The organism is Pseudomonas sp. IT-P4, assembly GCF_949767755.1.
Taxonomy (GTDB): Bacteria; Pseudomonadota; Gammaproteobacteria; order Pseudomonadales; family Pseudomonadaceae; genus Aquipseudomonas; species Aquipseudomonas monachiensis.
In genome coordinates, this window is sequence record NZ_CATKPX010000034.1 from 345,722 (window position 1) to 403,392 (window position 57,671).

The following is a 57,671-nucleotide window of genomic DNA, read 5'->3' on the forward strand; positions in this document are numbered from 1 at the left end:
CATCCACAGCGCCAGGGCCAGTGCCGGCAAGGCGATAGGCAGCAGGTCGTGAGGCGTCACCAGCAGCCCCAGCACCAGGAACATGCCGATCTGCGCCAGCCAGGCCATGCCGTCGAGCATGTGCAGGATGCCGTGGCGGCTGCGCACCGGACGGTTGCCGATCACCAGGCCGCAGATGTACACCGCCAGGAAGCCGCTGCCGTGCAGGGCGTTGGTCAGGGCAAAGACGACCAACCCGCCGGCGATGACCAGAATCGGATACAAACCGGTGGCCAGATTGATGCGGTTGACCAATTGCAGCATCAGCCAACCGCCACCGAGACCGATGACGCCGCCGATACCGAACTCGCGCAGCAAGTGGGTCAGCAGGCTCCAGTGCAGGCCGGTCTGGCCGCTGGCGAGCATGTCGATCAGGGTGACGGTGAGGAACACCGCCATCGGGTCGTTACTGCCGGATTCGATTTCAAGGCTGGCGGTTACCCGTTCATTCAGGCCCTTGCCACCCAATAGCGAGAACACCGCGGCGGCGTCGGTGGAGCCGACGATGGCGCCGATCAGCAGGCCCTGGATCAGATTCAGGTTGAACAGCCATGCGGCCGCCATGCCGGTCAGCCCGGTGGTAATCAGCACGCCGACCGTGGCCAGAGAGAGCGCCGGCCATAACGCCACGCGAAAACTCGACACCCTGGTGCGCAAGCCACCGTCGAGCAGGATCACTGCCAGTGCGAGGTTGCCGACCAGATAAGCCGTGGGGTAGTTATCAAAAAGAATGCCGGCGCCATCGACACCGGCCACCATGCCGACGGCCAGGATGATCACCAGAATCGGGATGCCGAGGCGGGACGAAAGTGAGCTCACCAGAATGCTTGCACCTACCAGCAACGCGCCGATCAAGAACAGGCTGTTGATGGTCGTCGCATTCAAAGGCAGTACTCCAAAAAGCTGAAAGGCGGGCGCAAACTGACCATGCAGTCTGCGTGCCAGCGATTCTAACCTGTTGAAATGTGATGCTGTCAAAAAGGTTTTGTGTCATCACAGAGCGCCGGACTGAGGTCTTGAGCGCGTCTCGTTTCCACCGGTTGCACCTTGTGGCGACGAAGTGCAGGAACCAGATTGGCCAATCACAGTCTTTAAAACTCGCGAGGAAGGTTGCCCGTCAGCAAAATCAAGGCTTTGCGCCTGTATAACCCTGGCATCCAGGGTGACTTTTCTTTATCGTACGCGCCCTTTGAAAATGCCCGGAAAAATCAAAATGTTGGAAGCATCCCTTAGCCAATTGGAACAACTGGTCAGCGACCTGGTGCAACAGAACCAGAACCTGGCCGCGGAACTGGCCCAGGCCAAAGATGAAAACGAAAGCCTGCAACTGAGCCTGATGGAGCACGAAGAAAAGCAAGGCGCCACGGCGGCTCGCATCCAGGCCCTGGTTGAGCGCGTCAGCGCAGGCCCTGTCAGCGCATGAGTTACAACGCCGCAGGGGTAAAAGTCGTCTCGATCCTGGGGGAGGACTATTCGATCAAGGCACCGGCCGGGGAAGAACAGACCCTGCTGGACGCCGCGATGATGTTGAAGGCAGCCCTGGCCGAAACCAAGAGGAAGTACCCGACGCTGATCGGTGACCGACTGCTGGTGCTGGCGGCGATGAATCTGTGCTCCCAGCAGATCGAAATGCAGAAGCAGCACAAGCTCGAACTCGACCGTTACCAAGAGCAAGTCAGCGCCACGGTTGAAGTGATTTCCAAGACGATCAATCAGGCCTGATCGGCTTTGCGCACAACCAAAGAATAAATTGTCGGTTGGCTTGTATACAATCGGCACGGCTGTTGCAGTGTTTCAGCCTCTTATTCTTTGGGGGTGCTCCATGCAGTTCTGGCGACGCAGTATTCAATGGCAGTTGATCCTGAGCATGGGCACCGCTCTGCTCGTCAGTATCCTGATCGTGGTTGGCATTTATACCCTGGTGGTCAACCGCCTCGCCCAGAGCTATCTGGTCGAGCAAGCCTTGCCGTCGAGCATCGAAGCGATGCGCAACGATATCGAGCGGGTCCTCGTTCAACCCCTCACCGCCGCCAAGGACATTGCCAGCAACAGCATGGTGCGCAACTGGTTGGCCGGGGGTGAAGACAGTGCCCAAACCGCAAGCTTCGCGCAGTACCTGGAAGGCATCCGCGCCGAGTACAAAGCCTTTACCGCGCTGATCATCGGCACCGCGTCCAGCCATTACATCAGCGAAAAAGGCCTGGACCGCACCCTCAGTCGTTCCAATCCCAAAGACGCCTGGTTCTACTCGTTCCTCGACAGCAACCAGCCGCGCACCCTCAATATCGACAATGACACGGCGACCGGAGAATTGGCGCTTTTCATCGATCTCAAGGTGGAGCAGGCGGGCAAAATCGTTGGTGTTGCGGGTCTTGGCCTGAGCATGAAAGAGCTGTCGGAGCTGATCCACAACTTCAGCTTCGGAGAGCGCGGCAAGGTCTATCTCGTGCGTTCGGATGGTTTGATCCAGGTGCATCCCGAGGCGCAATTCAGCGGCAAACGTACCTTGGCCGAGCAGATTGGTGCTACGGCAGCGCAAGCGGTGATGGGTCAACTCTCTACCTCCAAAGCGTCCGCCACCAACAGTGGCTTCCAGCGTGATGGCGAAGATTATCTGGCGTTGAGCTTGCCGCTGCGCGATCTCGGCTGGACCCTGGTGGCCGAAGTGCCACAGTCGCAGATCTACGCCGAAGCCCGCCGCGCCATGTGGATGAGCAGCGGGATCGGCCTGGCTGTCGCGCTGGTGTGCCTGTTGCTGGTAGTACTGCTGGCCCGTGGGTTGGTACGGCCGATTCGTCAGGTAACAGCGGCACTGGTTGCCATCGGTAGCGGTGGTGGAGATTTGACCCACCGGTTAGATTCCAGCCGTGCCGATGAGCTGGGCGACCTGGCCCGTGGGTTCAATCGGTTCCTGGACAGCCAGCGCGACATGATTGGTGAAGTGCTGACCACCAGTGAACGCCTGCGCACGGCGGTGGTTCAGGTGGCCAAGGTTGTGGATAACACCGCTGAACGTTCCGGTCGCCAGCAGGAAATGACCGACATGGTCGCCACTGCTGTCCATGAAATGGGCCTGACCGTTCAGGAAATCGCGCAGAATGCCGGCAACGCAGCAGTCGCGTCGCAAACCGCTCGGGATGAGGCGATGCAGGCGCGGGAAGTGGTGGGTGGCTCGATCCGCCATATCGAAAGCATGTCTGACGAAATCGGCATCGCGGCCAGCGCTGTGGGTGAGTTGGCGCATCAGGTGGCGTCCATCGATCAGGTGCTGGCGGTGATTCGCGGGATTTCCGAACAGACCAATTTGCTGGCGCTCAACGCCGCTATCGAAGCGGCGCGGGCCGGGGACATGGGGCGCGGGTTTGCCGTGGTGGCCGATGAAGTGCGGACGTTGGCGCGACGCACACAGTCATCCACCGACGAGATCCAGCAGATGATCGGCAGCCTCAAGCAAGGCGCGGAGAATGCGGTGTCCTCGATGCATTCGGGGCAAGCGGCGACGGGCACGGGTGTTGAGTCGAGCCAGCGCACCGGGGCTTCGTTGACCGCGATTACCGGGCAGGTCGAGCGCATCAGCGACATGAACCATCAGGTGGCGACGGCGACGGAAGAGCAATCGGCGGTGACAGAAGAGATCAACCGTAACGTGCAGGGCATTTCCGATCTGGCCCGGGCGACGGCGGGGGAGGTCAGGGCCTGTCGGGATGTTTGCCAGACGTTGCAGCGCTTGGCGGATGATCTGGCGCGGCAGATGGGGGGATTCAAGCTGAGCTAGAAGCTCAAAATCAAAAGATCGCAGCCTTCGGCAGCTCCTACATGGATCTGATATACACCCTGTAGGAGCTGCCGAAGGCTGCGATCTTTTTTGTGGCCATTACACCAATCTATACCTGATCAGAACCACTCATCCTGCATCCCCAGGCAAACATCATCCCGCGCCTCAAGAATCGCCAGCTCATGGTGGCAGCCCGGTACTTCCCACGTCAGGAAATACCGCGCCGCCTGCAGCTTGCCTTTATAGAAGCTCACATCCGCCGCACTACCCTTGGCCAAACCTTCCTCGGCACGGATCGCCTGCTCCAGCCAGCGCCAGCCAATCACCGTGTGACCAAACACCTTCAGGTACAACGCCGAGTTCGCCAGGCTGCTGTTGACCTTGCCTTGGGCCAGGTCGGTCAGCAGGCCGATGGTCACGGTTTGCAAACGAGCAACCAGTTTTTCCAGCGGTTCACGCAGCGGCGTCAATGAGTCAAACGCCTGTGCTCGCTCGCCAGTGTCGGCGATCAGGCGGATCAGTTGCTTGAGTCCCGCGCCGCCGTTCTGCGCCAGTTTGCGACCCAGCAGGTCCAGTGACTGAATACCGTGGGTGCCTTCGTGGATCGGGTTCAGGCGGTTGTCGCGGTAATACTGCTCCACCGGGTATTCGCGGGTGTAGCCGTGGCCGCCGAGGATCTGGATCGCCAGTTCGTTGGCCTTCAGGCAGAACTCCGACGGCCAGGATTTGACGATCGGCGTCAGCAGGTCCAGCAGTTCATGGGCCTGTTTGCGTTCGGTTTCGGTCGCAAGGGTCGTGGTGTCATCGAACAGCCGCGCTGCGTACAGGCCGAGGTCGAACGAGCCTTCGACGTAGGCCTTTTGTGTCAGCAGCATGCGCTTGACGTCGGCGTGATTGATGATCGCCACCGGCGCGGTGTTCGGGTCCTTGCTGTCCGGCACGCGACCCTGCGGACGCTCGCGGGCGTATTCCAGCGAATACAGATAGCCCGCGTAGCCAAGCATCACCGCGCCCATGCCGACGCCGATGCGCGCCTCGTTCATCATCTGGAACATATAGCTCAAGCCCTGGTGCGGCTTGCCCACCAGATAGCCGACACATTCTCCGTTATCGCCGAAATTCAGCGCGGTAGAGGTGGTGCCGCGCCAGCCCATCTTGTGGAACAGACCGGCGAGCAGCACGTCGTTGCGTTTGCCGAGGCTGCCGTCATCGTTGACCAGGAATTTCGGCACAATGAACAGCGAAATGCCCTTCACCCCGGCTGGTGCGTCCGGCAGCTTGGCCAGCACCATGTGCACGATGTTTTCCGACAGCGGGTGATCGCCACCGGAAATGAAGATCTTGTTGCCCTTGAGGCGATAAGTGCCGTCGGACGCAGGTTCCGCGCGGGTACGAATATCCGACAGTGACGAGCCGGCGTGGGGTTCGGTCAGGGCCATGGTGCCGAAAAAGCGCCCGTCGATCATCGGTTGCAGGAAGCGCTGCTTCTGTTCGTCAGTGCCGAAGCTTTCGATCAGGTTGGCCGCGCCCATGGTCAGGAACGGATACGAGGTCGAAGCCGCGTTGGCGGACTGGAAGTGCGAAAAACAGGCTTGGGACAGCAAGGTAGGCAGTTGCATGCCACCAGCGTCGAAACTGCGCGCGGCGTTGAGGAAACCGGCTTCGAGGAAGGCATCCACCGCCGGTTTCACCTCTGGAATCAGAATCGCCTGACCGTTCTCATAGCGCGGCTCGTTCTCGTCGCCCTTGCGGTTGTGCGGGGCGAAGAACTTCTCGGCAATGCTGCGGGCGGTGCCAATGGCCGCATCGAAGGTCTCGCGATTGTGCTCGGCGAAACGCTCACGCTGGGTCAGGCCCTCGGCATCGAGGACTTCATACAGCTCGAAAGCCAGATTGCGGGAACTGAGCAACGTCTCGGACATGGCGACCTACCTTTTATTGGAATGGGCCGAGTCTAGGCGTGGGAATAAAGACTGAACAGGATGATTGATGTGCGTGATACAGAAGCAAAAGATCGCAGCCTTCGGCAGCTCCTACATTGGAATGCGATCCCCTGTAGGAGCTGCCGAAGGCTGCGATCTTTTGATCTTGCTTTTAAAACTCGGGCAGCCGTAACTGCCCGGTCGTGTTGCGGTTTAGCCGATCGTCATCAAACTGGCATTACCACCCGCCGCAGCCGTGTTAACGCTCAACGCCCGCTCGATCACCAAACGCTCCAGCGCAATGTTGGTTTCGCCCTGCGACAGACCCTGCACACCAACGATGGCGCCAGCACGCTTGGCAACCTGCTGGCACACCGCACGCAACTGGTCGGAGTGGCCGTGATGCACAACCGCATCAAACACCACTTCGTCCTTGTTCCAGTCGGAAACCAGCTTGATGCGCGCCTGAATATCCTTCGGCAGACGTGCGAACAAGGCTTTGGTCATGTCGGCTTCCGGCCATACCGCCGAACCACCGACAGCCAGGACCGCCGCCAGTTGAGTCAGCAGATCGCCTTCCACTTCCGCCAGGCAAAGTACGTGCTCGCGCGGCAAGATCGCATAGCTATTGCGCTCACCGGTCGGGCCTGCCAGAACGCGGGTGATGCCGCTTTGCGATTGCGCGGCGAACTGTACGCACAGGGTGCTCAGATCGGCGAACTTGTGGCTGTCGGCCCAGGCTTTCAGGGCGTTCAGCGGTTTGCTCATGGTGTCGCGCAGGCGAACGTCCGGTGCTGCGGCAGCATCGCCACGAGCGAAGGATTGTTCGATCGCATCCGCAGGACGGGTCGACAACAGTCGGTACAGATACAGAGGACCACCGGCTTTCGGGCCAGTACCCGACAGGCCTTCGCCGCCGAATGGCTGCACACCGACCACTGCACCGACGATGTTGCGGTTGACGTAGACGTTACCGGCGTTGACGTTGTCGATCACCTTGGCGATGGTCTCGTCGATGCGGGTGTGCACACCCAGGGTCAGGCCGTAGCCGGAAGCGTTGATCTGGCCGATCAGTTGATCGATGTCCTTGCGCTTGTAGCGCACCACGTGCAGCACCGGGCCGAAGATCTCCCGCTGCAACTCGTCGAAGCTTTCCAGTTCGATCAGGGTCGGCATCACGAAGGTGCCGCGTTTGACCTCTTCAGCGTCGGCGATGGCCACCTGGTACACGCTGCGACCTTTGTCGCGCATGGCCTGGATGTGCTTCTCGATGCCAGCCTTGGCTTCGGCGTCGATGACCGGGCCGATGTCCACGGACAGGCGCTCAGGGTTGCCGAGACGGCTTTCGGCCATCGCGCCCTTGAGCATTTCGATGACACGGTCAGCGGAATCTTCCTGCAAGCACAGGACGCGCAGGGCCGAGCATCGCTGACCAGCGCTGTCGAAGGCCGAGGAAACCACGTCGATCACGACTTGTTCGGTCAGCGCCGAGGAGTCGACGATCATTGCGTTCTGGCCGCCGGTTTCGGCGATCAGCGGGATCGGACGGCCCTGGCTGTCCAGGCGGCCGGCAATGTTGCGTTGCAGCAGGCGAGCGACTTCGGTGGAGCCGGTGAACATCACGCCTTTGACGCGATCGTCGCCGACCAGGCCGGCACCGACGGTTTCACCGCGACCCGGCAGCAGTTGCAGCACGCCTTCCGGAATGCCGGCTTCGAGCAGCAGGCGCACGGCCTGAGCCGCGACCAGCGGAGTCTGTTCCGCAGGCTTGGCCAATACAGGGTTACCAGCGGCCAGCGCAGCAGCCACTTGGCCACTGAAGATCGCCAGCGGGAAGTTCCACGGGCTGATGCACACCACAGGGCCCAGCGGGCGGTGAGCGTCATTGGTGAAATCATTGCGTGCCTGCACTGCGTAATAACGCAGGAAGTCCACGGCTTCACGCACTTCGGCGATGGCGTTGGCGAAGGTCTTGCCGGCTTCGCGGGCCAGCAGACCCATCAGCGGCTGGATCTCGGCTTCCATCAGATCGGCGGCGCGTTCCAGGATCGCAGCGCGTTCGGCGGGCGGCGTGGCCTGCCAGATCGGTGCAGCGTTCAGGGCGCACTGGATCGCGTTGTCGACGTCTTCGACGGTCGCTTCCTGCACATGGCCGACCACATCGCGCAGGTCGGACGGGTTCAGGACCGGTGCCGGCGCTTCGCTGCTGGAGGCGCAACCGAGCATCGGCGCGGCTTTCCAGTGGTTGTGCGCGGTGGCGAGCAGGGCGCAGGACAGGGACGCCAAACGATGTTCGTTGGCCATGTCGATGCCGCTGGAGTTGGCGCGCTCGGAGCCGTACAGGTCACGTGGCAGCGGAATGCGCGGGTGCGGCAGGCCGAAACCACCTTCCACGGTCGCCATCTGCTCGATGCTGGCTACCGGATCGGCCACCAGTTCCTGGATCGAAATCGACTGGTCGGCAATACGGTTGACGAACGAGGTGTTCGCGCCGTTTTCCAGCAGACGACGTACTAGGTACGCCAGCAGGGTTTCGTGGGTGCCGACCGGAGCGTACACGCGGCACGGACGGTTCAGCTTGCCTTCGGAGACTTTGCCTACAACCTGTTCGTACAGCGGTTCACCCATGCCGTGCAGGCACTGGAACTCATACTGGCCCGGGTAATAGTTCTGACCGGCGATGTGATAGATGGCCGACAGGGTGTGGGCGTTGTGCGTGGCGAACTGCGGGTAGATGACTTCCGGTACCGACAGCAGCTTGCGGGCGCAAGCGATGTAGGAAACGTCGGTGTACACCTTGCGGGTGTAGACCGGGTAGCCTTCCAGGCCTTCGACCTGGGCGCGCTTGATTTCGCTGTCCCAGTACGCGCCTTTTACCAGGCGGATCATCAGGCGATGACGGCTGCGGCGAGCCAGGTCGATCACGTAGTCGATTACGTACGGGCAACGCTTCTGGTAAGCCTGGATCACGAAGCCGATGCCGTTCCAGCCAGTCAGTTGCGGCTCGAAGCACAGGCGCTCGAGCAGATCCAGCGACAGTTCGAGGCGGTCGGCTTCTTCGGCATCGATGTTCAGGCCGATGTCGTATTGCTTGGCCAGCAGGGTCAGCGACAGCAGGCGCGGGTACAGCTCGTCCATCACGCGCTCGTACTGGGCGCGGCTGTAGCGTGGGTGCAGGGCGGACAGCTTGATCGAAATGCCCGGGCCTTCATAAATCCCGCGACCGTGGGAGGCTTTGCCGATCGAGTGGATGGCTTGTTCGTACGAGGCCAGGTATTTCTGGGCGTCGTGCTCGGTGAGTGCGGCTTCACCCAGCATGTCGTAGGAATAGCGGAAGCCCTTGGCTTCGAACTTGCTGGCGTTGGCCAGGGCTTCGGCGATGGTTTCGCCGGTCACGAACTGTTCGCCCATCAGGCGCATGGCCATGTCGACGCCCTTGCGGATCATTGGCTCGCCGCTCTTGCCGATGATGCGGCTCAGGGACGACGTCAGGCCGGCTTCGTTATGGGTGGCGACCAGTTTGCCGGTCAGCAGCAAGCCCCAGGTGGCGGCGTTGACGAACAGCGACGGGCTGTTGCCCAAGTGCGGGTGCCAGTTGCCGGTGCTGATTTTGTCGCGGATCAGGGCGTCGCGGGTGCCTTTGTCCGGGATGCGCAGCAGCGCTTCGGCCAGGCACATCAGCGCCACACCTTCCTGGGACGACAGGGAGAATTCCTGCAGCAGGCCCTGAACGATGCCGGCACGGCCGCCGGCGCTCTTCTGGTTGCGCAGTTTTTCAGCAATCGAGGCGGCGAGTTTGTTGGTGGCCTCGGCCATTGGTGCCGGCAGGCGAGCCTGCTCGATCAGCATCGGCACGACTTCCGGCTCAGGGCGACGGTAGGCGGCGGTAATCGAGGCGCGCAGTACCGATTGCGGCAGGATGCTTTCGGCGAATTCGAGGAAGCACTGGTGGGCGTGATCCAGAGGCGCATCGACGCTGTCGTCGGAATCCTTGGTCAAACCGTTCAGCTCGGACAGGGTTGCACCACCCTCGAGTTTTTCCAGGTAATTGAAGATTGCCTGCTTGATCAGCCAGTGCGGCGTGCGATCAATCGAGGTCGCGGCGGCCTTGAGGCGTTCGCGGGTCGGGTCGTCAAGTTTGACCCCAAGGGTGGTGGTAGCCATGTTTTTATCCTCATGTTTGCCACGACTGCGTGGCATCAGCTGGCGGCAAGATTAGCCGTGCGACTGTTGAGGTGCAACCGGGTGCAACCCTTTTTTTGTCGGAATATTACGCAGCTCGTCAGGAAATAAATTCTGGTACCACGGTCCCGCCTCTGCTTGGTGCTTTTTAGGTTGGTCAGCCTCCGTTCTTGCTCCGAAAAGGAGCAAAAAACCGGGTTTGAAATTTATTTCCGACTGGGTGCAACTTATTCTCGAGAAACTGGTTGCACCTTATTTGCTTTGTTGAATAGCATTCGCGCCCAAGGTGCAACCCGGAAAAAACCGGGTGCTCCGGCTGATGGCTTTCCTGGGGAAACATCAGTCATAAATGCGCGGGAATCCGGATCGTCTGTCAAACGTATGCGTTTGCGAGCGGTTCACCAGCCGCCGCTACATAAAAACAAAGCCAGGGCGTAACTTAATGAGCGTAAGCAATCCAACCCTGATCACGTTCGTGATCTACATCGCAGCAATGGTGCTGATCGGCTTGATGGCCTATCGCTCCACCAACAACCTTTCCGACTACATTCTGGGCGGCCGCAGCCTGGGCAGCGTTGTGACCGCACTGTCCGCCGGTGCCTCCGACATGAGCGGCTGGTTGTTGATGGGCTTGCCCGGCGCGATCTACATGTCCGGTCTTTCCGAAAGCTGGATCGCCATCGGCCTGATCGTCGGCGCCTACCTGAACTGGCTGTTCGTCGCCGGCCGTCTGCGTGTGCAGACCGAGCACAACGGTGATGCACTGACCCTGCCGGACTACTTCGCCAGCCGTTTCGAAGACAAAAGCGGCCTGCTGCGGATCATCTCCGCGGTCGTGATCCTGGTGTTCTTCACCATCTATTGTGCTTCCGGCATCGTGGCCGGTGCCCGTCTGTTCGAAAGCACCTTCGGCATGTCCTACGAGACGGCGCTGTGGGCCGGTGCCGCGGCGACGATTGCCTACACCTTTATCGGCGGATTCCTGGCTGTAAGCTGGACCGATACCGTACAAGCCACCCTGATGATCTTCGCGTTGATCCTGACGCCGGTTATCGTGCTGCTGGCCACCGGCGGCGTCGACACCACTTTCCTGGCCATCGAAGCGCAAGATCCAAGCAACTTCGACATGCTCAAGGGCACCACTTTCATCGGCATCATCTCGCTGATGGGCTGGGGTCTGGGCTACTTCGGCCAGCCGCACATCCTGGCGCGTTTCATGGCTGCCGATTCGGTTAAGTCGATCGCCAAGGCCCGTCGCATCTCCATGACCTGGATGATCCTGTGCCTGGGCGGCACCGTGGCTGTCGGCTTCTTCGGTATCGCCTACTTCTCGGCGCACCCGGACATGGCTGGCGCAGTCTCCGAGAACCACGAGCGTGTGTTCATCGAACTGGCCAAGATCCTCTTCAACCCATGGATCGCGGGTATCCTGCTGTCGGCCATCCTGGCTGCGGTGATGAGTACCCTGAGCTGCCAGTTGCTGGTGTGCTCGAGCGCCCTGACCGAAGACTTCTACAAGACCTTCCTGCGTAAATCCGCTTCCCAGGTTGAGCTGGTGTGGGTCGGCCGTGCCATGGTGCTGTTGGTTGCCCTGATTGCTATCGCACTGGCGGCCAACCCGGAAAACCGTGTACTGGGTCTGGTGAGCTACGCCTGGGCCGGTTTCGGTGCCGCATTCGGTCCGGTCGTGCTGATCTCCGTAATCTGGAAAGACATGACTCGCAACGGCGCACTGGCCGGTATCCTGGTCGGCGCGATCACCGTGATCGTGTGGAAACACTTCGAACTGCTGGGCCTGTACGAAATCATCCCTGGTTTCATCTTCGCCAGCCTGGCGATCTACTTCGTCAGCAAAATGGGCACGCCGACTGCCGGCATGTTCCAGCGTTTTGCTGCTGCAGAGAGTGATTACCGCCTGAACAAGTGATGAGAGGTGGGTTGAACTCTACCCATATCCTGATAAAAGAACGGCTCGCAGCTTTATGTTGCGGGCCGTTTTTTTTTGCTAGCCAAGTCCAAAAAACAAGCATTGGCCCTCCAATATCCGTGGTCCTTTTCAGTATTGGTCGTGAGAAATTTCCTGATTTTCTCGGCTGTCTTGAGTTTCCTTTCCGTCCACGTACTTTGCGTTAGGCCGCTCATCCCGAGTCGGCGATATCCATCGTTAACAGTGGCGCGTTCTCATAACTGAGGCGCCGTAGAAAGGGAGAACAGCAATGGCCAAGGGATACTTCATTCGCGAAGGTGACGAGACCACTTGCGGTGGCAAAGTTTTGGAGGGCGATACTCATATCATGATGTTTGGCTTCGCCCATGCGCGCGACGGTGATCGGGTTTCCTGCGGAAAAGACAATAAAATCTACGTGATCACTGGCGGTGTTTCATACATCAAAAGCAACGGCAGGATGGTGGCGGGATCGCTGGATAGCTTCAGTAGTTGTCCTTGCAACGCCGGGCTTATCCCATCGCAGTCCACGGCGAAGTACGAGTCCAACCGCAGCGCGGAAACACACACCATGCGGGCCGCCACAGGGCAGGCTTCGCCCGCTGCAACCGGCGCTCCGGTCGTGTCACGATCATCCAGCTACGCGCCTGCATCAAGCTCTCCCGTGCCGATGCGTGACAACAGCGCGCAAGCAGCAGAGCCAGGCTTTTACATCGTTCCGAAGAGCACCACGCGCGAAGAGCTTGAAGCCTCGCTGTTCACCCTGCGCGACCCGTCGGTGATGGGTAAATTCAAGCTGCTCAATCCCAACCTGGGCGACGTCAAGGCCGGCTCGATGATCGTGCTGAGCGACCCCAATAACTACCAGTGCACCCGTGAAGAAGCCCTGCTCATGGACGTGGCAGCCAGGACCAACCAAGTGCTTGAAACGCTCAGCCCGGAAGAGGCGGATTTCATGGTGCAGCACCGTGATGCCATCCAGACCTTCCTGGGCCATGGCTCGACCGCAATAGGCGTTGGCGCGAGTATTCTCAAAAACAATCTGGATAACGTCAGCGACACCCTGAGAAAAATCGAAGCGTTGCATCAGCATTCATTTCTGCGCGATGGCCACTTGAGTTCACCAACGTTTCTGGCAGAGCGCCAAAAGCTGCTCGCTCAACTCGATATCCACCTGACAAGCCTGACGCGCAAAGGTATCGGTTTCCCCGACCACCCCAATTTGAATCGTGCAATGTTCCTCTCGCCTCCCAGCTTGGTTCATCGCTGGACTGAAGCCGGTGGTGTAGGGCAGATGCCGGGATACGCTACTCACATTGAGGGTGTGGCCGGGGCTTCCAAGTACCTCAAGTATGGTGGTTGGGTCGGCACGGCCATTGGTGGAGGGGCGTCGGCTATGAAGGTACAGGAAGTGTGTACGGCGGGAAGTGCCGAAGCTTGCGAACGAATCAGGTTTACGGAAGCGGGGAGTTTTGCGGGTGGGATTGGGGGCGGTGCATTGGCAGGCGGGATAACTGCTCCGTTAGTAGGAGTTCTCTGCATCGGGCTAAGTGTACCTACAGCCGGCCTTGCGCCATTGGCATGCGGTATTTTGGTGGTTGGAGTCGGTTCATACGCTGGAGGAGAGTTGGGCGGTGCATTCGGTGAAATGGTTGGCGATAAAATTTACGACTCTATGAAATGACTATCGCTGATGTAATATTCATTAGTGTGTGTGGTCTCGTTATTATTGGCCAATTCCTGTGCATTGGGGCAGCTTTGTATCTGAGTCACACTAAGGGTGACTTGATGTCATCGCACTTCAAAAGCAGCTCATCCCTCCTGACTCTCGGCATATATAAACGTTCAAGCCTTTATGGCAGGATGCAGTTGATAGGAAACATCTCTAGTATTCTTACATTTCCTAGGTTTTTCCTTAAGCGAGGTCTAGCCAGTGCTGAGGACATAGATAGCTTCCCGCTCTCACTTAAGCGTCAGCTTGTAATGCTGCAATGGAGTTTTATCGGACTTATCGTTGCAATGGTATTGCTGGTCATAATAGGGAAAGCGGATCTCCTCCATTAGTCGAAAAGTGGGCAGCCGACCTGGTGGTGTGCCCATTATTTACACCCGTTCGCTGCTCGGCCTGAACAGATGGATCGAAAACAAATGAAGCCCCGAGTAAAGAAATGCAAAAAATGTGGAGTGCTGGATAGAGAGGGCTTATCGCTAATAGAAGGTCGGCACTGTCTTTCATGTCAATTAAAAATATACGAGGCAGGAAGCTTTAATATGTTGAAGGAGGCGCCGCTGCGATTAAAAGTCATACTCGGTGGGGTTTCTTTGGTTTTTATAATGCTTTCAGTGTACGCAATTTATCATCAGCATCTCCTTTTGCCTAGAGGCGCTCGCAGCCAACCATTTATGGTAGAGTTTTCAGGGCTTGGAGTACTAATGCCGGTATTTTCATTAACGATGTTCTCAATAAGCTTTTTGTCTTTAATTATTTCAAATTATCATCGGCGCTCTAGCGAGAAAATCTATAAAAAAATAATAAAGAATAGCTTTTACGCGGGTTGGGTTTTGTATTTTATTTCGATATTTTTTTCGGAAATAATTAGGAAGCTAGCAGTTGGCGATTTACAAGCGCCTCGCAAGTCTCAGCAGCGCTTTGAATGAGGCACATGAGCTGTTTGGCATTAGAGGGGAAGGTCCATCGACAAGGCTCTTCCTTTGTGCCATTCAGTCTCAAATTTATTTGGTGGATTGGAGCTGTTGCGGTTTTTCCGGGCAGGGTCCTAGGACTTTTCCTTCAAAACCTAACGGTTTTCATGAACTGGTGCGATGTGAGTTCCATCGATAGTCTTTGGCGGTCACTGACCATTCAGTGGTGGGGTGTAGGAACCTCTCGAGACCGTTAGAGCTACGTTGGCGTCAATGCCTGGTTTACGGCCGTTTGCATGCGGCCGTAAGATCAGTTGCGGCGGCTATGCGCGGGCACGCTTCGGCGTGGTCGAGTTTTGCTCTAAGGGTCTCGATATTCCTACCCCGTGCATAGCTGCCACCCTAGCCCGTAGGAAGGCTAATGGCAGATCCATTTCCTCCTTAGAGCGTTAAAAATGAAATCAATACATCCCGACCCGCCCTACGAAAAACCAATCCCCCATCCCGACAACCGCTTCCTGGCATTGACCAGCAACTGCAACGACATGCCCACCCTGTTCGTCGACACCCACGCGCCACTCGACATTCTCACCGATGCCGCCAACTACAGAATCCGCGCAGTCACCCAAGTGCTTGAGAACCTGTCCATGCGCGGTTCGATTGAGTGCGAGTCCTTCATCCTCAGCGATTTCGCCTTACTCTGCGCCATTGCGTTGCGCGATGGCTGTGATGTGCTGGATGTGGTTGGGCGGCGGTTGCGGGCGGGGCCTACAGCGGCGGCATAAGATCAAAAGATCCTGGGCTTCATCTTCGCCAGCCTGAAGCTCTATATCGTCAGTAAATTGGGTGCACCGTCTACGGGCACGCTGCAGCGATTCGCCGCGGCGGAAAAGGAGTTCATGTTGAACAAATTAGGCTTCCGGCGAGGCATTTAGCTTCCTGATTGAAGAAGGCGGCCCGCATCCGATGGATGCGGGCCGTTTTTCATTGGGGATCAGTCAAGATCGGCATCGGGCTGATTCAGAAAGATCAGCACACCCAGTATTGCCATGTAGAACCTGAAGGCTGCGTCCTGACCATTCCAGATGTCGGATTGCCACATCAGAAACCACTCACCTCCAACCACCATGAAGCCGAAAAACCACACGAAAAACCCTGTCGTCAAGCCCGCTACGGCCCACTTCCTGGCCAGTCTGAATTCATGCCCACCGGCTGACCGTGAGCGCCAGAGCTGTAGTGCGCCGTAGCCGAGAAGTCCACAGGTAATGGCTTCGCCAAGGATGATCAGCCAGTAAGCTCCATGCCACACCCAAGGCAGATCAATTGCGCGATACCGGGCGGCGTTGTCTGGGAAGGTGGTATCCATGCTCAGCACATGCCGGACGAAGTTGAAGTTGGAACTGTAGTCGGTGATGTTGTTGAACACGGTCATGAAGGCGAATGCGGCGAGCGCCAGGGTCATTGCAATCTTTGCGTAGCGAATGGTCATTTGTGCGTCCTTTGCTTTTTTCGACAAAGAACGCTATCACGCCGGTTTGCAGGTTCGGGAATCTTCCTGTTGTGAGGCGTTTCTGAATTTGTCGATCGATGGTGCGTGCTTGTTGCCACTATGAATGCTCGAAGTGTCCGCTCAGCCGCCAACCCCTGACTTGCCGGCCGGTAAAAGGTAAACTCCCCGGCCTTCGCAGGAGCAACCATGAATTATCGTCACGCCTTCCATGCCGGCAATCACGCCGATGTGTTCAAACACCTGACCTTGACCCGCCTCATCGCCCTGATGTCGCGCAAGGAGCAGCCGTTTGCCTATCTCGATACCCACGCCGGCATCGGTCTGTATGACCTTCAGGGTGACCAGGCCAATCGTACCGGTGAGTACCTGGAAGGCATTGCGCGTTTGTGGGATCAGCCGGATCTGCCGATCCTGACCGCTGATTACATGCAGGTGCTGCACGAGATGAACCCGGATGGCCAGTTGCGCTATTACCCGGGGTCGCCGGAGTTGGCGCGGCGTCTGACCCGCCCGCAGGACCGTGTGTTGCTCAACGAGAAGCACCCGGAAGACGGCCTGCTGCTCAAGGACAACATGGCCGGTGATCGCCGGGTCAAGGTGCACTTGGGTGAAGGCTGGCACGTGCCGCGGGCCTTGCTGCCGGTGCCGGAGAAGCGTGCGGTGATGTTGATCGATCCGCCGTTCGAGAAGCTCGACGAGATGCAGCGCTGTGCCGCGTCGTTGAAGGAAGCGATTGGCCGGATGCGCCAGACCGTGGCGGCGATCTGGTACCCGGTGAAGGATCAGCGTGCCCTGCGCCGCTTCTATCAGGACCTTGCCGGTACTGGTGCGCCGAAGTTGTTGCGGGTGGAGTTGCTGGTGCATCCGCTAGATACGCCCAACAGCCTGAACGGTTCCGGGCTGGCGATTGCCAATCCGCCTTGGGGGCTGGAGGAAGAGTTGCGTGAACTGCTGCCGTGGTTGTCCCGGAAGCTGGGGCAAACCCAGGGTGGGTGGCAGATGGATTGGTTGATTGCCGAGTAGTAGCTGCATGATCAAAAGATCGCAGCCTGCGGCAGCTCCTACAGGGCTATGCGTACACCCGTAGGAGCTGCCGAAGGCTGCGATCTTTTGTTTTGGCGATCAGATCGGGCAGGTCACGCCGGTACCACCAATGCCGCAATAACCTTCCGGGTTTTTCGCCAGGTATTGCTGGTGATACGTCTCGGCAAAGTAGACGGTCGGGGCCTGGTCGATTTCGGTGCTGATTTCACCGAGGCCGGCCTTGGACAGCTCGGCCTGGTAGGTTTCCTTGCTCTTGAGCGCCGCGTCCAGTTGTTCCGGGCTGGTGGCGTAGATCGCCGAACGGTACTGGGTGCCGATGTCATTGCCCTGGCGCATGCCCTGCGTCGGGTTGTGCAGTTCCCAGAACATCGCCAGCAGTTCTTCGTAGCTGACCTTGGCCTTGTCATACACCACCAGCACCACTTCGGTGTGGCCGGTCAGGCCCGAGCAGACTTCTTCGTAGGTCGGGTTCGGCGTGAAACCGCCGGCGTACCCGACCACGGTGCTGACCACGCCTTCACGCTGCCAGAAGCGGCGTTCCGCGCCCCAGAAGCAGCCGAGGCCGAAGATCGCGAAGTCGACGTCTTCGAAGAACGGGCCGAGCAAGGGGGTGTCTTTAAACACAAAGTGCTTTTCAGGCAGGGTCATCGCGGTTTCGCGACCGGGCAGAGCTTGTTCTTTAGTCGGGAGCACGTTTTTGTTCACCAGAATTTCCGAGCGCAGAACCATGATCAGTCCTCTCAGTCAGGTTGGGTTGTAAATAAACAGGCCGTCAGTGTGCCCAATACCTGCCCGATACGCACTACCTTGTGGGAGCGGGCTTGCTCGCGAAGGCGTTGAGTCAGTCAGTAACCACGGCTCTGACACACCGCATTCGCGAGCAAGCCCGCTCCCACAGGTTTTTTGTCATCCACAGGTTCTGTGTCTGTCAGGCGATTGGGCCACGGGGGTAGCGTTTGAGCTTGTCGACCAGCTCATTGCCCGGGATCGGACGGTCGAACAGGTAGCCCTGGCCGACGTCGCAGCGGTGACGGCGCAGGAACGACAACTGCTCGGCGGTTTCGATGCCTTCAGCCACGACCTTGAGCTTCAGGTTGTGGGCCATGGCGATCACCGCGGAGGTGATTTCCATGTCGTCCTGGTTGTCCGGGATTTCGTGGATGAAGCTTCGATCGATCTTGATGATGTCGATGGGGAATTTTTTCAAGTAGCTGAGCGACGAGTAACCGGTGCCGAAGTCGTCCATGGCCAAGGTCAGGCCCAGGCGCTTGAGCTGGTCGAGTTGCAGGTGGGTGTCTTCGGTGGCTTCCAGCAGCAGGCCTTCGGTCAGCTCCAGCTCCAGCAAATGAGCCGGCAGGGCTTCTTCCTTGAGGATGTTGGCAATGGAGGCCACCAGGTCCGGATCGGAGAACTGCTTGGGCGACAGGTTGATCGCCACTTGCAGGTTGCCCAGGCCGGCGGCGGTCAGCGCTTTGCTCATGCGGCAGGCCTGGCGGGCGATCCATTTGCCGATCGGAATGATCAGCCCGGTTTCTTCGGCGACGCTGATGAACTGGTCCGGGCGGATCATGCCCTTTTCCGGATGGTCCCAGCGCAGCAGTGCTTCCATACCCAGCAGGCGACCGCTGCGCAGGCACAGCTTGGGCTGGTAGAACACGTCGAGTTCGTTCTGGGTCAGGGCGCGGCGCAGGTTGTTTTCGACAAACAGCTTGTAGCTGGCCTCGGCGTTCAGCGCTTCGGTGAACACTTGCACCTGGTGTTTGCCGTTGGCCTTGGCCTTGTGCAGCGCTAGCCCGGCGTTGCGCATCAGGGTTTGCGGGTCGCGCCCGTGCAGCGGCGCGCAGGCCAGGCCCACGGAGCCAGTGACGCTGATCAACTGGTTGTCGACGAACATCGGTTTGTCGAGGGTCGCCAGCAACTGGTTGGCTACTTGCTGGCCTACCGTGAGGTCGCTGTTGTCCAGCAATACGGCGAATTCGTTACTGGCGAATCGCGCCAGGCTGCCGCTCGGGATCAGGCTGTTGCGCAGGCGTCGGGCCAGGCTGATCAGCAGTTTGTCGCCGGTCTGGTGGCCGAGGCTGTCGTTGATCCGCTTGAAGTTGTCGATGTCCACCAGCAACAGGCTGATCGGCGCATCGCTGTCACGGGCGAAGCGTTCATCGAGGTTGCGGATGAACGCCGGGCGGTTGCCTAGGTTGGTCAGGTTGTCGGTGTAGGCCAGGCGCTCGATACGCTGCTGGGCAAGCTTGGTCTGGGTGATGTCTTCGTAGATGCCGATGTAGTGGGTCAGCTCGCGGTTGTCGCCGTAAACCTTGGAGATCGACAACTGGCCCCAGTAGGGTTCGAGGTTTTTCCGGCGGCTCTTGAATTCGCCCTGCCAACTGTTGCTCTTGGCCAGCGCCGAAGGCGCATCGAACAGTAGCTCGCTGAGGTTTTCCAGGGCCGGCAGTTCTGACAGGCGCTGACCGTGCACTTCTTCGGTGGAATATTGGGTGATCGCGGTGAAGCTCGGGTTGACGTATTCCACCACACCATCGCAGTTGACCAGCAAGAAGGCGTTGGCACTTTGTTCGACTGCGCGCTGGAACAGGTGCAGGGCGCTGGTGGCTGTTCGCCGATTGTGGTTGCTGATGACCTGGGCAAACTGGTCCGCCAGTTCTCCGGCGAAGGCAATTTCATCCGACTGCCAGTCGCGGGTCGCCCCGGTCTGCTCCAGGCACAAAACGCCGACCACCTGGCCATCGACGCGGATACTGGCGTCGAGCATTGCGTTGACATCGCGCGGGCGCAGGCTTTCAGCCATTTCCCGGGTACGCGGGTCGCGCATGGCGTTATGGGCGTCGATGGCACGGCCGGTGTGCAGGGCGTCGAGGTAGTCGGGGAAAACGCTGACATCGATCGGTTGCGGCAGCAGGTATTGCTGATTCGTGCGGTGATAGGCCGAGATCGGCACCAGCATCGAGCCTTCGAGGTGCCACAGGCTGGCACTGTCGATTTCGTAGATGTTGCAGGCGCTGCGGGTGATCAGCTCGGCGGCTTCGCGCAAGGAGTTGTTGCTGCTGTAGCGTTGTCGGGTGAGCAGCAGGATCAGGTCCTGCTGGGCACGCACCCGCTCCAGGTGCAGCAGTTGCTCCTGCTGGGCACGCTGATTGAGCTCCAGGGCGATTTGCAGGCGCGAGTTCTGGGTTTCCAGATCCAGGGCCGCTTGCAGCGGGTCATCCTCGAACAGGCCGTCGATGACCAGCAGGTAGCCGCGCAGCAGGTGTCGATTGTGTTGTTTGAAGGCTTCGCCAAGTTCAAGCAGGGTCAGGGAGCCAGCGGTGGTGTGCAGGGTGTAGCGGATCAGGTAATGCGTGCTTTCGCTCAGTTGCTGCTGGATCGCGTCGTGCAGTTGATAGCGCGCTTGCGGTTCCATCAGGCTGGCGTAGGGCGAGCCCACCAGCGCACACAGCTCAACGGCGGGGAGGCCGAACTGGCGTTCGCAATTGGGGTCGAGAAACAGCAGCGCCCAGCTGGGTTCATTAAGCCGTTCGAAACGCAGCATGCCGAGCCGCGAGGGCACAGGCAACTGCGTCACTACCTCGGCCACCATACGGCTGGCGGCATCGGGTTGGCTTTTCATGGAGGGAAACTCGCTTCGAATATGCTGAACGCGCCGGGCTCTCGCCCTCTTTACTGTTGCCTGCGGCAAGGTTGCATCATTGCGACACCGACTGACAAGAGAGATGAAGGCCAAGTGCTATAAGAATATGTCGGCAGACGACGGGTTTTCTTCAGTCGGTGGCAAAAAGTATTTCTATTCGCCGAAAAAATCGCAGTTTTGCAAGTATTGCCAATGACTGCGATCTGTTTCAGGGGCAGCGAATCGGGATGCCAATGGACTGCAAAGGCTTGCCCTCCCGGTCATGGAAATTTACCTGAATCTGCCCGGCATCGACGACCAGGTGGGCAAAATTATCCTGGCTGATCACGTTGCTGGTCAGCTCGTGTCGATAGTCGCCGGAGGCAGTGCGGGCCAAGGATTGATCGAGGACGAACGTGGAGGCCGTGGCATAGGGCAGCATTCTGCTGTTGCACAGCGGTGACGAGACGATGGTGTGGACTTCGAAGTCCGCATCCTCGCTGTGGGTCAGGCGACTGGTCAGCGAGCCGTGGACATCCCCGGAAATGAATACGACGTTCTTGATGCGGTGTGTGCGAATGGTCTCCAGCAACCGTAGCCGTTGTTCGGGGAAGCCCTGCCAGGCGTCATCGCCCAGGCGTTTGCGGTCAGGGTAGAACATGACACTGGTGACCACGAATTTGACCCGCGCCGGGCTGTGGATAAGCCAGTCGCACAAGGCCTGTTCCTGGGCTGTATCGAGAATGCGTCGGTCAGTGGCTGACAAATTGCGTCGGGTTCGACTGTCGGTAACAAACCATTCGATATCACCTTCAGTAAATCGATACCAGTATTTGTCCAGTCGTTTATTTATAAGTCCACCATCGGTTAGTGCATGGGCTGGACTATGGCTGGCCTGATACAACTCGTAGGCCCTGATTGCGTTTGCATATAAGTAGTCGTCGGACTTGCTCTTGTTGACGGGCCAGTTGTCCTCTATTTCATGGTCGTCAAGGATCATGTAAGTGGGCAGGCTGGACATTAATCCGGCGATATTTATCTGCGAAAACGCCACGCGATATTTTTGCAGGATTTCCTTGAGTTCCCGATCAGGAGCAATGATGCTCAAGTCATCGACATAGATTTGGTCACCCGTCATCACCAGCGCACTGACGGGAGGGCTGGCTTGCTCCACCAGGCGTGAAATTGAAGCGAAGATTCTGTCGCCCAAGTGGGGGGCGAATGCGATGCCGGCGGTCATGCGCAGGTATCGGCAAGAGCCGACAATGTAGGCCCTTGGCAGTCCGGCCTGGCTGGAGCGGGTGCGCAAGTGATAAACCTGCCGTGGCCACTGCAGGGGCAGTTCCTTCACCGTGTCGATGGTGTGCGCCAGGCTCGTCGGGCGGAACCACCCCGCCTGATACTCATAGTCGGTGTCGGCGGACAGGTTGTTTAGTGCAAAGACTTCGCACATGTCGTGTTCGGGTTCTAGTTTTGCAAAGTTGCCTTTTGACCAGTGAAACTCGCCTTGTCGCCTATAACGAATTCCGGCAAATACCAAGGTGTTTTTATTGTGTTCGCCGCGCAGGAAAATACGCGCGTGATTAGTGGTGGTGTGGCCAATAATCGGGCCGACAGTTGGTTTGAGCATGTTTGAGTCCATTCGGCTGCTTGCGAATTGGTTAGATGGTTGTTTCGGATGTAATAAGTAGTCTTTCAGCCAAGGCTAGTTATTTGGCCCGAAAAAATATCTGGCAGAAATGGATTCGAGTTGTGGGCGATGTCAGCCACAAATGTAGGAAGACGTTTTAAGCAATAACTTCAGGCAAAAAAAGCCCCGCCAAATTGGCGGGGTTGAGGTACGAGCGTGGCGCTCGGAAACGTGGAACGCAACTGGCCCTCCGGTGAAGGAGGGCCGGTCGGTGTTACAGGAGCATGGTGCGGATGTCGCCCAGCAGATCGCTCAGACGCTTGGTGAAGCGTGCAGCAGCGGCGCCGTTGATCACACGGTGATCGTAGGACAGCGACAGCGGCAGCATCAGTTTCGGCTGGAAGGCTTTGCCGTCCCAGACTGGCTGGATGGTTGCCTTGGAAACACCGAGGATCGCCACTTCCGGCGCGTTGACGATCGGCGTGAAGCCGGTGCCGCCAATGTGGCCGAGGCTGGAAATGGTGAAGCAGGCGCCTTGCATCTCGTCCGACGAAAGCTTCTTGGTCCGGGCTTTTTCAGCCAGGGAAGCAGCTTCGGCGGCCAGTTGCAGCAGGCTCTTCTGGTTGACGTTCTTGATGACCGGTACCAGCAGGCCATCCGGAGTGTCGACGGCGAAGCCGATGTTCACGTATTTCTTGCGGATGATCGCTTTGCCGCTTGGCGCCAGCGAGCTGTTGAAATCCGGCAGTTCCTTGAGCAGGTGCGCACAGGTCTTGAGCAGCAACGGCAGGATGGTCAGCTTGACGCCGGCCTTCTCTGCAACGGCTTTCTGGGCAACGCGGAACGCTTCGAGCTCGGTGATATCCGCCGAGTCGAATTGCGTCACGTGCGGCACGTTCAGCCAGCTGCGGTGCAGGTTGGCTGCGCCGACCTGCATCAGGCGGGTCATCGGCACTTCTTCGACTTCACCGAAGCGGCTGAAGTCCACGACCGGAATCGGCGGGATGCCCGCGCCACCGGTTGCACCGGCAGCAGCGGCCGGCGCTTCCTTGGCCTTCTGCATCATGGCCTTGACGTAAACCTGAACGTCTTCCTTCAGGATGCGACCGTGTGGACCGCTGGCGCCAACGGCACTCAGCTCGACACCGAATTCGCGGGCCAGTTGACGCACGGCAGGGCCGGCGTGAACTTTTGCACCCGGCCTGGCTGGCGCGGCGGCCGGCGCAGCAGCAGGGGCAGCGGCGGCAGGAGCAGCAGCTGGAGCAGGTGCGCTCGGAGCAGCAGCGGCAGGTGCCGGAGCTGCGGCCGGAGCGGCGCCTTTGACTTTCAGTTTCAGGATCAGGTCGCCGGTACCGACTTCGTCATCGAGCTTGATGGAAACGCTTTCCACCACGCCAGCGGCAGGCGATGGAATTTCCATGCTCGCCTTGTCGGATTCCAGGGTGATCAGCGACTGGTCGGCCACAACGGTGTCGCCGGCCTTGACCAGGACTTCGATGATCTTGGCCTTGCCCGCCGAACCGATGTCCGGAACGTGGATGTCCTGAACGCTGTCGGCAACCGGTGCAGCCGGAGCTGCTGCAGGAGCAGGCGCAGCGGCGGCAGCTGGAGCGGCAGCCTGGGCCGGAGCAGCAGCCGGTGCCGCAGCACCCGCCACTTCCAGATCCAGGATCAGGTCGCCGGTGCCGACTTCGTCGTTGAGCTTGACGCTGATGGCCTTGACCACGCCAGCGGCTGGCGACGGGATTTCCATGCTCGCCTTGTCAGACTCCAGGGTGATCAACGATTGATCAGCCGCGACGGTGTCGCCGACCTTGACCTGGATCTCGATGATCTGGGCCTTGCCCGACGAACCGATGTCCGGCACGTGCACTTGCTGAACGCTGGCGGCAGCCGGCGCAGCAGGGGCAGGCGCGGCGGCAGGTGCCGCAGCCGGTTTGGCCTCAGCCTTGGCAGCCGGTGCAGGGGCAGCCGCAGGGGCCGCTTGCGCGGCACCTTCGACTTCCAGTTCCAGCAGTTCGTCGCCTTCTTTCAGGCGATCGCCCAGCTTTACTTTCAGGCTCTTGATGATACCGGCCTTCGGCGCAGGCACTTCCATGCTCGCCTTGTCGGACTCAAGTGTCAGGATGCTCTGGTCGGCTTCGATACGGTCGCCGACCTTTACAAACAGTTCAATTACTTCACCTTCACCGCTGCCGATGTCAGGTACGCGAATGAGTTCGCTCACAGAATCTCTCCTCAGCAGTCCAGTGGGTTGCGTTTTTCCGGGTTGATACCGAACTTGGCGATGGCTTCAGCCACAACCTTAGGTTCGATGTCACCACGGTCAGCCAGTGCTTCCAGGGCTGCCAACACCACGAAATGACGGTCGACTTCGAAGAAATGACGCAGTTTCTTGCGGCTGTCGCTGCGGCCGAAACCGTCGGTGCCCAAGACTTTGAATTCCTTGGACGGTACCCACTGACGGATCTGCTCGGCGAACAGTTTCATGTAGTCGGTAGAGGCGATGACCGGACCTTTACGGCCGTTCAGGCACTCTTCGACGTAGCTCAGCTTAGGCTTCTGGCCCGGGTGCAGACGGTTGGTGCGCTCAACGGCCAGGCCGTCGCGACGCAGTTCGTTGAAGCTGGTAACGCTCCACACGTCGGCGCCGACGTTGAACTCTTCGCGCAGGATCTTCGCTGCTTCACGGACTTCACGCAGGATGGTGCCGGAGCCCATCAGCTGAACGTGGTGCGCCGCTTCGCGGTTGTCTTCTTCGAGCAGGTACATGCCTTTCTTGATGCCTTCTTCGGCACCGGCCGGCATGGCTGGCTGCTGGTACGACTCGTTCATCACGGTGATGTAGTAGAAGACGTCCTGTTGCTCTTCGGTCATCTTCTTCATGCCGTCCTGAATGATCACCGCCAGCTCGTAGCCGTAGGTTGGATCGTAGGTGCGGCAGTTCGGGATGGTCGCGGCCAGCAGGTGGCTGTGACCGTCTTCGTGTTGCAGGCCTTCACCGTTCAGGGTGGTACGGCCGGCGGTGCCGCCGATCAGGAAGCCACGGGTGCGGCTGTCGCCAGCGGCCCATGCCAGGTCGCCGATACGCTGGAAGCCGAACATCGAGTAGAAGATGTAGAACGGCAGCATCGGCTGGTTGTGGCTGGAGTACGAAGTACCGGCAGCGATGAAGGAGCTCATGGCGCCCGCTTCGTTGATGCCTTCTTCGAGGATCTGGCCCTTCTGGTCTTCCTTGTAGAACATCACCTGGTCTTTATCGACTGGCTCGTAGAGCTGGCCGACGGAGGAGTAGATGCCCAGTTGGCGGAACATGCCTTCCATACCGAAGGTACGGGCTTCGTCCGGGATGATCGGTACGATGCGCGGGCCGATTTCCTTGTCCTTGACCAGTTGCGCGAGGATCCGCACGAAGGCCATGGTGGTGGAGATTTCGCGGTCGCCCGAGCCGTCCAGGATCGCCTTGAGGGTGTCCAGTGGCGGAGTCGGGATGTTGAAGCTCTTGGCGCGACGCTGAGGTACGAAGCCGCCCAGTGCGGTACGGCGCTCGCTCAGGTAACGGGCTTCGGCGCTGCCTTCTTCCGGTTTGAAGAACGGCAGGTTTTCCAGTTCATCGTCCTTGACCGGAATGTCGAAGCGGTCGCGGAACAACTTCAGGCTTTCGACATCGACCTTCTTGGTGTTGTGCGCAGTGTTTTTCGCTTCGCCGGCACCGGTGCCATAACCCTTGATGGTCTTGGCCAGGATGACGGTCGGTTGTTCTTTGTGGTTGACCGCTTCGTGGTACGCCGCGTAGACCTTGTACGGGTCGTGGCCGCCACGGTTGAGCTTCCAGATCTCGTCGTCGGACAGGTCTTCGACCATCGCCTTGAGTTCTGGCGTGTTGAAGAAGTGTTCACGTACGAACGCGCCGTCTTTGGCTTTGTAGTTCTGGTATTCGCCGTCGATGACTTCGTCCATGCGGCGTTGCAGGATGCCGTCGACGTCCTTGGCCAGCAGTGGGTCCCAGAAACGGCCCCAGATGACTTTGGTCACGTTCCACTGGGCACCACGGAACACGCCTTCGAGTTCCTGGATGATCTTGCCGTTGCCGCGAACCGGGCCGTCGAGGCGCTGCAGGTTGCAGTTGATGACGAAGATCAGGTTGTCCAGCTTCTCGCGGCCGGCCAGGGAGATCGCGCCCAGGGATTCCGGTTCGTCGCACTCGCCGTCGCCCAGGAAGCACCAGACTTTCTGTTTGCCTGGCTGGATGAAGCCACGGTGTTCCAGGTACTTCATGAAGCGTGCCTGGTAGATCGCCTGGATCGGGCCCAGACCCATGGATACGGTCGGGAACTGCCAGAAGTCAGGCATCAGCCAAGGGTGCGGGTAGGACGACAGGCCTTGACCATCGACTTCCTGACGGAAGTTGTTCATCTGGTCTTCGGTGATGCGGCCTTCCATGAATGCGCGGGCGTAAACGCCTGGCGAGGTGTGGCCCTGGAAGTAGATCAGGTCGCCGCCGTGTTCTTCGGTCGGGGCCTGGAAGAAGTAGTTAAAGCCGATGTCATACAGGGTCGCACTGGAAGCGAAGCTGGAGATGTGACCGCCGAGGTCAGAATCCTTCAGGTTCGTACGCATTACCATGGCCATCGCGTTCCAGCGTACCAGCGAGCGAATGCGGCGTTCCATGAACAGGTCGCCAGGCATGCGTGCTTCGTGGGTTACCGGGATGGTGTTGCGGTAAGGCGTGGTGATGGCGTAAGGCAACTGCGAACCGCTGCGGGTCGCCAGTTCACCCATACGGGTCATCAGATAGTGAGCACGGTCTTCGCCTTCTTTGTCGAGAACCGATTCCAGGGCGTCCAGCCATTCCTGGGTTTCGACGGGATCGAGGTCTTGCATGGCTTGCTCCAGGGCGGAAAGGCTTCCAGAATCGGTTGCCTGAGTTTGCGACTGGCCTTGTGGGCAGACGATATAAATTCTTGGATTGCCGATAGGTTGTTCCGGCGGCGTGTAGTTTTACTACAAATCTTCCGGCATTTCAGCCCGGCTAATGTATATACGAGTAGTAAAACTACAGATGAGCGGCTTGTGGCCCCCGGCTGCGTTGTGAGAATAATCGTTAAGGTTGGTCTTTTTCCAACTACAAAAGGTAAAAGCTTGATGCTGGCTGCCAAAATTAAAGAAATTTCAGCTATTTCTAACTTTTGTTCGACACTCCCTCAGGTAGTGGGTTTTCGAAAACCACTACATGCAGTCCGTTGTACGCCGATCAAGGATAGACCATGAGCCTCCCCTCGCTTGCCGAACTGCCCGCCATTCTCCTGCCGTTTGTCACTCGCGCCGAGCAGTCGTTCCGGGCTGCTGTGGCCGCCCTGGACGATGATCACGGGCTGTCTGCCTGGACGCCGGAACGCTGGGCGCAATTTGCCCGCGTCACCGCCGCCAGCGATTTTGTGATTGAACAGTGTGTTCGTGACCCTTTGATGTTGCTGGAGCTGGTGCAGTCCGGTGAGTTGGACCGCAGCTTCGCTCCCGGTGAGTTATGCGGGCAGATCGCGGCCGCCGTAAGCGCGGCCGAGACCGACGATCTGCTTGGCCGCGTCTTGCGCCGCCAGCGTGCACGCCATCAGGTGCGGATCATCTGGCGCGACCTGACACGCCAGGCCGACTTGATCCAGACCTGCCGCGACCTTTCGGACATGGCCGATGCGAGCATCGATCAGGCCTATCAATGGTTGTACACGCGGCATTGTCAGCAGTTCGGCGTGCCGACCGGGCGACGCAGCGGCGAGCCGCAGCAGATGGTCGTTCTTGGCATGGGCAAGCTCGGTGCCGTGGAGTTGAACCTGTCGTCGGACATCGACCTGATTTTCGCCTACCCCGAGGGTGGCGAAACCGTCGGCGTCAAACGCCCGCTGGATAACCAGGAGTTCTTCATCCGTCTGGGCCAGCGGCTGATCAAGGCCCTGGACCCGATGACTGTCGACGGCTTTGTATTCCGCGTCGACATGCGCTTGCGTCCCTACGGTTCGGCGGGCGCACTGGTGCTGAGCTTCAACGCGCTCGAGCAGTATTACCAGGATCAGGGGCGCGACTGGGAGCGCTACGCGATGATCAAGTCGCGGGTGGTGGCCGGGGATCAAGTCGCCGGCGCGCAACTGCAGGAGATGCTGCGGCCATTCGTTTACCGGCGTTACCTGGACTTCTCGGCCATTGAAGCGCTGCGCACCATGAAGCAGTTGATCCAGCAGGAAGTGCGGCGCAAGGGCATGGCCGACAACATCAAGCTCGGTTCCGGCGGTATTCGCGAAGTCGAGTTCATTGCCCAGGCATTCCAGCTGATCCACGGGGGTCGCGACCTGAGCTTGCAGCAGCGCCCACTATTAAAGGTACTGGGCACGCTGGAAGGCCAGGGTTATCTGCCGCCGGCCGTGATCAGCGAGCTGCGTGAAGGCTACGAATTCCTGCGTTATACCGAACACGCGATTCAGGCGATTGCCGATCGCCAGACACAAATGTTGCCTAATGGCGAGCAGGATCAGGCGCGCATTGCCTTTATGCTCGGTTTCGCCAACTGGACGGCGTTCCACGAACAACTGATGTACTGGCGCGGCCGTATTGCCTGGCACTTCGGGCAGGTGATTGCCGATCCCGATGAAGAGCAGGGCGCCGAAAGCGAAGTGGTGGTCGGCGGTGAGTGGTTGCCGCTGTGGGAAGAGGCCCAGGACGATGAGGCTGCCTGCCGCCAACTGGAAGAGGGTGGTTTCAAAGATGCCCCAAAAGCCTTGAAAGCCTTGGCCGGCTTGCGCGGTAGCCCGCAATTGAGGGCGATGCAGCGTCTGGGGCGCGAGCGTCTCGATGCTTTTATTCCGCGGTTGCTGGCACAGGCCGTGGAACATGACAATCCGGACCTGGTACTGGAGCGGGTGCTGCCGCTGGTCGAAGCCGTGGCCCGTCGTTCCGCGTACCTGGTGCTGTTGACCGAGAACCCCAGTGCATTGCGGCGTTTGCTGACGCTGTGCGCGGCGAGCCCGTGGATCGCCGAGCAAATCACCCGCTTCCCGCTGCTGCTCGACGAATTGCTCAACGAAGGCCGGCTGTTCAAGCCGCCACTGGCGCCAGAGCTGGCGGCCGAATTACGCGAGCGCCTGACACGGATTCCCGAGGACGACCTCGAACAGCAAATGGAAGCCCTGCGCCACTTCAAGCTGGCGCACCGCTTGCGGGTGGCTGCTTCGGAAATCGCCGGCAGCCTGCCGCTGATGAAAGTCAGCGATTACCTGACCTGGCTCGCCGAGGCGATCCTGGAGCAAGTGCTGGCTCTGGCCTGGCGCCAGACCGTGGCCAAGTACGGCACGCCGCTGCGCACCGATGGCACCTTGTGCGATCCCGGCTTCATCATTGTCGGTTATGGGAAAGTCGGCGGCCTGGAGCTCGGGCATGGTTCGGACCTGGACCTGGTGTTCATCCACGACGGCGATCCGCAGGCTGAAACCGATGGCGTCAAACCCATCGATGGCGCGCAATTCTTTACCCGGCTGGGGCAGCGGATCATTCACTTGCTGACGGCGCAGACCAACTCCGGGCAGTTGTATGAAGTGGACATGCGTCTGCGGCCATCCGGTGCGTCGGGCTTGTTGGTGAGCTCCCTGGGGGCGTTTGCCCGCTATCAGGAGAATGAAGCCTGGACTTGGGAACACCAGGCGCTGGTGCGGGCGCGGGTGTTGGTGGGCAGCCAGGATGTCGGCCAGGCCTTCGAGAAAGTCCGCGCCGCGATATTGGGCAAAACCCGTGATCTACCGACCCTGCGCCAGGAGGTCAGTGAGATGCGCGCCAAGATGCGCGATAACCTGGGCAGCAAGAGCACCGCGGCCGGCACCGGGGCAAATGCCTTCGAAGCCACGGCGCCGTTCGATATCAAGCAGGACGCCGGTGGTATCGTCGATATTGAATTTATGGTGCAATACGCGGCCCTGGCGTGGTCCGAAACACACCCGCCATTGCTGCGCTGGACGGACAACATCCGCATTCTGGAAGAGCTGGAGCATGAAGGGCTGATGCCGGTCGAAGATGCCAGCCTGTTGCGTGAAGCGTATAAAGCGTACCGTTCCGCCGCCCACCGGCAGGCCTTGCAGAAGGACCCGGGGGTGATTCCGGGCGACCAGTTCGCGGACGAACGTCGGCAGGTCATGCGGATCTGGCGTGAGCTGGGGCTAAGCTGAAACGGGATATTTGATACGCCCAATATCCCCTGTGGGAGCGGGCTTGCTCGCGAAGGCGGAGTGTCAGTCAATAGTGATGTTGGATGTGACGGCCCCTTCGCGAGCAAGCCCGCTCCCACAGTAGATCTGCAGTGTCATGCGGATCGAGGTACACCAATACCCAATGTGGGAGCGAGCCTGCTCGCGATAGCGGAGTGACACTCGACAGCAATGTTGAAGGTGATGACCCATCGCAAGCCGCCGTGCTCCCGCAGAGATTCTCGAGGCGGGGAGGCGTAGGCCTCCCCGGTTCGTTTATGGAAACCACATGAAAATTCTGATCGTTGGGCCCAGTTGGGTCGGTGACATGGTGATGGCGCAGACACTTTTCCAGTGTCTGAAACAACGCCACCCGCAATGCGAAATCGACGTGCTGGCCCCCGAGTGGAGCCGGCCGATTCTTGAGCGCATGCCCGAAGTTCGCCAGGCCTTGAGCTTTCCGCTCGGTCACGGTGTCCTGGAGCTGGCAACGCGTCGGCGCATCGGCAAATCCCTGGCTGGCCAGTACGACCAGGCGATCCTGCTGCCCAATTCCCTGAAGTCGGCACTGGTGCCGTTCTTTGCCGGCATCCCGAAACGCACCGGCTGGCGTGGCGAGTTCCGCTATGGCCTGCTCAACGACGTGCGCACGCTGGACAAGGATCGTTATCCGCTGATGATCGAGCGCTTCATGGCCCTGGCTTACGAGCCTGGCGTTGAACTGCCAAAACCCTATCCGCGCCCGACACTGCAGATCGACCCGGTTACCCGCGAAGCGGCACTGGCCAAATTCGGCCTGACCCTCGACCGCCCGGTGTTGGTCCTGTGCCCTGGTGCCGAGTTCGGTGAATCCAAGCGCTGGCCGTCCGAGCATTACGCCGCGGTTGCCGAAGCGAAGATCCGCGAAGGCTGGCAAGTCTGGCTGTTCGGTTCGAAAAACGATCACGCCGTGGGCGAAGACATCCGCGCGCGGCTGATTCCCGGCCTGCGTGAAGAATCGGTCAACCTCAGCGGCGGCACCTCGCTGGCTGAAGCCATCGACCTGATGTCCTGCGCCGATGCGGTGGTGTCCAACGACTCCGGATTGATGCACGTTGCCGCCGCGCTGAACCGCCCGCTGGTCGCGGTCTACGGCTCGACGTCGCCAGGTTTCACGCCACCGCTGGCCGAGCACGTCGAAGTCGTTCGCCTGGGTATCGAATGCAGCCCATGCTTCGACCGCACTTGCCGTTTCGGCCATTACAACTGCCTGCGCCAGCTCATGCCGCAAGCGGTGAACGAAGCCCTGCAGCGGTTGCAAGGCACTCCGGTCGAGGTCAAATAGCTTGCGGGTTCTGTTGATCAAGACGTCATCGTTGGGCGACGTCATTCATGCGTTGCCGGCGTTGACCGACGCTGCACGGGCGATTCCCGGCATCAAATTCGACTGGGTGGTGGAAGAAGGCTTTGCCGAGATCCCGACCTGGCATCCAGCGGTGGACAAGGTGATTCCGGTGGCGATCCGTCGCTGGCGCAAAAACATCTGGCAGACCATCAAGAGCGGTGAGTGGAAGCGCTTCAAGCAAAGCGTTCGCGCCACGAAATATGACCTGGTGATCGACGCCCAGGGCTTGCTGAAAAGCGCCTGGCTGACCCGTTACGTCAAGGCCCCGGTGGCCGGCCTCGATAAAAGCTCGGCGCGCGAGCCCATCGCCGCGCGCTTCTACAATCGACGCCTGGCCGTTGCCCGCGGGCAGCACGCGGTGGAGCGAGTGCGTCAGTTGTTCGCCATCGCGTTGGGCTATGACTTGCCCAAAGGCCTGGGCGACTACGGCTTGAATATCGAGCGCCTGGTGGAATTGCCGCGCAAGAATCCGTACGTGGTGTTTCTGCACGGCACCACCTGGGACACCAAACACTGGCCAGAAGCCTATTGGCGCGAGCTGACCGAACGGGTCGGCTACCTTGGGGTCGGGGTGAAACTGCCTTGGGGTAATGCCGTGGAAAAGGCCCGCGCCGAGCGTATCGCTGCCGGTTTCAAACACGCCGAAGTGTTGCCCAAACTGAATCTGGCCGGTGTCGGCAAGGTACTGGCGGGCGCGCAAGCCTGCGTGGCGGTAGACACCGGCCTGGGCCATCTGGCCGCCGCGCTGGATGTGCCGACGCTGTCGCTGTTCGGCCCGACCAATCCGGGCCTGACCGGCGCCTATGGCAAGGTGCAGATTCACCTGGCCAGCGATTTCCCTTGTGCTCCGTGCCTGCAAAAGAAATGCACTTATCAACCGACGGCTGAAGATGCCCGTCAATTTGACCTGAAACGCGAGTGGCCGTTGTGCTTCACGCGTCTGAATCCCGAGCGTGTCGCCAGCCGACTGAGCACGTTGTTAATGGCTGAGGAGCTGCGCTGATGCAATTGGCATTTGTCTTGTACAAATATTTTCCCTTTGGCGGTTTGCAGCGCGACTTCATGCGAATCGCCCTGGAGTGCCAGAACCGCGGCCATCAGATTCGCGTCTACACGCTAATCTGGGAAGGCGACGTCCCTCCGGGTTTCGAAGTGCTGGTGGCGCCGGTCAAGGCGTTCTTCAACCATCGGCGCAACGAAAAGCTCAGCGAATGGATGGAAGCGGACCTGGCCGAGCGCCCGGTCGACCGCCTGATCGGCTTCAACAAGATGCCGGGCCTGGACGTCTACTATGCCGCCGACGGCTGCTTCGAAGACAAGGCGCAGAACCTGCGTAACTCGCTGTATCGCCGTTGGGGCCGCTATCGCCACTTCGCCGAATACGAGCGGGCGGTGTTCGCCAAAGAGGCGAAGACCGAAGTACTGATGATTTCCGAGGTCCAGCAGCCGCTGTTCATCAAGCATTACGACACGCCGCTGGAGCGCTTCCACCTGCTGCCACCGGGTATTGCCCAGGACCGTCGCCGACCGGCGGATGCCGATGAAATTCGCGCCGGGTTCCGTGCTGAGTTCAATCTCAAGGACGACGAACTGCTGTTGGTGCAGATCGGTTCCGGGTTCAAGACCAAGGGGGTGGACCGCAGCCTCAAGGCCCTGGCGGCATTGCCCGCTGATCTGAAGAAGCGCACCCGGCTGTTTGTAATTGGCCAGGATGACCCCAAATTATTCCAGATGCAGAGTGCGACATTGGGCTTGGGCGACAACGTCACCTTCCTCAAGGGGCGTAGCGATATCCCGCGTTTCCTGCTGGGTGCCGATCTGTTGATTCACCCGGCGTACAACGAAAATACCGGCACTGTGCTGCTCGAAGCCCTGGTGGCCGGCCTGCCGGTGCTGGTGAGCGCGGTGTGCGGTTACGCCCATTACATCGCCGAGGCCGATGCGGGCCTGGTGCTGGACGAACCGTTCGATCAGGCGCAGCTGACGCAGTACCTGACCGGCATGTTGAACGACGCTCAAGCAAGGGCGGCCTGGAGCCGCAACGGTCTGGCCTTCGCCGAAACGGCCGACCTCTACAGCATGCCGCAGCACGCGGCCGATGTGATTCTGGCGGAGCACGCTTAAATGAAGTTGATGCTGGCTGAACCGTTCAAGAGCCTCTGGGCCGGACGTGACCCGTTCGCCGAAGTCGAGGGGCTCAAGGGTGAGGTGTACCGCGAGCTGGAAGCACGCAGGACATTACGCACGGAAGTCGACGGTAACGGGTTTTTCGTGAAAATCCACCGTGGCATCGGCTGGGGCGAAATCTTCAAGAACCTGCTCACCGCCAAACTCCCTGTACTGGGTGCCGGTCAGGAGTGGCAGGCCATTCAGCGCCTGCAGGAAGTCGGCGTGCCGACCATGACCGCCGTTGCGTATGGCGAGAAGGGTAGCAACCCGGCCGACCAGCACTCGTTCATCGTGACCGAAGAGCTGGCGCCGACGGTCAGCCTGGAAGACTTCAGTATCAACTGGGTCACGCAGCCGCCCGAGCCAAAACTCAAGCGCGCGCTGATCGCCGAAGTCGCACGCATGACGGGCATGATGCACCGTGCCGGGGTCAATCACCGCGACTGCTACATCTGCCATTTCCTGCTGCACACCGACAAGCCGGTGACCTTTGATGACTTCAAGCTCTCGGTGATCGACCTGCACCGTGCCCAGACCCGCCCGGCGATCACCTCGCGCTGGCGCAACAAGGACCTGGCCGCGCTGTACTTTTCCGCGCTGGACATCGGTCTGACCCGCCGCGACAAGCTGCGCTTCCTCAAGGGCTATTTCCAGCAGCCGCTGCGCCAGATCCTGAGTGAAGAGGCGTCTTTGCTGGCCTGGCTCGACGGCAAGGCCAACAAGCTCTATGAGCGTAAACAGCGATACGGGGATGCGCTCTGATGTCGGGTTGGAAACTGGATCCGGCCTACAGCGAGCTGGCCGATGACTTTGGCAGCCTCGAGGCTGTGTTTGCGCTGCAAGGCGAGCGTTTGACCAGTGACGTGCTCTCGGAGGTCATCCGTGTCGAGCGCAATGGCGTCAACTATTACGTCAAACGGTATGTGGGTGCCGGCAAAGGCTTGCGGCGTTACCTGGGCAAGCCTCGGGTGAAGATGGAATGGCAGAACCTCAAGCGCTTCGCCAAGTGGGGCATTCCCACTGCCGAAGTAGTGGCCTGGGGGCTGGAGCGGCGCGGTGCGGCCTACGCTCGCGGCGCGATGATTACCCGGGAACTGCCGCGCACCGAAGACTTGTCGGCACTGGCCGAGCGCCGCGACCCGAAGCTGTCGGATCGCGCCTGGGTCGATACCGTCAGTCGCCAGCTGGCCCAATACACCCGGACCATGCACGACCACCGCTTCACCCATAATGATCTGAAGTGGCGCAACCTGCTGATCGACGATGAGGCTCGAGTGTTTCTGATCGACTGTCCCAACGGCGATTTCTGGCGCGGTTTCTGGCTCAAGTACCGTATTACCAAGGATCTGGCGTGCCTGGACAAGGTCGCCAAGTATCAATTGTCGGCTACCCAGCGCCTGCGCTTTTACCTGCAATACCGCAACCGGACCCGGCTCAACGCTGCGGACAAAAAACGCATCCGGCATGTGGTGAGATTTTTCGAGGGACGCGAATGACTGATTTTCTGGCCGCTGAGGACCGTGCGCTGCTTGAGCGCCATGGCCTCGGCACGTTCGAGGCGCTCTGGGCCAAGCAGCTCGATGCGGTGGACGAACCCAACACCGGTCGCGGTGGCTGGAGCAGTGTGTTTCGGCTGGATCTGGAAGGTCATGGTTTTTACCTCAAGCGTCAAAGCAACTACCTGACCCGCACCTTGCGCGCACCGTTCGGCGAGCCGAGTTTCGCTCGCGAGTTTCGCAACATCTCCCGTTACCGGAAGATGGGCATTCCGGCGCTGGACGCGGTGTTTTACGGGGAGCGCAAGGTCAATGGCGAAGTCCGCGCGATCCTGATGACCCGCGCCCTGGACGGTTGGGACGACCTCGACTCGCTGTTGCAGCGCTGGGCTCAATTGAGCCCTGAGCAGCACTCGGAAATCCTCAAGGCCAGTGGCGAACTGGCCCGGCAGCTGCACGCCGCACGCCAGGTGCATGGGTGCTTTTATCCCAAGCACATTTTCATGCGCGCCACCGGCAACGGCTATCAGGCTCAATTGATTGACTTGGAAAAGACCCGGCCGCTGCTGTACGGGCAGCGTGACCGAATCAAGGATCTGGAACCGCTGACGCGTCGCGCGCCCGAGTGGGGCGAGTCGCAACTGCGGCAATTGCTGGCCGCCTATCTGGATCAGCCGCAGGACAGCTCGCTGATCGACAGCTGGCTGCAGCGGTTGACCGCGCGGCGCAGCCAGAAGAGGCCACGCTGATGCGATTGTCCGAACTGAAGTCTGCCGGCCGTACCCCAGGCTTGCCGCTGAGCGTTTCGCTGGCCGACGCCGCCGGCCCCGCCGAGTTGCAATTGCTGAGCCTGTTGCGGGTGTTGCCGGGGCAGCGTTATGTCGGTGCCGGCGTCTGGCGTGGCCGGCCGGTGCTGGCCAAATTGCTGGTCGGCAGCAAGGCTGCACGGCATTTTCAGCGTGAACTGGACGGCGTGCGCCTACTGTCTGCCCAGGGGCTGACCACGCCGCAGTTGTTGGCCGATGGCCTGAAGGACGGCGAGGGTGGCTGGCTGCTGTTTGATTTCCTTGAGCATGCCGAAAGCCTGGGCGACACCTGGAAGCAGGTTGAGCAGCAGCCCGTACTGTCCGATGGGCAAGGCGCGGTGCTGGCCGAGGCGTTGGGCGCGATCGGTCAGATGCATCGCAAGGGGCTGTGGCAAGAAGACCTGCATCTGGACAACCTGCTGCGCCAGGGTGGGCGCCTGTACCTGATCGATGGCGCGGGCATCTGCTGCGAGACGCCTGGCCAGCCGCTGTCCCGGCAGAAGGTCCTGGAAAACCTCGGGGTGTTCTTCGCCCAGTTGCCGAAGTCGATCGAACCCTTCATTGAAGAGTTGCTGGTGTATTACCTGCTCAGCAACGGCGAACACGCCCTGCCCATGGAAGCATTGCAAAAGCAGATCGACAAGGTCCGCAGTTGGCGCCTCAAGGACTTCCTGATCAAGGTTGGCCGCGAGTGCACGTTGTTCAGCGTACAGCGCGGGGCCTTCGGATTGCGGGCGATTCGCCGAGAGGAAGTGCCGTCGATGGTGCCAGTGCTGGAGCAGGCCGATGCCTTGCTCGATCAGGGGCATCTGTACAAGACCGGCGGTGCGGCGAGTGTCGGCAAGGTCGAGGTGGATGGCCGCACGCTGGTGATCAAGCGCTACAACATCAAGGGTTTTGCTCACTGGCTCAAGCGTTTCTGGCGCCCGAGCCGGGCCTGGCATTCCTGGCGCGAAGGCAACCGCCTGGCATTCCTCGGGATTGCCACGCCCAAGCCGCTGGCGTTGCTGGAAAAGCGTTTCATGTGGCTGCGCAGCCGGGCTTACCTGATCACCGAGTACCTGCCGGGGCCGGACATCATCGAGCGTTTTGCGCCGTATGTGGAACGTGGCGATGCACCGGAAGCCGAACTGGCGGCACTGGATCATCTGTTCGCCGAATTGATTCGCCTGCGCATCAGCCATGGCGACTTCAAGGGGCATAATCTGTTCTGGCAGCAGGATCGCTGGGCGTTGATCGACCTCGACTCGATGTGCCAGCACGGCTCCCTCGGCAGCTTCGCCCCGGCGTATGCCAGGGATCGCGCGCGGTTCATGCGCAATTGGCCTGAAGGTAGTGCCCTTTACCAGGTCATCGATCAGCGTCTTCCCAAGGACATCTCAGGCGCGACCTGAATCGGACCTTCGGTCCTTTCGCGAGCAAGTCGGATCGCCGCACCGCCGCTCCCACATTGGCTCTCCAGCGAACACAATATTTGTGCGCGACATGGATCAAGTGTGGGAGCGGGCTTGCTCCGGGCGGCGTTCCGACGAAGGGGCCGGAACTACCAGCCGAGAAAGCAGACAGGTTCTTGTGAATCGTCCTACGCGATCTTGGGAAGTCATGAACTGTGGCCAAAATTGCCCCGATGCTAGTTTGCCCGACGTTCTCGGAGGGCAGGCAGTGACGATCAAAATGGCAGTTTCAGCGGGTGTTTTATCAGTGTCGCTAACGGGCTGCGGGACCGCCGCCACCGTCCTGCTGGATGAAGCCCAGGCCGCGCAGGGGCTGCGCCGGCAAAAGACCTATTGCCAATCCATTCCCCGGGTCTACAGCGGCCTGGCCTACGACTTCTGTGTATTGAATGCGCCGCCAGACCCTACGGGCATCCTTGTACCGCTCGTATTGGTGGACCTGGCCGTGTCCGGCGCGCTGGACACCGTTGTCTTGCCGTACACGATTTACCGGCAAAGCGTGGACGGCAATATTTCCATCTATTGGCGACCTGCACGCGGATAAAAAGAAGCCGCGAGGCCCCGGCCGTAGTTGCATGCCGCTTGCGGCTAGAGGTTTGCCGTCGCTTTTACGCTATAATCCCGCCCTTTAGCTGTCTCTCGCCCCTTGCGAGGGCACATTAATTTTTGAGGCGCTTGCGCCTGCATGCAGACTAAAGAGGCTAGACCCCTGTGGCATTGACGATTCTTGGCCTGTCCGGCGCCCTTAGCCATGATCCTTCCGCAGCCCTGTATATCGACGGCAAGCTGGTCGCGGCGGCTGAAGAGGAGCGCTTCGTTCGCGATAAACATGCAAAGAACCGCATGCCCTACGAATCGGCGAAATTCTGCCTGGAACAGGCCGGCATCAAGCCGTCCGACGTTGACGTGGTCGCGATTCCATTCGCCCCGATCAGCCTGTTCGGCAAGGCCCGCTGGCAGTACGCCAAGCGTTACTGGTACGCCCCGGACCGCGCCCTCGACGCGATCCTGATGGGTAACCGTCGCTACAAGCGCTATCGCAACAAGATCGTCTGGTGCCTGGAGCAATTGGGTTTTGATCCGAAGAAGATCAAGATCGAGCCGGTCGAACACCACCTGGCCCACGCCTCCAGCGCTTATCACTGCTCCGGTTTCAAAGAGAAAACCGCGATCCTGGGTATCGACGGCAAGGGCGAGTACGCGACGACCTTCTTCGGTTATGGCGAAAACGGCAAGATCCACAAGATCAAGGAATTCTTCGATCCGGACTCCCTCGGCGGCCTGTATGGCGCGATCACCGAGTTCCTCGGTTTCGATATGCTCGACGGTGAGTTCAAGGTCATGGGCATGGCGCCGTACGGCGACGCCAGCAAATACGATTTTTCGCGCCTGGCTTCGTTCGAAAATGGCGAACTGGTGATCAACACCGACTACGCCAACGTCATCGGCCTGCGTCGCTACAAAGAGAAGGGCAAGGGTTACTACTTCTCGCCGAAGCTGATCGAGTGGCTGGGTCCCAAGCGTGAAGGCGACATCGCCGACGAACCGTACATCCACTACGCCGCCAGCATTCAAGCGCTGTTCGAAAAAATTGCGCTGCAGATGATCGACCATTACCTGGGCGACGTGCTCAAGGAAACCGGCAAGCTGGCCTACGCTGGCGGCTGTGCGTTGAACGTCAAGCTGAACCAGAAAATCATCGCCCGCGACGACGTCAAAGAGCTGTTCGTACAGCCTGCATCCGGCGATGCCGGCACAGCAGTCGGTGCCGCGGCCTATGTGTCCCACGCCCGTGGCGTGCCGGTCGAGAAGATGGAACACGTCTACCTCGGCCCGTCGTACAGCAACGAGGACGTGATTGCCGCATGCGCCCGTCATGAGAACAAGCCGACCTGGCGCAAGCTCGACAACATGCCCGAGCAGATCGCCAAAATCATGGTCGATGGCAACCCGGTGGCCTGGTTCCAGGGCCGCATGGAGTTTGGTCCGCGCGCCTTGGGCGGTCGTTCGATCATCGGTTGCCCGAGCATTGCGGGCGTGGCTGACCGCATCAACCACCAGATCAAGTTCCGCGAGCGCTGGAGGCCTTTCTGCCCGTCGATGCTCGACACCGTGGCGCCACAGATGATCAAGATCGATCACCCGGCCCCGTTCATGACCTTCACCTTCGAAGTGGCTGAAGAGTGGAAGACCCGCGTGCCGGAAGTTGTCCACGAAGACGGTACCTCCCGCGCCCAGGTGCTCAAGCGCGAATACAACCCGCGCTACTACGACATGATGAAAGCGCTGGAAGTGCTGACCGGCAACGGTGTGTCGCTGAACACCTCGCTCAACCGTCGCGGCGAACCGATGATCTGCTCGCCGACTGACGCCCTGAACATGTTCTTCGGTTCGGATCTACAGTATCTGATCATGGAAGACATCCTGGTGGTCAAAGAGGGCGCGAACGCCTATGACACGTTCGGCTGAACGCCATGTGCTGCAGTTCTGCCACGGCTATGACGGGCCGTTCCTGGACTGCGCACGGCAGTACGCCAGCCTGTTCGCGGGGACCGGTTATCGAGTGACCACGGTGTTTCTCACCGGGGTTGCCGATGCCGAAGTCGCCGCGGGCTGCGCCTCCGACGAAGTGCTGTTCATGGAGTACAGCTCCAAGGCCATTCGTGGCCTCAAGCTGGGTGCCATCGGCGATCTGCGCAAGATCGCCGCATCACGCAACTTCAGTTTCTGCATCGCCCACCGCTTCAAGCCGATCTATATCGCCTTGCTCGGCACGTCGTTGCCGGTGATTGGCGTGCACCACGCTTTTGACGATTACAAACGTGGCAGCCGCAAACTGTTCGCGCATATTTTCCGCAAGCGTTTGAGTCTGCTCGGTGTGTCCGACGCCGTGCGCGACGACATGCGCCAATGCCTGCCGAAGTGGCCAGCCTCGCGGATTCAGACCTTGTACAACCGTATCGATGTGGACGCCTTGCAGGCGACCCAGGTGTCGGCTCGCGAGGCCCGGGAAACCCTCGGTTTGTCGGCGGATGCGTGGATCGTCGGCAACGTCGGACGGCTGCATCCGGACAAGGACCAGGCCACGCTGCTGCAGGGATTCGCCGAGGCATTGCCGGGGTTGCCCGCCAACAGCCAGCTGGTGATTCTCGGCAAAGGGCGCCTGGAGGAGGACCTCAAGGACCAGGCCCGGGAACTGGGTATCGGTGACCGGGTTCTGTTCCTCGGTCAGGTGCCGGACGCGCGTAACTACTTCCGGGCCTTCGATGTGTTCGCCCTGAGTTCCGATCACGAACCGTTCGGCATGGTGCTGCTGGAGGCCATGGCCGCTGGCGTTCCTTTGCTCGCCACGGCGTGCGGCGGAGCGAAAGAGGTGGTCGAAGGCGTAGGCATCCTGTTCCCGTTGGGCGATGCCGGGCGTCTGGCCCAAGGGCTGCAACATCTGCACGGTATGGATGATCAGCAGCGTCGGCAGTGTGCCGGGTTGATGCTCGAGCGCTTGCGCGAACGCTTCTCCGATCGCGCAGTGCGCGATGCTTTCTGGCACTTGCCGCACGTTACCGAACTGGCACAGAGGGGCTGATGCTCAACCGATTTCAAGGCTGGCGCGAGCGTGGCTGGGCGGTAGTCGACGCCTCGACTTACGCCGAAACCTGGCAGCGTTATGGCGGCAGCGTCGCGACTCATCCCATGGTGGTCGAGCGGCTGGCGCAACTGGCTGACATTCCGGTGCGTTACCTGGCCTGGGTGCAGGGCGACGATGTCAAGGCGGCGATCCCGACCTGGGGTCGCGACCTGGCCTTGTCCAAGGACGTGCTCAAGCGTCGCGGCAAGAAGGGTCTGTTCGACCTCGGCAACGCCGAGATCATCCTGCCGGCCGCCGCCGATACCCAGGCGCCTTTGCGTCATCGCGCGCGGTATCTGTCGGCGCTGAACGAAGGCCGTTTCACTGGCATCAAGTTGCAAGCCGAACAACTGGCCATGGCCCGCACGCCCGAAGAGCTGTCGAAAAAATTTCGCTATAACCAGCGCCGCGAATTGCGCTTGCTGGAAGAGGCCGGTGGCGTGGTGCGGCCGGTGTCCGAATTTTCCAGTGCTGAGTTGGCGGCGATTTACTGCGACTTGTTCCAGCGCCGCTGGGGTTTCCCGGCGACGGGTGCCGAGCGCATGGCCGAGGTCATCGAGTTGCTGCGCGAGTTGCTGATCGGCTCGGTGATTTTCCTCAACGATGCGCCAATTGCGATTCAACTGGTGTACCGCGTCGAAACCCCGCAGTGGATCAGCGTCGAGTACATCAACGGCGGGGTCGATCCCGAGACTCGCGAGTTCAGCCCCGGCAGTGTGTTGAGTTTCCTCAATACCCAAAGCGCCTGGGAACATGCCCGGGCCCAGGACAAGCCGTTGCGCTTTTCCTTCGGTCGCGCCGACCGTGAATACAAGGATCGCTGGTGCAACCCCGTGCCGGTGTTCACCGTATGAGCCAAGCCATGAGTCGCAAACAGCAACTGCTCAAGCGCCATCGGCGCAATAAACGTATCGGCCTGCTGATTGCGCTGGTGCTGTTGATCGTCATTGGCGTGCTGGTGGCCTGGTGGTTGCCGCTGGTGCTGGCGGTTCTGGGCTGGATTGCCCACGAAGCCTGGTTTGCCGACCATCTGTTCTACTCACCGAAAGACGATTATCAGTACAGCTTTCCCCCCTACACGCCCCAGCCCAAGGTGCACCTCAACGGTGAACATTTGCGGCTGGACGAGGGCGTGATGCTGGTCGACGACGCGACGCTGGTGCTGGCCCTGCGGGTAAAAAGCACCTGGCTGGGTCGTTTTTTCGATCCGCTGGTCGAGTTGGCGGGGGGTGAAAACCCTGACCGGCAAACCTTCGAACGGGGCGTAAACGGCCTGCGTTACCTCAATCTCAGCGGTCAGGCTCAGGCGCTGTCCCGTGGTGACCTGCGCTTGCGCGGGCGTTTCTGCCGCGTGTTCGGTGAGCCTGTGCTCTGGGCGCTGGAGCACCCGGATTACCGGCGCCAGCGGGTTATGGTCATCGCGCCCCACGCCGATGACGCCGAACTGGCGGCCTACGGTTTGTACAGCCAGGCCGACGAAACCTGGATCGTCACACTGACAGCGGGTGAAATCGAAGCCGAACACTACCGGCAGATGGGACTGAACAAGGTCGATGCGGCCCGCTTGAAAGGCCGTCTGCGCACCTGGGACAGCATCGCCGTGCCACGTTGGGCCGGTGTGCCCGAGGCCCGCTGCGTACAACTGGGTTATTTCTGTCTGCAACTGGCGAGCATGCAGGCCGCGCCTGCGGTGGCGGCAGGGTCGCGGGAAGCGGACCTGAGCGATACCCGGCTGTTCCGTCAGTTGAATCCTTTCACGCTGCCCGGCGATGCCGATGGCGCGCCGACCTGGAACAATCTGCTGGCGGATCTGCGTGAGTTGCTGCTGCGGGCCCGCCCCGAGGTCATCGTTTTGCCGCATCCGACCCTCGATCCGCATCCCGATCATATCTGCGCCCAGGCTGCAGTCCTCGAAGCCTTGCAAGGCCTGGACTGGCAGCCGTCCACGCTATTGGGTTATGCCAACCACCTGCACGACAACGACCGCTGGCCGATGGGCGATACCGGTGATGGCATCGCCTTGCCGCCTGCTTTCGATCCGGCCCAACCGATGCAGCCTTATTGCCTGCCCTTGCCGCTGGAGCAACAACGCGACAAGGCCATGGCGTTGGGCATGATGCACGACCTGCAGCCGGCGATGCCGTTCAAGCGTCGCTTGCGTCGGTTGATACAACGTTTGTTGGCCGGCCGGTTGCCGCCCACTTATGGCGAGAACGAATTCTTTCGCAAGGCCGTCCGGCGCCACGAGCTTTTGTGGTCCGTCAAGCACACACCAGGCAACGTTTCTCAGCGGGGAGAGTTATGAGTCAGCGGTCAAAGGTCCTGCAACTGCAGCCTGACTACAACGTCAAAGCCCATGATTTCGCCGACCTCGCGGAGCAAATCGTCAAGGCCCTGCCCAGCGATCGCTATGAGGTGACGGCTGCGTTTCTGCGCGGCAAGCCCGGGCCGGGCGAAGCGGTGAGCCGGGCTGATCGTTCGGTGTACTTCGAATTTTCCGACAAATCCCTCAAGGGCATGCGCCTGCGGGCCATGTGGCAGCTGTACAAGTTCTGCCGCCGGGAAAAATTCGATGTGGTGATCTGCAACCGCTTCAAGCCGGTGAACATGATGCTGGCGCTCAACCGCTGGTTGAAAGTGCCGTTGTGCATCGGCATTTCCCACGGCTTTGGCGAGTACGACCGTTTTTACCGGCGCCGCCAGACCCAGCGCCTGATCGATCGTCACTGGCGCTTCGTCGGCGTGTCGCCTGCGGTGAAACAGTATCTTCTGGACTGTGACTGCGGCTTCACCGACCAGAATACCTACGCCATCACCAATGCCATCGACATCGAGCAAGCCGAAGGCCTGCAACACAGCCGTGAAAAGGCCCGTGAAATGTTGGGCATCGATCCGTCGGTGCGGCTGATCGGTGCGTTGGGGCGACTGGTGCCGGTCAAGGGGCATGTCTATTTGCTGCAGGCCTTTGCCGCACTCAAGGACAAATACCCCAATACCCAGCTGGCGATCATCGGCGCCGGCCGCGAAGAGTCGCGCCTGGCCGCGGAAATCGACCGCCTCGGCCTAAGTGGCCGCGCCCATTTGCTGGGGTTCAAGGAAATTGCCCTGCAGTACATCCGCGCTTTCGATATCTGGACCATGCCTTCTTTGGCCGAAGGCCTCGGGCTGGCGCTGCTTGAAGGCATGAGTGGGCATTTGCCGGTGATTGCCTCGAACGTGCCGGCCATGTTGCCGCTCATCGAGGGGGCCGGTGGTCTGGCGATTACGCCGAAGGATGTGCCGACGTTGCAGGCGGCGCTGGACACTTACCTTGGCCTTTCGGATGACGAGCTCAAGGCCAAGGGCGAGCAGGCTTTTCGTTATTTGCAACAACACCATGACATCGAGGAGTTCCGTCGCGAATACCTCAACCTGATCGACTCCGGCCTGGAACAGGCCCGCAAGGAACAGCCATGAACGACGCGCAACCCATCGTCACGGTCATTATCGCGTCGTACAACCACGCCCCTTACATCGAGGAAAGCATTCTCAGCGTCCTCAACCAGACCTACCGGAACATCGAGTTGCTGGTGGTCGACGATGGCTCGAAGGATGACAGCGTCGAGCGGATCAAGGCGTTGCAGGCTGTTCATGGTTTCGACTTCCGGGTTCAGGAAAACCAGGGGCTGACCAATACCCTCAACGGTGCGATTGCCCGGGCAAAGGGCAGCCTGATCGTGCCGTTCGGTTCGGATGACATCATGCTGCCGGAGCGAATCGCCACCCAGGTCGCGCATATGGACGGCAAGCCAGAGGTCGGCATTTGCGCCGGTAATATCGAACTGATCGATGCCGACGGCAATCTTTACCCCGAGAAGCGCCAGCGCCGGGATGTGCCGTTCCGTCGCCTGGACTTCGATGACATGTTCCTGGAGCGCAAGCCCTATCCTCCGGCACCCACCCTGATGATCCGTCGCGAAGCGCTGGACAAGGTGGGCGGTTTCGACCCGACCATTCGCCTGGAAGACTTGCTGATCGAGTTGAAGGTGACCCATGCCGGCTACTTCATCGATGGTCTGAATGTGTTGATGGCGCGCTATCGCAAGCATGCCACCAACTCCTACAAGAACCACCGCTTCATGATCGACAGCATCCTGCGCACCTACGCGCTCTTCAGCGATCACCCGCTGTATGACGAGGTGCGCTACAAGTTTCTCAATTCCATGTTCCTCAAGACCGCCAACCGTGATCGCAAGCTGGCGCGGGAGTTGCTGGCGCAGATTCCGTTCAAGGCCTGGAACAAGAAAACCTGGCGTGGGTTGGGCCGTATGTATTTCTCACGGGTGGAGAAAGACTGAGCCGAAGGCTGGATTCAAGGGGGCGTGATATGCCGCGACCATTGCTCAACGTTGTTGAGCCGTTTCCTCGGGAAGTTCTTTCCCCGGTTTCCTGTTCTGGCGCAACCAGTGCAGGGTTTTCTTGCCGGCATTGATGCCGGGCTTTTCGATGTACAGGTAAGTCAGGCTGCCGATGATGATCAGCAGGCAACTGCACGCGGCCATCAACGGCAGGAAGACCCAGGCTTGCCGGGCGTCAAGGTGCAATATCGGCGGTAGTCGCTGCACCAGTACCCAGAGCACGAAGCCGTGCAGCAAATACGTGCTGTAGCTGATTTCCCCCAGCCAGCGGATGCTGCGTGGTCTCAGGGCGCCGAACAAGGTGTTGCCGGAGGCCACGATCACAAAGAACAGTGAAAGCAGCAACAACGCTCCCAGGTTGAATGCCCGGTTGAATGCTGTAAAGGCGATCGCCAAGGCGAGCAGGGCGATGATGCCCGCCAGCGGAGACAGGCTCCAGGCGACCCATTGTGGACGGCGAATCCAGTACGCCGCAGCGATGCCTCCGAGGAAGCTGGCCAGGAAGTGCTTTTTGAGCGAGTGTTCCCAGCCGACCACCTGGTACAGGGTGTAAATGCCGATCAGGCACAGCACTGTCTGCATCCAGCCGCCGCGATAGATGAACACCATGGCGGCCAGTGGCAGGGCCAGGTAGAAAAACACCTCGTACCCCAGCGTCCAGGTGACGTTGGAGATCAGCATGCCGGTCTGCTGGTACTGGTTGACGTCTGGCCGGTCGAAGATCAGCCAGGCCAGGGTCTGGCCAATGAGTTGGGTGCCGGAGTCCTTGAGTTCCCAGTCCTGCAAATAGAACACACAGACAAACACGGTCAACATCAGCGGCAGGTAGAGCGGGTAGAGGCGAAACAGTCGGGATACCGCAAATGCCAGCCAGTCGTGTTGCCTCCCGTGGGTGAGCAGGCGGTCCCAGAACAGAAAGCCGGTGATCATGAAAAAGAGGGCGACGCTGCCCTGGCCGAGCTGCGAGTAGAAGTTGCTCGGCGGAAAATCGATCACACCGGTTTGCAGAAAAATCCAGGTAATGATCGAGTGATGGACAAACACGCCGAAGGCCAGATACCCGCGTAAGCCGTCGATGCCGGCAAAGCGGCTTTCGCCGGAGTGCTCCAGCTGTCGGGTGAATCTCGGCACGCTACGCAACAATAGCGCAGCGGTCGCGATGGCGAGCAGGTAAGCCGTCATCGCGATCAGCGGGTTGGTTTCTATCATCAGTGAGCCTGGGCTGGAGGACTCCCGGCCAGCACGTGCCTGTGCAAATTATCCACGTCGGCTTTCGAAGCCGTCGCGGCGTATCCCAGCAGCAGCGCTTCGAAGTGATCCTCGAACAACCAATGCCGATCTGATGCGTAGCGCTGCATGTGGCGCAGATTACGCCGACGAAGGGAAGGGCTCAATGCCGAGGGGTAAATTCGCAGGTCGGCCAGGTCGATCAGGCCGAACTCGCCGTCCTCCAGCACCAGCACATTGCCCAAGTGCAGGGAGCGGAAGTAGACCCCCTGCTGGTGCAGTTGAGCCATGAATTTACCGAAGCGCTCCACCAGTGCCTGGCGCACCGCCGGGGCGGTGATGCCTTGCAGGATCTGGCGCAGCGTGTTGCCCGGCAACGGGGAGTAATGCACAGCGGTGCTGCCGTCTTCGAACCGGTAAAGATCGAGGATGTGCGGTGTCGGAATGCCCATGCTGCGCAGTTGCACGCTATTGACGGCAAAACGGTCGGAGTAGGGCGTGAAACTACCCGAGGTATACCAGCGGCGGCGGCGGAACAGCTTGAGAAAACTGCCATCACTCAGGCGCAGGACCTTGGGGCCAAGACCATCCTCTTCGATGATCCGGGCATCGGCAGTCAGCTGTTGCAGGGTGCCTGGTGTCGCGGTCCTGATTGGCATGTCCAGCAGGCGCCGGGCCCGTTGATTGATGCTCAATGCGGCAATCAGCGCCAAGGGGATCCACAGCAGGAACCAGTGCTCCTTGGGGCGAGAGATGATCCCGCCACCTTCAGTCAGGCCCGCGCCGATACCGAAGGCCAGCCAGGCTGAGGCAATGATAAACAGCGGTTGCACGCGATGGCGCCGGCTGCTGATGAAGCCCCATGCGAGAAAGAACAGCCATGGCAGCAGGCCGATAATGCCGACGTAGTAGAGCACGCCCAAGACAAAGCTATGGGGCTCCTGAAGGTTGTAGCCTACGCCGGGGTCCAGTCTCAGTACGGCGTTGTAGCCGTGCCCGATCCATGGGTGCTCGGCGATCCGGTCCAGGGTCAATTGCCAGAGCTCGATGCGGAAGGAACTGCCTCTTTCGAAGATTTTGTCCGCAAATAACGCGAAAGTCGCAGTACCGGCGAAGAACATGGCGCCAAGCATGAAGACCGAGCGTCGATTCCAGCAGATGAAACACAGCCATAGCGCAGCCAGCGTCAGTGCAACCAGTGGGGTCCTGGAGCCGGTGGCCAGCACTGCGGCGAACATGATCGCCATCGCCGGTACGCTCAGCCAAAGTATCTGGCGTCGCTTGCAGGTCATGCTCAGGCTGAGCCAGTAGGTGCAAAAAAAGCCGAAAACGTGGGAGCTGAGCAGTGGGTTGTCGAAAGCGCCTACACCGATCAGGCGCATTTCCGGTTGATAGATCTGGTCGAACCTGTACAGGTTGTAGGCAGAAATGACCAGTGCCACCGTCGCGGCGCAGAACAGCAGGGGCTGGATGATTTCGCTGCGAAAGCGCACCAGCAGGTAGCAGCCAACAAACAGCAACAAGGTGTGCAATGGCGGTTTGAACTGGCCAAAGTCGATGTCGTCGTCTGGCCTCCAGCACAGGCTGAGCAGTGCCCACGCCATAAACAGCAGGACTGCAATGACGATCGGTTCGCGCAGCAACTCTTTGCCGAGCCGCGGCCGCAGGCACAGCGCAAACAGTGCTGGAATGCTGAACAGGCCATAGTAAAGCTTGTGATGCACACTGCGTCCCGGCAGGAAAAACAGCGCACAAAGCAGCAATAAATAACCGAGCGGAAGGATCCACAAACAAATGAAGTCGAAGATTCTGTTGGACGTGCTGTTCAAAGCGTTTAATTGCATGCTGGGTAACTTATTCCTGAATTGAGCGACCATACCAAGGCAGGGACATCTGGTGGCTATTTGACGCGCCACAATACACAGACTGTATGCGATTGCCAGAACCCTGGGGAAGCTGTGGTAAAGTCAGCGTCCTTTTCATCGACATTCGCGTGATATGACCGATTCCAGTCTCTGCGCAAGCCCATCGAGCTTGAAAATCTACTTCCGCCTGCTCGGCTATGTCCGGCCGTATATCAGCCTGTTCCTGATCAGCATCGTCGGTTTTCTGATTTTCGCTTCGACGCAGCCAATGCTGGGCTACATCCTGAAGTACTTCGTCGACGGTCTATCCAATCCTGAAGCGGTGCTGTTTCCAACCGTGCCCTACCTGCGGGATCTGCAACTGCTACAGGCGGTGCCGTTGTTGATCATCCTGATCGCCGCGTGGCAGGGGTTGGGATCGTACCTGGGCAACTATTTCCTGGCCAAGGTTTCCCTGGGCCTGGTCCATGACTTGCGGGTCCAGTTGTTCAACAACCTGCTGGTGTTGCCAAACCGGTATTTCGACAAGCATAACTCGGGGCACCTGATTTCCCGTATCACCTTCAACGTGACCATGGTCACGGGGGCGGCAACAGATGCGATCAAGGTCGTAATCCGTGAAGGCATGACGGTGATCTTCCTGTTTGCCTCGCTGTTGTACATGAACTGGCGCCTGACGCTGGTCATGGTCGCCATCCTGCCGCTGATCGCCCTCATGGTGCGCACGGCCAGCAAGAAATTCCGCAAGCAGAGCAAGAAAATCCAGCTGGCCATGGGGGACGTGACGCATGTGGCGTCCGAAACGATCCAGGGCTATCGCGTGGTGCGCAGCTTTGGCGGTGAAAAGTACGAAGAGAAACGCTTCTTCGATGCCAGCCAGGGCAACACCGACAAGCAATTGCGCATGACCCGCACCGGCGCCATCTACACGCCGTTGCTGCAACTGGTGATCTACACCGCCATGGCCGTGCTGATGTTCCTGGTGCTGTTCCTGCGGGGCGATGCGTCCGCTGGCGACATGGTGGCCTACATCACCCTTGCTGGCCTGCTGCCCAAGCCGATTCGCCAGCTGTCCGAAGTCAGCTCGACCATCCAGAAGGGCGTGGCCGGTGCCGAAAGTATCTTCGAGCAACTGGATGTCGAGCCTGAAGTCGATACCGGCACCGTCGAGCGTGATGTCGTCAGCGGTCGCCTGGACGTGCGCAACCTCAGCTTTACCTACCCTGATACCGAGCGTCAGGTGCTCAATGACATCAGTTTCTCTGTCGAGCCCGGGCAAATGGTGGCGCTGGTGGGGCGTTCGGGCAGCGGCAAGTCGACCCTGGCCAATCTGATTCCGCGTTTCTATCACCACGACAAGGGCGAAATCCTCATCGATGGCGTCGAAGTGGAACAGTACAAGCTGTTGAACCTGCGTCGGCATATCGCCCAGGTGACTCAGCACGTGACCCTGTTCAGCGACACGGTGGCCAACAACATCGCTTATGGCGACCTGGCTGGCGCACCCCGTGAAGACATCGAGAAAGCGGCCAAGGATGCCTACGCGATGGACTTCATTGCCCAATTGCCCGAAGGCCTGGACACCCAGGTCGGGGAAAACGGCGTGCTGCTGTCCGGTGGCCAGCGCCAGCGCCTGGCGATTGCCCGGGCACTGTTGAAGAATGCTCCGCTGCTGATTCTCGATGAGGCGACTTCGGCACTCGATACCGAGTCCGAGCGGCATATTCAGGCAGCCCTGGATCATGTCATGAAAGGTCGCACCACGCTGGTGATCGCTCACCGCCTGTCGACCATCGAGAAGGCCGACCTGATCCTGGTCATGGATCAGGGGAAAATCGTCGAGCGCGGCACCCATGAACAACTGCTGGCGCAAAACGGCTACTACTCGCGCCTCAACGCGATGGGCCTCGACGCCCCGGCCGAAGATATCGCCTGACCCCGAAAGGGCGAGCCTGGCTCGCCCTTTCGCACTCCTGGCGTGCAACGCGTCCGGTGATTTGTATCCAGACCATTACGCTTCTTGACCAAGCCGGAATAAATCTCGGCAACGTGCTGTCGTCTGGCGGATTTTTTTGCTCAAAAAATGAGCAATAAACCCAGGCGAATCATCCGGTTGCAGCCACCGCACTAGCCGACACCAACCCTGTGTTAATATCGCGCCCCTGTTCATTCTGTATGTGGGTTGCACCATGAAGTTGTCCATGCCGCGATTCGATCAAGCCCCTGTCTTGGTAGTCGGCGATGTCATGCTCGACCGTTACTGGCATGGTGGTACCTCACGGATTTCTCCTGAGGCGCCGGTGCCGGTGGTCAAGGTCGATCACATCGAAGACCGCCCGGGCGGTGCTGCCAACGTTGCCTTGAACATTGCCGCCCTGGGCGCTCCGGCCTCGCTGGTCGGTGTAACCGGCGACGATGAAGCCGCCAACAGCCTGGTCAACAGCCTCAAGGGCGCCGGCGTGCGGGCCATCTTCCAGCGCATTGCGCACCAGCCGACCATCGTCAAGCTGCGGGTCATGAGCCGCCACCAGCAACTGCTGCGTATCGACTTCGAGGAACCCTTCGCCACCGACGCGCTGGCGCTGGCCGCGCAGGTCGACGAGTTGCTCGAAGGCATCAAGGTGCTGGTGCTGTCCGACTACGGCAAAGGCGCGCTGAAAAACCATCAGGCGCTGATCCAGGCCGCCCGTGCCCGTGGCATCCCGGTGCTGGCCGATCCCAAGGGCAAGGATTTCTCGATCTACCGCGGGGCGAGCCTGATCACGCCAAACCTCAACGAATTCGAAACCATCGTCGGTGGTTGCGCCGACGAGCACGAATTGGTGAGCAAGGGCGCGCAGTTGATGCACGACCTGGACCTCGGTGCCTTGCTGGTGACCCGTGGCGAGCACGGCATGACCTTGCTGCGCCCGGATCATCCGGCGCTGCACCTGCCGGCCCGGGCCCGTGAAGTGTTCGACGTGACCGGTGCCGGTGACACAGTGATTTCCACCCTGGCGGCCGCGATTGCCGCTGGCGAAGAACTGCCCCATGCGGTGGCCCTGGCTAACCTGGCGGCGGGTATCGTGGTCGGCAAACTGGGTACGGCAGCCATCAGTGCACCGGAACTGCGTCGTGCGATTCAGCGCGAGGAGGGTTCCGAGCGTGGAGTGCTGGGCCTTGAACAGCTGTTGCTGGCGGTCGATGACGCCCGCGCGCACAACGAGCGGATCGTGTTCACCAACGGTTGCTTCGACATCCTGCACGCCGGTCACGTGACCTATCTGGAACAGGCTCGGGCCCAGGGCGATCGCCTGATCGTGGCGATCAACGACGATGCATCGGTCAGCCGCCTGAAAGGGCCGGGCCGTCCGATCAACAGTGTCGACCGGCGCATGGCCGTACTGGCCGGCCTGGGGGCGGTTGACTGGGTGATCAGCTTCTCGGAAGGCACTCCGGAAAACCTGCTGAGCGCGGTCAAGCCGGACGTGTTGGTCAAGGGCGGCGACTACGGGATCGACCAGGTGGTCGGCGCGGACATTGTGACGGCCTACGGCGGTACCGTGAAAGTGCTGGGGCTGGTGGAAAACAGCTCGACCACTGCCATTGTCGAGAAGATCCGCAAGTCTTGATTGTGGCGAGGGAGCTTGCTCCCGCTGGGTCGCGCAGCGGCCCCAAAGCCATGCACCGCGGTTTTTCAGGCGGACCGCGTCTGGTGGTTTCACGACTGCTGCGCAGCCGAGCGGGAGCAAGCTCCCTCGCCACAAAAGCCCCGCTCCTGGTTCTTGCTATCGTGCCGCCTTGCGCGGCACAATTTTCTTTAGCAATTGCTTGGCCTTGCCGCGCAATCGCGCCAGGCCCGAATCCTTCCCCGGCGGGGTCAGACCCTGCTGCCTCACCCAGTCCTTCCAGCGAATTCGTTCGTCGCGAACCAGCCAGCCCTCCTGTCGGGCAAAACTCTCGGCCAGGTACAGTCCGCGCGTGCTGGCAGGGTACAGCTGATCCTTTTTCAAGGTGTAGAGCTCAGCCATCGGGTGGCCGTCCTGCAAGGGCATCAAGTACAGATCGGGGCGCTTGCGGTCGAGGCGGGCGACGAGTTGATCACCTTCCAGTCGTTCGTCGACATGGAACAGGCTCAGGGATTTGGCATCCTTGGGAACGTCCAGGCGCAAGTCGTAGATCAGTTGCAGCGAGGCGGTTGGCAAATGCACGTAAGCCCGCGGGCGCTCTATCAGCATCAGGTTGGCGCAACGTACCGGCCGCGCCGAGCCGGACAGTGGCGACAAGCGAAACGGCAGGGCTTCGCGGTAATGCAGGGCGGCCGAGTAGGGCGTCGGCAGCCAGGTGTCATTGAAGCGCCCACCGAGCCAGCCTTCCGGGGTTTCCAACAGGCACTCTTCGGCTATCTCCTGGATCGCCGTGTGCAAGGGCAGGTTCAGTTCATGGGCCGGCACGTACCCGGAGATCAGCTTGAGCACCACATCGCCGCGGTCCTGCCGGCGTTGGCGCACCAGCACCCAATAGTCGCGATTCTGCCAATGCAGGGTCAGGCGCACCGAAACCCCGAGGTTGGCCAGTTCCAGGGCAAACCGTTCGCTGTCGCCAACCGTCACCGGCCGACGACGTTGCAGGGTCTGGGAGAAATTCAGCGGCCTGCCGACGCTCTGGTAAGCCAGGCCTTCGGGGGTCGCTTCGACGAATAACGGCAGGGTCTTGAAGTTGCTCGGGTTCTTTCTGATGAGCGTACGCGACATGTCGGCTCCTGCTTAAGGCCGCGTGGGCGGCGTCAGTGGCTACGTAGGACCTGGGCAACGGTCGCGACATTGTGGGCGAGGTGCAGCGGATTGATGGTCCCGACAATAGCACTGGCAACACCCGGATGTTCAAACAACAACTCGAAACTGGCGCGCACCGGATCCACGCCCGGACTCAGGCAGACATGACCACTGGCGAGGGCTTTCTTGACCAGAATGGCTTTGCCGTGTGCAGCAGCATAGTCAATGACGGCCTTCTCGTTTTGTTCGTTGAGATTGTAGGTGACCATCGCGCAGTCGCCTTGCTCGAGCGCTTTCAGGCCGCCGTCGACGGTTTTGCCGGAAAAGCCGAAACCGAGAATCTTGCCTTCGGCCTTGAGCTCGGCGAGGGTGTCATAGACTTCGCAGTCATTGAGGATCGCCAGGTCATTACCATCGGAGTGCACCAGCACCAGGTCGATGAAGTCTGTTTCCAGGCGTTGCAGGCTGCGCTCCACCGACATACGTGTGTGTGCGGCGCTGAAATCGTGACGGGACTGGCCGTCGGCAAACTCTTCGCCGACCTTGCTGACAATCACCCAATCCTGACGCTGGCCGCGCAGCAACGGGCCCAGGCGTTCTTCGCTGCGACCGTAGGCCGGGGCGGTATCGATCAGGTTGATGCCCAGGTCGCGGGCGAGTTTGAGCAGCATGCGTGCTTCGTCGTCATCGGGAATCTGGAAGCCGTTGGGGTACTTCACCCCTTGGTCGCGGCCCAGTTTCACCGTGCCCAGGCCCAGGGGGGAAACCAGCAGGCCGGTGCTGCCCAGCGGGCGATGCAAGTCGTGCAGGGTCGGTTGGCTCATGGCAGCAGTTGCTCCCAGGCGGGTACGCCCATCGGTGGCTTAGGCAGTTCAGGCAGCGCTGCCGGGTGGCTTGGCCGGATACCGTCGCGGGTCAGGCTGGCGATGACGCGGTCGGCGAAGTCCGGTGCCAGGGCGAGCTTGGTCGGCCAGCCCACCAGCAGTCGACCTTCCTCGGCCACAAAGGCGTTGTCGGGACGGGTCAGGCCTGATTGCAGCGGTTCGGCGCGATCCACGCGCAAGGTCGCCCATTGCACCGTGCTCAGGTCGATCCATGGCAGCAATTGGCCGAGTTCTTTCTGTGCGGTGGCGATCTGCTCGGCGGGTTCACGGGTCACGCCTTCGGATTCCGCGATATCGCCGCCCAGGTACCAGACCCATTGGCCATCCGCCGCCGGGTGCGTGGTCACGGTGATGCGCGGTTTGGTGCCACCACCCAGGCAGTGGGCGTACAGCGGTTTGAGGCTTGGCCCCTTGGCGATGATCATGTGCAACGGGCGGCGCTGCATGGCGGGCTGGCTCAGGCCCAGCGTTTCGAGCAATGCCGCGGTTCCGGCGCCGGCGCTCAGGACGATGCGCTGGGCACGGATCTCGCGCTCGTCCACCTTCAGGCCGACCAGCACGCCGCCTTCGAGCAGCGGCTCGATCGTCTGGCCGGCGAGCAAGCCATCGCCGGCCAGGTCGGCCAGGCGCTGGATCAGGCTCGGCACATCGACCACCAGTTCCGCCAGGCGATAGACCTTGCCCTTGAAGCGCTTGTCTTGCAGGGCTGGCGGCAATTGCTCGCCCTTGACCTGATCGACGCGACCGCGCACGGCTTTGCTGGCAAAGAAACTGGTGAGGTTGCCGGCGAGGGTGCCGGGGGACCAGAGGTAATGGGCTTCGGACAGCAGGCGTACGCCGGACAGGTCCAGCTCGCCGTTACCGGCCAGGGCTTCACGCCAGCGACGTGGCATGTCGGCGATGGCTTCCGAGGCACCAGTCAGGGCGCCATGCAGCGCGTATTTGGCCCCGCCATGGATGATGCCCTGGGACTTCACGCTCTGCCCGCCGCCGAGGCTGGCGCTTTCCACCAGCACGGTCGAAAAACCCTGGCGACGCAGGCGCGCATTCAGCCAGAGGCCGGCGACACCAGCGCCGACAATCAGCACGTCGGTGGAAATAACGGATGGCATTCGGCGACCTCAGTGTTCAAGACGAGGGCGCAGTATACAGATTCATGGATTGGAGCTGAGACGGGAAAAGGATCGCAGCCTGCGGCAGCTCCTACGGGTGGGTCCGGTCTGCCTTTGTAGGAGCTGCCGCAGGCTGCGATCTTTTTATCAATGCCCGGCAGTCTTGGAGAACAGCTGGATAACCACGACGCCCAGCACAATCAACGCCATCCCCAGCATCGCCGGCACGTCCAGCTTCTGCCCATAGATAAACAGCGCGGCGACGCTGACCATCACGATCCCCATGCCGGCCCACACGGCGTACGCCACGCCCACCGGAACGCTGCGCACCACCAGGGTCAACATCCAGAAGGCGATCCCGTAACCGACGATGACCAGCACCAGTGGCAGCGGGGTGCTGAAGCCTTTGACCGCTTTCATCGAAACAGTGGCAATCACTTCGGCGCAGATGGCAATGGCCAGGTAGTAGTAAGCGGTCATGGGTCAATCCTCGTGTGAAGTGTTGCTCTCTGAGGTCGGCATTCTAGAGATTCGCCAGATGCGGTAAAGTCATTACCTATCTGTTTAGAAGATGGGTTGGGCCATGAGCATGCAATGGAATCTGGAGCAGCTGCGGTTGTTTGTCAGCGTAGCGGAGCAGCGTTCGTTTTCTGCCGTGGCGCGGGATCAGCGCAAGGCGCAGTCGGCGGTCAGCAGTTCGATAGCGTTGCTGGAAGAAGACCTGGGCGTCAGCCTGTTCGACCGCAGCAGCGGTCGTCAGCCGAAACTCACTGAAGCCGGTACCGCTTTGCTGGACGAAGCGCGGGAAGTATTGCGCCAGTGCGAACGACTCAATGGCCGGGCGCTGGCGATGATGCGCGGGCAGGAAGCGCGACTGCGTGTGGCACAGGATGAGGCGATGCCTTATCAGCCGATCATCGAAAGCTTCGAGGCCCTGGCGGAAAAATTTCCCAGCCTTGAAGTGCAGTTGACCAGCGCCGCCCAAGGCGATGTGGCGCGCAAACTAGTGGAGCGGCGCGCCGACTTGGGGTTGCTGTTCTTTCATGATCAGATTCCCGAGGCGCTTGAGCGGCGGGTGCTGGGCAGCGTGGAAATGGTTACGGTGTGCGGCAAGGATCATCCGTTGGCGCGCAAAGGTGCAGTGGACGGCCAGCAGCTGGCGCAACATCGGCAGTTGCTGATGTCCACGGAGTCGAGCATTTATCCCGGCAGTGATCCGGCCAGCCCGCAGGTCTGGCGTGCCGACAGTTTCTATGTGATGGCCGAATGGCTGGTGCGCGGCCTCGGCTGGGCCTGGTTGCCGCGCCACGTAATTCAGTACCCGACCTATCAGAACCAGATGGTCGAGCTGGTCAGCGAGTGGACCCCGCCGGCCCTGGTGGTGGAACTGGTATGGCGCCGGGATGAACCGCTCGGTCCGGCCGCGCGCTGGCTCGCCGAACGTTTTGCCGTGCACTTGCAGGCGATAGGCGAAAAAAGCCGATAAACTCCGCCGCCATGAATAGAACTCTCTACACCGCGCTGTTTTATCTGGGGCTGCCATTGGTAGCGATTCGGCTTTGGCTGCGCGCGCGCAAGGCGCCGGCTTATGCCAGGCGTATCGGCGAGCGCTTTTCCTACGGAATGCCGGCGATGAAACCGGGCGGCATCTGGGTGCACGCCGTGTCGGTGGGCGAAAGCATTGCGGCCGCGCCGATGATCCGCGCCTTGCTGGCGCGTTATCCGGATCTGCCGATCACCGTGACCTGCATGACGCCGACCGGTTCGGAACGCATCCATGCACTGTTCGCCAATGAGCCGCGCATCCAGCACTGTTATCTGCCTTACGACCTGCCTTGCGCTGCCCGGCGCTTCCTCGATCGGGTCCAGCCGAAACTGGCGGTAATCATGGAAACCGAACTGTGGCCCAACCATATCCATCAATGCGCCAAGCGCGGGATCCCCGTGGCACTGGCCAATGC

Annotated in this window: 42 protein-coding genes and 1 pseudogene (2 of these 43 running past the window's edge); 28 read left to right on the plus strand and 15 right to left on the minus strand. The window is 60.2% G+C overall.

Annotation, left to right across the window (positions count from 1 at the left end):
* A protein-coding gene (locus ACM6IT_RS14940; protein ID WP_056725589.1) for a potassium/proton antiporter crosses the window boundary here: on the minus strand, positions 1-924 show its 5' portion. Its footprint begins 819 nt before the window's first position; only the first 924 of its 1,743 coding nucleotides appear in the window; it begins with the start codon at positions 922-924; its stop codon lies beyond the left edge, outside the window.
* A 328-nt stretch (positions 925-1,252) separates the two neighbouring features.
* Here ACM6IT_RS14940 and ACM6IT_RS14945 point away from each other — a divergent pair, with 328 nt between their 5' ends.
* The 4 genes and pseudogenes from ACM6IT_RS14945 to ACM6IT_RS14960 all read left to right on the plus strand — a co-directional run bounded on the left by ACM6IT_RS14945 (position 1,253) and on the right by ACM6IT_RS14960 (position 3,814).
* Positions 1,253-1,462: a hypothetical protein gene (locus ACM6IT_RS14945; protein ID WP_056725587.1), complete on the plus strand. Its 210-nt coding sequence runs from the start codon at positions 1,253-1,255 to the stop codon at positions 1,460-1,462.
* A complete protein-coding gene (locus ACM6IT_RS14950; protein ID WP_007981180.1) occupies positions 1,459-1,761 on the plus strand; it encodes a cell division protein ZapA in 303 nt (100 codons plus the stop codon). The genes ACM6IT_RS14945 and ACM6IT_RS14950 overlap by 4 nt, the downstream gene beginning before the upstream one ends.
* A gap of 145 nt (positions 1,762-1,906) precedes the next feature.
* Positions 1,907-2,950: pseudogene (locus ACM6IT_RS14955) on the plus strand (cache domain-containing protein); the annotation flags it as partial.
* 132 nt (positions 2,951-3,082) lie between these two features.
* On the plus strand, positions 3,083-3,814 hold the full coding sequence (locus tag ACM6IT_RS14960; RefSeq protein ID WP_414914298.1) for a methyl-accepting chemotaxis protein: 732 nt from the start codon (positions 3,083-3,085) through the stop codon (positions 3,812-3,814).
* A 119-nt stretch (positions 3,815-3,933) separates the two neighbouring features.
* Here ACM6IT_RS14960 and ACM6IT_RS14965 read toward each other — a convergent pair whose 3' ends face one another.
* Complete coding sequence (locus ACM6IT_RS14965) at positions 3,934-5,736, minus strand: acyl-CoA dehydrogenase (RefSeq protein ID WP_409078554.1); 1,803 nt, start codon at positions 5,734-5,736, stop codon at positions 3,934-3,936.
* A 213-nt stretch (positions 5,737-5,949) separates the two neighbouring features.
* Entirely contained in the window at positions 5,950-9,900 is a 3,951-nt protein-coding gene (putA, locus tag ACM6IT_RS14970) for a trifunctional transcriptional regulator/proline dehydrogenase/L-glutamate gamma-semialdehyde dehydrogenase (RefSeq protein WP_414918249.1), read from the minus strand.
* 460 nt (positions 9,901-10,360) lie between these two features.
* Between putA and putP the strand changes: the two genes are divergently transcribed.
* From putP to ACM6IT_RS14990, 4 genes are all read left to right on the plus strand, one after another.
* Entirely contained in the window at positions 10,361-11,845 is a 1,485-nt protein-coding gene (gene putP, locus ACM6IT_RS14975) for a sodium/proline symporter PutP (RefSeq protein WP_414914196.1), read from the plus strand.
* Between the two features lie 289 nt (positions 11,846-12,134).
* The gene (locus ACM6IT_RS14980; RefSeq protein ID WP_414918250.1) at positions 12,135-13,547 is read left to right on the plus strand and encodes a PAAR domain-containing protein; all 1,413 of its coding nucleotides are present in this window, start codon (positions 12,135-12,137) and stop codon (positions 13,545-13,547) included.
* Positions 13,548-14,134: 587 nt separating this feature from the next.
* Positions 14,135-14,521 carry a hypothetical protein gene (locus ACM6IT_RS14985; RefSeq protein WP_414918251.1) on the plus strand — a complete coding sequence of 129 codons (387 nt, stop codon included), beginning with the start codon at positions 14,135-14,137 and terminating at the stop codon, positions 14,519-14,521.
* 440 nt (positions 14,522-14,961) lie between these two features.
* Positions 14,962-15,291 (plus strand): hypothetical protein, encoded by a 330-nt coding sequence (locus tag ACM6IT_RS14990; protein ID WP_414918252.1) that lies wholly within the window; start codon positions 14,962-14,964, stop codon positions 15,289-15,291.
* Between the two features lie 209 nt (positions 15,292-15,500).
* Here the strand turns inward: ACM6IT_RS14990 and ACM6IT_RS14995 are convergent, their stop codons facing one another.
* Positions 15,501-15,995, minus strand: coding sequence for a DUF2165 family protein (locus ACM6IT_RS14995; protein WP_056725574.1), 495 nt, complete (start codon positions 15,993-15,995; stop codon positions 15,501-15,503).
* Between the two features lie 207 nt (positions 15,996-16,202).
* Between ACM6IT_RS14995 and ACM6IT_RS15000 the strand changes: the two genes are divergently transcribed.
* On the plus strand, positions 16,203-17,039 hold the full coding sequence (locus ACM6IT_RS15000) for a 23S rRNA (adenine(2030)-N(6))-methyltransferase RlmJ (protein ID WP_223541749.1): 837 nt from the start codon (positions 16,203-16,205) through the stop codon (positions 17,037-17,039).
* A 99-nt stretch (positions 17,040-17,138) separates the two neighbouring features.
* Here ACM6IT_RS15000 and msrA read toward each other — a convergent pair whose 3' ends face one another.
* The 5 genes from msrA to aceE form a co-directional block, all read right to left on the minus strand.
* A complete protein-coding gene (gene msrA / locus ACM6IT_RS15005; protein WP_414918253.1) occupies positions 17,139-17,789 on the minus strand; it encodes a peptide-methionine (S)-S-oxide reductase MsrA in 651 nt (216 codons plus the stop codon).
* Positions 17,790-17,988: 199 nt separating this feature from the next.
* Entirely contained in the window at positions 17,989-20,682 is a 2,694-nt protein-coding gene (locus tag ACM6IT_RS15010) for a putative bifunctional diguanylate cyclase/phosphodiesterase (protein WP_414918254.1), read from the minus strand.
* A 229-nt stretch (positions 20,683-20,911) separates the two neighbouring features.
* On the minus strand, positions 20,912-22,312 hold the full coding sequence (locus ACM6IT_RS15015; RefSeq protein WP_414918255.1) for an alkaline phosphatase D family protein: 1,401 nt from the start codon (positions 22,310-22,312) through the stop codon (positions 20,912-20,914).
* A gap of 274 nt (positions 22,313-22,586) precedes the next feature.
* Positions 22,587-24,539 (minus strand): dihydrolipoyllysine-residue acetyltransferase, encoded by a 1,953-nt coding sequence (aceF, locus tag ACM6IT_RS15020; RefSeq protein ID WP_414918256.1) that lies wholly within the window; start codon positions 24,537-24,539, stop codon positions 22,587-22,589.
* A gap of 11 nt (positions 24,540-24,550) precedes the next feature.
* Complete coding sequence (gene aceE, locus ACM6IT_RS15025; protein ID WP_056725562.1) at positions 24,551-27,196, minus strand: pyruvate dehydrogenase (acetyl-transferring), homodimeric type; 2,646 nt, start codon at positions 27,194-27,196, stop codon at positions 24,551-24,553.
* A 383-nt stretch (positions 27,197-27,579) separates the two neighbouring features.
* Between aceE and glnE the strand changes: the two genes are divergently transcribed.
* The 15 genes from glnE to ACM6IT_RS15100 all read left to right on the plus strand — a co-directional run bounded on the left by glnE (position 27,580) and on the right by ACM6IT_RS15100 (position 45,808).
* Positions 27,580-30,519 carry a bifunctional [glutamate--ammonia ligase]-adenylyl-L-tyrosine phosphorylase/[glutamate--ammonia-ligase] adenylyltransferase gene (gene glnE / locus ACM6IT_RS15030; protein WP_056725559.1) on the plus strand — a complete coding sequence of 980 codons (2,940 nt, stop codon included), beginning with the start codon at positions 27,580-27,582 and terminating at the stop codon, positions 30,517-30,519.
* Positions 30,520-30,826: 307 nt separating this feature from the next.
* On the plus strand, positions 30,827-31,861 hold the full coding sequence (gene waaF / locus ACM6IT_RS15035) for a lipopolysaccharide heptosyltransferase II (RefSeq protein WP_056725557.1): 1,035 nt from the start codon (positions 30,827-30,829) through the stop codon (positions 31,859-31,861).
* A gap of 1 nt (position 31,862) precedes the next feature.
* Positions 31,863-32,924: a lipopolysaccharide heptosyltransferase I gene (waaC, locus tag ACM6IT_RS15040; RefSeq protein WP_409078561.1), complete on the plus strand. Its 1,062-nt coding sequence runs from the start codon at positions 31,863-31,865 to the stop codon at positions 32,922-32,924.
* On the plus strand, positions 32,924-34,045 hold the full coding sequence (locus tag ACM6IT_RS15045) for a glycosyltransferase family 4 protein (protein ID WP_414918257.1): 1,122 nt from the start codon (positions 32,924-32,926) through the stop codon (positions 34,043-34,045). The genes waaC and ACM6IT_RS15045 overlap by 1 nt, the downstream gene beginning before the upstream one ends.
* The gene (rfaP, locus tag ACM6IT_RS15050; RefSeq protein WP_414918258.1) at positions 34,046-34,852 is read left to right on the plus strand and encodes a lipopolysaccharide core heptose(I) kinase RfaP; all 807 of its coding nucleotides are present in this window, start codon (positions 34,046-34,048) and stop codon (positions 34,850-34,852) included.
* On the plus strand, positions 34,852-35,586 hold the full coding sequence (locus tag ACM6IT_RS15055; protein WP_046039745.1) for a lipopolysaccharide kinase InaA family protein: 735 nt from the start codon (positions 34,852-34,854) through the stop codon (positions 35,584-35,586). Before rfaP ends, ACM6IT_RS15055 begins: the two co-directional genes overlap by 1 nt.
* Positions 35,583-36,335: a lipopolysaccharide kinase InaA family protein gene (locus ACM6IT_RS15060; protein ID WP_414914203.1), complete on the plus strand. Its 753-nt coding sequence runs from the start codon at positions 35,583-35,585 to the stop codon at positions 36,333-36,335. The genes ACM6IT_RS15055 and ACM6IT_RS15060 overlap by 4 nt, the downstream gene beginning before the upstream one ends.
* Positions 36,335-37,786, plus strand: a complete 1,452-nt coding sequence (locus tag ACM6IT_RS15065; RefSeq protein WP_414918259.1) for a lipopolysaccharide kinase InaA family protein — start codon at positions 36,335-36,337, stop codon at positions 37,784-37,786. Before ACM6IT_RS15060 ends, ACM6IT_RS15065 begins: the two co-directional genes overlap by 1 nt.
* 268 nt (positions 37,787-38,054) lie before the next feature.
* On the plus strand, positions 38,055-38,390 hold the full coding sequence (locus ACM6IT_RS15070) for a YceK/YidQ family lipoprotein (RefSeq protein WP_082562989.1): 336 nt from the start codon (positions 38,055-38,057) through the stop codon (positions 38,388-38,390).
* A gap of 167 nt (positions 38,391-38,557) precedes the next feature.
* Positions 38,558-40,315: a carbamoyltransferase gene (locus ACM6IT_RS15075; RefSeq protein ID WP_056725542.1), complete on the plus strand. Its 1,758-nt coding sequence runs from the start codon at positions 38,558-38,560 to the stop codon at positions 40,313-40,315.
* Positions 40,299-41,429 (plus strand): glycosyltransferase, encoded by a 1,131-nt coding sequence (locus ACM6IT_RS15080; protein WP_056725540.1) that lies wholly within the window; start codon positions 40,299-40,301, stop codon positions 41,427-41,429. Before ACM6IT_RS15075 ends, ACM6IT_RS15080 begins: the two co-directional genes overlap by 17 nt.
* Positions 41,429-42,325 (plus strand): antimicrobial resistance protein Mig-14, encoded by an 897-nt coding sequence (locus tag ACM6IT_RS15085; protein ID WP_056725538.1) that lies wholly within the window; start codon positions 41,429-41,431, stop codon positions 42,323-42,325. The genes ACM6IT_RS15080 and ACM6IT_RS15085 overlap by 1 nt, the downstream gene beginning before the upstream one ends.
* 8 nt (positions 42,326-42,333) lie before the next feature.
* A complete protein-coding gene (locus ACM6IT_RS15090; protein ID WP_414918260.1) occupies positions 42,334-43,776 on the plus strand; it encodes a PIG-L deacetylase family protein in 1,443 nt (480 codons plus the stop codon).
* A complete protein-coding gene (locus ACM6IT_RS15095) occupies positions 43,773-44,927 on the plus strand; it encodes a glycosyltransferase family 4 protein (RefSeq protein WP_056725537.1) in 1,155 nt (384 codons plus the stop codon). Before ACM6IT_RS15090 ends, ACM6IT_RS15095 begins: the two co-directional genes overlap by 4 nt.
* Positions 44,924-45,808 (plus strand): glycosyltransferase, encoded by an 885-nt coding sequence (locus tag ACM6IT_RS15100; RefSeq protein ID WP_056725534.1) that lies wholly within the window; start codon positions 44,924-44,926, stop codon positions 45,806-45,808. Before ACM6IT_RS15095 ends, ACM6IT_RS15100 begins: the two co-directional genes overlap by 4 nt.
* A 45-nt stretch (positions 45,809-45,853) precedes the next feature.
* Here ACM6IT_RS15100 and ACM6IT_RS15105 read toward each other — a convergent pair whose 3' ends face one another.
* Positions 45,854-47,077, minus strand: a complete 1,224-nt coding sequence (locus tag ACM6IT_RS15105; protein WP_414918261.1) for an acyltransferase family protein — start codon at positions 47,075-47,077, stop codon at positions 45,854-45,856.
* Complete coding sequence (locus ACM6IT_RS15110) at positions 47,077-48,939, minus strand: O-antigen ligase family protein (RefSeq protein WP_056725529.1); 1,863 nt, start codon at positions 48,937-48,939, stop codon at positions 47,077-47,079. The genes ACM6IT_RS15105 and ACM6IT_RS15110 overlap by 1 nt, the downstream gene beginning before the upstream one ends.
* A gap of 154 nt (positions 48,940-49,093) precedes the next feature.
* On the opposite strand from ACM6IT_RS15110, the gene msbA reads away from it, so the two are divergent.
* Both msbA and hldE read left to right on the plus strand, forming a co-directional pair.
* Complete coding sequence (gene msbA, locus ACM6IT_RS15115; protein WP_056725526.1) at positions 49,094-50,896, plus strand: lipid A export permease/ATP-binding protein MsbA; 1,803 nt, start codon at positions 49,094-49,096, stop codon at positions 50,894-50,896.
* 253 nt (positions 50,897-51,149) lie between these two features.
* Positions 51,150-52,571, plus strand: a complete 1,422-nt coding sequence (gene hldE / locus ACM6IT_RS15120) for a bifunctional D-glycero-beta-D-manno-heptose-7-phosphate kinase/D-glycero-beta-D-manno-heptose 1-phosphate adenylyltransferase HldE (protein WP_046039763.1) — start codon at positions 51,150-51,152, stop codon at positions 52,569-52,571.
* A gap of 156 nt (positions 52,572-52,727) precedes the next feature.
* Here the strand turns inward: hldE and ACM6IT_RS15125 are convergent, their stop codons facing one another.
* From ACM6IT_RS15125 to ACM6IT_RS15140, 4 genes are all read right to left on the minus strand, one after another.
* Positions 52,728-53,693 (minus strand): metal ABC transporter ATPase, encoded by a 966-nt coding sequence (locus ACM6IT_RS15125; protein WP_414914207.1) that lies wholly within the window; start codon positions 53,691-53,693, stop codon positions 52,728-52,730.
* A 32-nt stretch (positions 53,694-53,725) separates the two neighbouring features.
* Positions 53,726-54,538, minus strand: a complete 813-nt coding sequence (locus ACM6IT_RS15130) for an aldo/keto reductase (protein ID WP_056725522.1) — start codon at positions 54,536-54,538, stop codon at positions 53,726-53,728.
* The gene (locus ACM6IT_RS15135) at positions 54,535-55,710 is read right to left on the minus strand and encodes an NAD(P)/FAD-dependent oxidoreductase (protein WP_223541739.1); all 1,176 of its coding nucleotides are present in this window, start codon (positions 55,708-55,710) and stop codon (positions 54,535-54,537) included. Before ACM6IT_RS15135 ends, ACM6IT_RS15130 begins: the two co-directional genes overlap by 4 nt.
* 147 nt (positions 55,711-55,857) lie before the next feature.
* Positions 55,858-56,190, minus strand: coding sequence for a DMT family transporter (locus ACM6IT_RS15140; RefSeq protein WP_015093202.1), 333 nt, complete (start codon positions 56,188-56,190; stop codon positions 55,858-55,860).
* Between the two features lie 103 nt (positions 56,191-56,293).
* On the opposite strand from ACM6IT_RS15140, the gene ACM6IT_RS15145 reads away from it, so the two are divergent.
* Entirely contained in the window at positions 56,294-57,196 is a 903-nt protein-coding gene (locus ACM6IT_RS15145) for a LysR family transcriptional regulator (RefSeq protein ID WP_414918262.1), read from the plus strand.
* A gap of 11 nt (positions 57,197-57,207) precedes the next feature.
* Positions 57,208-57,671 carry the start of a lipid IV(A) 3-deoxy-D-manno-octulosonic acid transferase gene (gene waaA, locus ACM6IT_RS15150; protein ID WP_414914210.1) on the plus strand. The gene runs 814 nt beyond the window's last position, so the window shows 464 of its 1,278 coding nt (coding positions 1-464); the start codon lies at positions 57,208-57,210; the stop codon falls past the right edge of the window.

Bases quoted from the DNA above. Each gene is read 5' to 3' on its own strand.
- ACM6IT_RS14945 (WP_056725587.1), top strand. From the start codon at position 1,253: ATGTTGGAAGCATCCCTTAGCCAATTGGAACAACTGGTCAGCGACCTG.
- ACM6IT_RS14950 (WP_007981180.1), top strand. From the start codon at position 1,459: ATGAGTTACAACGCCGCAGGGGTAAAAGTCGTCTCGATCCTGGGGGAG.
- ACM6IT_RS14960 (WP_414914298.1), top strand. From the start codon at position 3,083: ATGGTCGCCACTGCTGTCCATGAAATGGGCCTGACCGTTCAGGAAATC.
- ACM6IT_RS14965 (WP_409078554.1), bottom strand. From the start codon at position 5,736: ATGTCCGAGACGTTGCTCAGTTCCCGCAATCTGGCTTTCGAGCTGTAT.
- putA (WP_414918249.1), bottom strand. From the start codon at position 9,900: ATGGCTACCACCACCCTTGGGGTCAAACTTGACGACCCGACCCGCGAA.
- putP (WP_414914196.1), top strand. From the start codon at position 10,361: ATGAGCGTAAGCAATCCAACCCTGATCACGTTCGTGATCTACATCGCA.
- ACM6IT_RS14980 (WP_414918250.1), top strand. From the start codon at position 12,135: ATGGCCAAGGGATACTTCATTCGCGAAGGTGACGAGACCACTTGCGGT.
- ACM6IT_RS14985 (WP_414918251.1), top strand. From the start codon at position 14,135: ATGTTGAAGGAGGCGCCGCTGCGATTAAAAGTCATACTCGGTGGGGTT.
- ACM6IT_RS14990 (WP_414918252.1), top strand. From the start codon at position 14,962: ATGAAATCAATACATCCCGACCCGCCCTACGAAAAACCAATCCCCCAT.
- ACM6IT_RS14995 (WP_056725574.1), bottom strand. From the start codon at position 15,995: ATGACCATTCGCTACGCAAAGATTGCAATGACCCTGGCGCTCGCCGCA.
- ACM6IT_RS15000 (WP_223541749.1), top strand. From the start codon at position 16,203: ATGAATTATCGTCACGCCTTCCATGCCGGCAATCACGCCGATGTGTTC.
- msrA (WP_414918253.1), bottom strand. From the start codon at position 17,789: ATGGTTCTGCGCTCGGAAATTCTGGTGAACAAAAACGTGCTCCCGACT.
- ACM6IT_RS15010 (WP_414918254.1), bottom strand. From the start codon at position 20,682: ATGAAAAGCCAACCCGATGCCGCCAGCCGTATGGTGGCCGAGGTAGTG.
- ACM6IT_RS15015 (WP_414918255.1), bottom strand. From the start codon at position 22,312: ATGCTCAAACCAACTGTCGGCCCGATTATTGGCCACACCACCACTAAT.
- aceE (WP_056725562.1), bottom strand. From the start codon at position 27,196: ATGCAAGACCTCGATCCCGTCGAAACCCAGGAATGGCTGGACGCCCTG.
- glnE (WP_056725559.1), top strand. From the start codon at position 27,580: ATGAGCCTCCCCTCGCTTGCCGAACTGCCCGCCATTCTCCTGCCGTTT.
- waaF (WP_056725557.1), top strand. From the start codon at position 30,827: ATGAAAATTCTGATCGTTGGGCCCAGTTGGGTCGGTGACATGGTGATG.
- ACM6IT_RS15045 (WP_414918257.1), top strand. From the start codon at position 32,924: ATGCAATTGGCATTTGTCTTGTACAAATATTTTCCCTTTGGCGGTTTG.
- rfaP (WP_414918258.1), top strand. From the start codon at position 34,046: ATGAAGTTGATGCTGGCTGAACCGTTCAAGAGCCTCTGGGCCGGACGT.
- ACM6IT_RS15055 (WP_046039745.1), top strand. From the start codon at position 34,852: ATGTCGGGTTGGAAACTGGATCCGGCCTACAGCGAGCTGGCCGATGAC.
- ACM6IT_RS15060 (WP_414914203.1), top strand. From the start codon at position 35,583: ATGACTGATTTTCTGGCCGCTGAGGACCGTGCGCTGCTTGAGCGCCAT.
- ACM6IT_RS15065 (WP_414918259.1), top strand. From the start codon at position 36,335: ATGCGATTGTCCGAACTGAAGTCTGCCGGCCGTACCCCAGGCTTGCCG.
- ACM6IT_RS15080 (WP_056725540.1), top strand. From the start codon at position 40,299: ATGACACGTTCGGCTGAACGCCATGTGCTGCAGTTCTGCCACGGCTAT.
- ACM6IT_RS15085 (WP_056725538.1), top strand. From the start codon at position 41,429: ATGCTCAACCGATTTCAAGGCTGGCGCGAGCGTGGCTGGGCGGTAGTC.
- ACM6IT_RS15090 (WP_414918260.1), top strand. From the start codon at position 42,334: ATGAGTCGCAAACAGCAACTGCTCAAGCGCCATCGGCGCAATAAACGT.
- ACM6IT_RS15095 (WP_056725537.1), top strand. From the start codon at position 43,773: ATGAGTCAGCGGTCAAAGGTCCTGCAACTGCAGCCTGACTACAACGTC.
- ACM6IT_RS15100 (WP_056725534.1), top strand. From the start codon at position 44,924: ATGAACGACGCGCAACCCATCGTCACGGTCATTATCGCGTCGTACAAC.
- ACM6IT_RS15105 (WP_414918261.1), bottom strand. From the start codon at position 47,077: ATGATAGAAACCAACCCGCTGATCGCGATGACGGCTTACCTGCTCGCC.
- ACM6IT_RS15110 (WP_056725529.1), bottom strand. From the start codon at position 48,939: ATGCAATTAAACGCTTTGAACAGCACGTCCAACAGAATCTTCGACTTC.
- msbA (WP_056725526.1), top strand. From the start codon at position 49,094: ATGACCGATTCCAGTCTCTGCGCAAGCCCATCGAGCTTGAAAATCTAC.
- hldE (WP_046039763.1), top strand. From the start codon at position 51,150: ATGAAGTTGTCCATGCCGCGATTCGATCAAGCCCCTGTCTTGGTAGTC.
- ACM6IT_RS15125 (WP_414914207.1), bottom strand. From the start codon at position 53,693: ATGTCGCGTACGCTCATCAGAAAGAACCCGAGCAACTTCAAGACCCTG.
- ACM6IT_RS15130 (WP_056725522.1), bottom strand. From the start codon at position 54,538: ATGAGCCAACCGACCCTGCACGACTTGCATCGCCCGCTGGGCAGCACC.
- ACM6IT_RS15135 (WP_223541739.1), bottom strand. From the start codon at position 55,710: ATGCCATCCGTTATTTCCACCGACGTGCTGATTGTCGGCGCTGGTGTC.
- ACM6IT_RS15140 (WP_015093202.1), bottom strand. From the start codon at position 56,190: ATGACCGCTTACTACTACCTGGCCATTGCCATCTGCGCCGAAGTGATT.
- ACM6IT_RS15145 (WP_414918262.1), top strand. From the start codon at position 56,294: ATGAGCATGCAATGGAATCTGGAGCAGCTGCGGTTGTTTGTCAGCGTA.